Origin of the sequence: Lysinibacillus sp. NPDC097279, assembly GCF_044761745.1 — a bacterium.
Taxonomy (GTDB): domain Bacteria; phylum Bacillota; class Bacilli; order Bacillales_A; family Planococcaceae; genus Lysinibacillus.
In genome coordinates this window covers 303,157-360,827 of sequence record NZ_JBIWDA010000003.1, presented here as the reverse complement: position 1 = coordinate 360,827, position 57,671 = coordinate 303,157, and the positions used below count along the sequence as shown (strand labels likewise).

General features: G+C 38.8%; 48 protein-coding genes and 1 riboswitch (1 of these 49 running past the window's edge). Of the genes, 4 read left to right on the top strand and 44 right to left on the bottom strand.

The annotated features are described in order from the left end of the window. The 25 genes from ACIQ1H_RS15395 to ACIQ1H_RS15275 all read right to left on the bottom strand — a co-directional run. Positions 1 to 1,675, bottom strand: partial view of an EAL domain-containing protein gene (locus tag ACIQ1H_RS15395; protein WP_402889878.1) — the 5' portion only. It extends 479 nt beyond the left edge of the window; 1,675 of the gene's 2,154 nt are visible here — the first part of the coding sequence; it begins with the start codon at positions 1,673 to 1,675; its stop codon lies beyond the left edge, outside the window. Between the two features lie 305 nt (positions 1,676 to 1,980). Further along, positions 1,981 to 3,222: a serine hydroxymethyltransferase gene (gene glyA / locus ACIQ1H_RS15390; protein ID WP_173478611.1), complete on the bottom strand. Its 1,242-nt coding sequence runs from the start codon at positions 3,220 to 3,222 to the stop codon at positions 1,981 to 1,983. 62 nt (positions 3,223 to 3,284) lie between these two features. Then, positions 3,285 to 3,827 carry a TIGR01440 family protein gene (locus tag ACIQ1H_RS15385; RefSeq protein WP_402889876.1) on the bottom strand — a complete coding sequence of 181 codons (543 nt, stop codon included), beginning with the start codon at positions 3,825 to 3,827 and terminating at the stop codon, positions 3,285 to 3,287. Positions 3,828 to 3,950: 123 nt separating this feature from the next. Next, positions 3,951 to 4,388, bottom strand: coding sequence for a ribose 5-phosphate isomerase B (gene rpiB, locus ACIQ1H_RS15380; protein ID WP_173478613.1), 438 nt, complete (start codon positions 4,386 to 4,388; stop codon positions 3,951 to 3,953). A gap of 412 nt (positions 4,389 to 4,800) precedes the next feature. Beyond that, complete coding sequence (locus tag ACIQ1H_RS15375) at positions 4,801 to 6,084, bottom strand: methyl-accepting chemotaxis protein (protein WP_337982097.1); 1,284 nt, start codon at positions 6,082 to 6,084, stop codon at positions 4,801 to 4,803. An 8-nt stretch (positions 6,085 to 6,092) separates the two neighbouring features. Further along, positions 6,093 to 6,533, bottom strand: a complete 441-nt coding sequence (locus ACIQ1H_RS15370; protein ID WP_402889874.1) for a low molecular weight protein arginine phosphatase — start codon at positions 6,531 to 6,533, stop codon at positions 6,093 to 6,095. Positions 6,534 to 6,550: 17 nt separating this feature from the next. Beyond that, positions 6,551 to 7,048, bottom strand: coding sequence for a manganese efflux pump MntP (locus ACIQ1H_RS15365; protein ID WP_173478616.1), 498 nt, complete (start codon positions 7,046 to 7,048; stop codon positions 6,551 to 6,553). Between the two features lie 311 nt (positions 7,049 to 7,359). Continuing rightward, a complete protein-coding gene (locus tag ACIQ1H_RS15360) occupies positions 7,360 to 8,394 on the bottom strand; it encodes an L-threonylcarbamoyladenylate synthase (RefSeq protein ID WP_402889872.1) in 1,035 nt (344 codons plus the stop codon). A 100-nt stretch (positions 8,395 to 8,494) separates the two neighbouring features. Then, positions 8,495 to 9,076, bottom strand: coding sequence for a stage II sporulation protein R (locus tag ACIQ1H_RS15355; protein WP_402889870.1), 582 nt, complete (start codon positions 9,074 to 9,076; stop codon positions 8,495 to 8,497). Positions 9,077 to 9,120: 44 nt separating this feature from the next. Beyond that, positions 9,121 to 9,981: a peptide chain release factor N(5)-glutamine methyltransferase gene (prmC, locus tag ACIQ1H_RS15350; protein WP_337982100.1), complete on the bottom strand. Its 861-nt coding sequence runs from the start codon at positions 9,979 to 9,981 to the stop codon at positions 9,121 to 9,123. Beyond that, a complete protein-coding gene (gene prfA, locus ACIQ1H_RS15345) occupies positions 9,968 to 11,044 on the bottom strand; it encodes a peptide chain release factor 1 (protein WP_173478622.1) in 1,077 nt (358 codons plus the stop codon). The genes prmC and prfA overlap by 14 nt, the downstream gene beginning before the upstream one ends. Positions 11,045 to 11,299: 255 nt before the next feature. Continuing rightward, positions 11,300 to 11,872, bottom strand: coding sequence for a thymidine kinase (locus ACIQ1H_RS15340; protein WP_139860591.1), 573 nt, complete (start codon positions 11,870 to 11,872; stop codon positions 11,300 to 11,302). A 288-nt stretch (positions 11,873 to 12,160) separates the two neighbouring features. Further along, on the bottom strand, positions 12,161 to 12,364 hold the full coding sequence (gene rpmE / locus ACIQ1H_RS15335) for a 50S ribosomal protein L31 (RefSeq protein ID WP_004269457.1): 204 nt from the start codon (positions 12,362 to 12,364) through the stop codon (positions 12,161 to 12,163). A 172-nt stretch (positions 12,365 to 12,536) separates the two neighbouring features. Continuing rightward, positions 12,537 to 13,586, bottom strand: coding sequence for an NAD(P)/FAD-dependent oxidoreductase (locus ACIQ1H_RS15330; protein ID WP_402889867.1), 1,050 nt, complete (start codon positions 13,584 to 13,586; stop codon positions 12,537 to 12,539). Between the two features lie 95 nt (positions 13,587 to 13,681). Further along, a complete protein-coding gene (locus tag ACIQ1H_RS15325) occupies positions 13,682 to 14,716 on the bottom strand; it encodes a FecCD family ABC transporter permease (RefSeq protein WP_402889865.1) in 1,035 nt (344 codons plus the stop codon). Next, positions 14,713 to 15,765, bottom strand: coding sequence for a FecCD family ABC transporter permease (locus ACIQ1H_RS15320; protein ID WP_402889864.1), 1,053 nt, complete (start codon positions 15,763 to 15,765; stop codon positions 14,713 to 14,715). The genes ACIQ1H_RS15325 and ACIQ1H_RS15320 overlap by 4 nt, the downstream gene beginning before the upstream one ends. Before the next feature lie 33 nt (positions 15,766 to 15,798). Beyond that, the gene (locus ACIQ1H_RS15315; RefSeq protein ID WP_402889863.1) at positions 15,799 to 16,593 is read right to left on the bottom strand and encodes an ABC transporter ATP-binding protein; all 795 of its coding nucleotides are present in this window, start codon (positions 16,591 to 16,593) and stop codon (positions 15,799 to 15,801) included. A gap of 19 nt (positions 16,594 to 16,612) precedes the next feature. Then, on the bottom strand, positions 16,613 to 18,337 hold the full coding sequence (locus tag ACIQ1H_RS15310) for an ABC transporter ATP-binding protein (RefSeq protein ID WP_402889862.1): 1,725 nt from the start codon (positions 18,335 to 18,337) through the stop codon (positions 16,613 to 16,615). Between the two features lie 128 nt (positions 18,338 to 18,465). After that, positions 18,466 to 20,373: an AraC family transcriptional regulator gene (locus ACIQ1H_RS15305; RefSeq protein WP_402889860.1), complete on the bottom strand. Its 1,908-nt coding sequence runs from the start codon at positions 20,371 to 20,373 to the stop codon at positions 18,466 to 18,468. A 378-nt stretch (positions 20,374 to 20,751) separates the two neighbouring features. Further along, the gene (gene rho / locus ACIQ1H_RS15300; RefSeq protein ID WP_173478629.1) at positions 20,752 to 22,035 is read right to left on the bottom strand and encodes a transcription termination factor Rho; all 1,284 of its coding nucleotides are present in this window, start codon (positions 22,033 to 22,035) and stop codon (positions 20,752 to 20,754) included. 145 nt (positions 22,036 to 22,180) lie between these two features. Next, positions 22,181 to 23,137: a class II fructose-bisphosphatase gene (gene glpX, locus ACIQ1H_RS15295; RefSeq protein WP_173478630.1), complete on the bottom strand. Its 957-nt coding sequence runs from the start codon at positions 23,135 to 23,137 to the stop codon at positions 22,181 to 22,183. Positions 23,138 to 23,233: 96 nt separating this feature from the next. Next, positions 23,234 to 24,520: a UDP-N-acetylglucosamine 1-carboxyvinyltransferase gene (locus ACIQ1H_RS15290; protein WP_402889858.1), complete on the bottom strand. Its 1,287-nt coding sequence runs from the start codon at positions 24,518 to 24,520 to the stop codon at positions 23,234 to 23,236. Between the two features lie 60 nt (positions 24,521 to 24,580). Then, on the bottom strand, positions 24,581 to 25,231 hold the full coding sequence (gene fsa / locus ACIQ1H_RS15285) for a fructose-6-phosphate aldolase (RefSeq protein WP_024362882.1): 651 nt from the start codon (positions 25,229 to 25,231) through the stop codon (positions 24,581 to 24,583). A gap of 151 nt (positions 25,232 to 25,382) precedes the next feature. After that, positions 25,383 to 26,237 (bottom strand): class II fructose-bisphosphate aldolase, encoded by an 855-nt coding sequence (locus ACIQ1H_RS15280; protein WP_402889856.1) that lies wholly within the window; start codon positions 26,235 to 26,237, stop codon positions 25,383 to 25,385. Between the two features lie 365 nt (positions 26,238 to 26,602). Continuing rightward, a complete protein-coding gene (locus ACIQ1H_RS15275; RefSeq protein WP_173478632.1) occupies positions 26,603 to 26,962 on the bottom strand; it encodes a response regulator in 360 nt (119 codons plus the stop codon). A gap of 154 nt (positions 26,963 to 27,116) precedes the next feature. Here ACIQ1H_RS15275 and ACIQ1H_RS15270 point away from each other — a divergent pair, with 154 nt between their 5' ends. Beyond that, positions 27,117 to 27,647 (top strand): DUF2529 family protein, encoded by a 531-nt coding sequence (locus ACIQ1H_RS15270; RefSeq protein WP_402889853.1) that lies wholly within the window; start codon positions 27,117 to 27,119, stop codon positions 27,645 to 27,647. Positions 27,648 to 27,796: 149 nt separating this feature from the next. On the opposite strand, the gene ACIQ1H_RS15265 is transcribed toward ACIQ1H_RS15270, so the two are convergent. The 18 genes from ACIQ1H_RS15265 to ACIQ1H_RS15180 all read right to left on the bottom strand — a co-directional run bounded on the left by ACIQ1H_RS15265 (position 27,797) and on the right by ACIQ1H_RS15180 (position 53,093). Continuing rightward, positions 27,797 to 29,389, bottom strand: a complete 1,593-nt coding sequence (locus ACIQ1H_RS15265) for a CTP synthase (RefSeq protein WP_173478634.1) — start codon at positions 29,387 to 29,389, stop codon at positions 27,797 to 27,799. 705 nt (positions 29,390 to 30,094) lie between these two features. Continuing rightward, positions 30,095 to 30,634 carry a DNA-directed RNA polymerase subunit delta gene (gene rpoE, locus ACIQ1H_RS15260; RefSeq protein ID WP_402889851.1) on the bottom strand — a complete coding sequence of 180 codons (540 nt, stop codon included), beginning with the start codon at positions 30,632 to 30,634 and terminating at the stop codon, positions 30,095 to 30,097. 464 nt (positions 30,635 to 31,098) lie between these two features. Further along, on the bottom strand, positions 31,099 to 34,347 hold the full coding sequence (gene icmF / locus ACIQ1H_RS15255) for a fused isobutyryl-CoA mutase/GTPase IcmF (protein ID WP_402889849.1): 3,249 nt from the start codon (positions 34,345 to 34,347) through the stop codon (positions 31,099 to 31,101). Positions 34,348 to 34,570: 223 nt separating this feature from the next. Beyond that, complete coding sequence (locus ACIQ1H_RS15250; RefSeq protein ID WP_173478637.1) at positions 34,571 to 35,203, bottom strand: TetR/AcrR family transcriptional regulator; 633 nt, start codon at positions 35,201 to 35,203, stop codon at positions 34,571 to 34,573. A 3-nt stretch (positions 35,204 to 35,206) separates the two neighbouring features. Then, positions 35,207 to 36,343, bottom strand: coding sequence for an acyl-CoA dehydrogenase (locus ACIQ1H_RS15245; protein ID WP_173478638.1), 1,137 nt, complete (start codon positions 36,341 to 36,343; stop codon positions 35,207 to 35,209). Between the two features lie 104 nt (positions 36,344 to 36,447). Beyond that, positions 36,448 to 37,581, bottom strand: a complete 1,134-nt coding sequence (locus ACIQ1H_RS15240) for an acyl-CoA dehydrogenase (RefSeq protein WP_402889847.1) — start codon at positions 37,579 to 37,581, stop codon at positions 36,448 to 36,450. A gap of 134 nt (positions 37,582 to 37,715) precedes the next feature. Then, positions 37,716 to 38,567: a 3-hydroxybutyryl-CoA dehydrogenase gene (locus ACIQ1H_RS15235; protein ID WP_402889845.1), complete on the bottom strand. Its 852-nt coding sequence runs from the start codon at positions 38,565 to 38,567 to the stop codon at positions 37,716 to 37,718. After that, a complete protein-coding gene (locus ACIQ1H_RS15230; RefSeq protein WP_402889843.1) occupies positions 38,567 to 39,772 on the bottom strand; it encodes an acetyl-CoA C-acetyltransferase in 1,206 nt (401 codons plus the stop codon). The genes ACIQ1H_RS15235 and ACIQ1H_RS15230 overlap by 1 nt, the downstream gene beginning before the upstream one ends. Positions 39,773 to 39,972: 200 nt before the next feature. Beyond that, positions 39,973 to 42,207: a (Fe-S)-binding protein gene (locus tag ACIQ1H_RS15225; RefSeq protein WP_402889841.1), complete on the bottom strand. Its 2,235-nt coding sequence runs from the start codon at positions 42,205 to 42,207 to the stop codon at positions 39,973 to 39,975. Positions 42,208 to 42,563: 356 nt separating this feature from the next. Then, the gene (locus ACIQ1H_RS15220; protein ID WP_139860146.1) at positions 42,564 to 43,127 is read right to left on the bottom strand and encodes a cob(I)yrinic acid a,c-diamide adenosyltransferase; all 564 of its coding nucleotides are present in this window, start codon (positions 43,125 to 43,127) and stop codon (positions 42,564 to 42,566) included. Between the two features lie 12 nt (positions 43,128 to 43,139). After that, positions 43,140 to 44,600 (bottom strand): adenosylcobinamide amidohydrolase, encoded by a 1,461-nt coding sequence (locus tag ACIQ1H_RS15215; protein WP_402889839.1) that lies wholly within the window; start codon positions 44,598 to 44,600, stop codon positions 43,140 to 43,142. After that, positions 44,597 to 45,598: a FecCD family ABC transporter permease gene (locus tag ACIQ1H_RS15210; RefSeq protein ID WP_402889838.1), complete on the bottom strand. Its 1,002-nt coding sequence runs from the start codon at positions 45,596 to 45,598 to the stop codon at positions 44,597 to 44,599. Before ACIQ1H_RS15210 ends, ACIQ1H_RS15215 begins: the two co-directional genes overlap by 4 nt. Further along, positions 45,595 to 46,563: an ABC transporter substrate-binding protein gene (locus tag ACIQ1H_RS15205; RefSeq protein WP_402889836.1), complete on the bottom strand. Its 969-nt coding sequence runs from the start codon at positions 46,561 to 46,563 to the stop codon at positions 45,595 to 45,597. The genes ACIQ1H_RS15210 and ACIQ1H_RS15205 overlap by 4 nt, the downstream gene beginning before the upstream one ends. Before the next feature lie 207 nt (positions 46,564 to 46,770). Next, a riboswitch (cobalamin riboswitch) is annotated at positions 46,771 to 46,955 on the bottom strand. 267 nt (positions 46,956 to 47,222) lie between these two features. Further along, complete coding sequence (locus ACIQ1H_RS15200) at positions 47,223 to 48,890, bottom strand: acyl-CoA dehydrogenase family protein (RefSeq protein ID WP_402889834.1); 1,668 nt, start codon at positions 48,888 to 48,890, stop codon at positions 47,223 to 47,225. Positions 48,891 to 48,892: 2 nt separating this feature from the next. After that, on the bottom strand, positions 48,893 to 50,395 hold the full coding sequence (locus ACIQ1H_RS15195) for a class I adenylate-forming enzyme family protein (RefSeq protein WP_402889832.1): 1,503 nt from the start codon (positions 50,393 to 50,395) through the stop codon (positions 48,893 to 48,895). Beyond that, positions 50,388 to 50,777 carry a MerR family transcriptional regulator gene (locus tag ACIQ1H_RS15190; protein WP_173478648.1) on the bottom strand — a complete coding sequence of 130 codons (390 nt, stop codon included), beginning with the start codon at positions 50,775 to 50,777 and terminating at the stop codon, positions 50,388 to 50,390. Before ACIQ1H_RS15190 ends, ACIQ1H_RS15195 begins: the two co-directional genes overlap by 8 nt. A gap of 217 nt (positions 50,778 to 50,994) precedes the next feature. Further along, positions 50,995 to 52,662 carry an arginine--tRNA ligase gene (argS, locus tag ACIQ1H_RS15185; protein WP_402890036.1) on the bottom strand — a complete coding sequence of 556 codons (1,668 nt, stop codon included), beginning with the start codon at positions 52,660 to 52,662 and terminating at the stop codon, positions 50,995 to 50,997. Beyond that, the gene (locus ACIQ1H_RS15180; RefSeq protein ID WP_402889830.1) at positions 52,662 to 53,093 is read right to left on the bottom strand and encodes a YwiB family protein; all 432 of its coding nucleotides are present in this window, start codon (positions 53,091 to 53,093) and stop codon (positions 52,662 to 52,664) included. The genes argS and ACIQ1H_RS15180 overlap by 1 nt, the downstream gene beginning before the upstream one ends. Positions 53,094 to 53,256: 163 nt before the next feature. Here ACIQ1H_RS15180 and ACIQ1H_RS15175 point away from each other — a divergent pair, with 163 nt between their 5' ends. The 3 genes from ACIQ1H_RS15175 (at position 53,257) to ACIQ1H_RS15165 (ending at position 56,044) form a co-directional block, all read left to right on the top strand. Further along, the gene (locus tag ACIQ1H_RS15175) at positions 53,257 to 54,366 is read left to right on the top strand and encodes a GGDEF domain-containing protein (protein WP_402889828.1); all 1,110 of its coding nucleotides are present in this window, start codon (positions 53,257 to 53,259) and stop codon (positions 54,364 to 54,366) included. A gap of 150 nt (positions 54,367 to 54,516) precedes the next feature. Next, positions 54,517 to 55,458: a threonine ammonia-lyase gene (locus tag ACIQ1H_RS15170; protein ID WP_402889827.1), complete on the top strand. Its 942-nt coding sequence runs from the start codon at positions 54,517 to 54,519 to the stop codon at positions 55,456 to 55,458. Between the two features lie 34 nt (positions 55,459 to 55,492). Then, a complete protein-coding gene (locus ACIQ1H_RS15165) occupies positions 55,493 to 56,044 on the top strand; it encodes a hypothetical protein (protein WP_402889825.1) in 552 nt (183 codons plus the stop codon). Between the two features lie 144 nt (positions 56,045 to 56,188). Here ACIQ1H_RS15165 and ACIQ1H_RS15160 read toward each other — a convergent pair. Then, positions 56,189 to 57,671, bottom strand: a 1,483-nt coding sequence (locus ACIQ1H_RS15160; RefSeq protein ID WP_402889824.1) for an S-layer homology domain-containing protein, incomplete at its 5' end; no start/stop codon positions are given.

Sequence of the window (57,671 nt, the reverse complement as noted above, 5' to 3'; positions counted from 1 at the left end):
CCGCGACTTTCACTAACTTTTTGCCCAATTGTTGACGCTCCGCTAGCCAAGCAAGAACAATTTCTAAAATTTGTATGTCAATTTCACGAACCTTCCCTGCATTTTCAGCAACAGGTATAAACATCGCTGGTGATACAAATCCGAGCACTGGAGAATGCCAACGAGCTAGCGCTTCAATACTTTGAATTTCCCCCGTTCGTAAATCTACTTTTGGTTGTAGATTTACCGAAATCTCTTTATTTTTAAGTGCTTGGGATAAATGATTTAATACCGTCATTTGTTGTTCTAGTAAATCATTGCGTTCCTTCGTAAAAATCTCCATATGCGTCCCTGGCTTGTTGGCCGCATAAGATAATGCATTATCTGCAAATCTTATTGCATCTGCAATTTTAATATCTTTATCAAAAGAAGAAATTCCTGTCTTTAATGTAATATACATATGTTTACCATTTATAATAAAAGGCTGGCGCGTTAATTCTTTTATGCGAAGCTCATAATCATTGAGCTCTTCATCAGGTGTCAATTGTGAAATAATAAGACTAGAGCTTGTGAATCTAGCAATATACTCTTTCAAATCATTGTTATGTTCTTGAAGACGTCTGGCAATTTGTCTTAATAATTCATCCCCTGCTTCTCGCCCATATAATTCAACAACTTGATGAAATTCACTTGGTTTTACTATTTTAATAAAGCCTATTCGCCCTCGCTGTTCTTCCTTTTCCATCTTATTTAAGAAGCTATGTCGATTTGGTAAGCCCGTCGTAATATCTTTATATGCTAAATCCCATATTTTTTTCTGTGTTTTCGCATATGAATATGCTAATGCAACAAGTGCTCCGATTTTTTGAAACACATTGTTAAAAAATACACTTTCTCCTGGGTATTGAGAAAATATTGCAAAAAGTCCAATCGCTTGTTGTTTTTGATTGCGAATAGGTACAAACCATCCCGAGTGATTATTTGTTAGGTTAGCAAAATTTTTAAATTCTATTGGAATAGCAACCTCATCTAGTTTATAAGCGATTATCGGTGTTTCCTGTTGCATCACCTTTCGATAGAAGTCACTCATCTCGAAAAGCTGAGGCACATGTTGGCGAACACTACTAGACGTAAAAACTTGTAATTGATTTGACTCTGTTTTAATAAGAACTGAGCTAAACACATATGGCATGAAAAATTGATTTATTTTGCTACAAATAGTGTCCATTTTTTTATAAAATGGCTGGTCTTTTTCTATTGCCTCATAAACGGTTTTCTCTAATTCCGCTATAAAATCTTCAGTATGATAATACGTTATATCCTTCACAATTATTAATACGAATAATGTTTCATTATCATCATTTTGAAAAGGAAGGGTTTGCATTTCTGCCCAAAATGGTGGCTGTTCGAAGCGATGATGGTGCAACTTTTCTGTCGCCATTGCTCCACTATGTATTTTCTCTTTTATTTTTTCAAGCATTGTCGTCTGTAACCCACTTGAAAACATCGCAAAATAATCTGTTTCTAAAATCTGTGAACGTATTGCATTTGTTAGCATGCAAAAAGAATTATTACACTCTACTATGAAATTAGTTTTAGCATCCAAAATTACGTAGCTTTCTTTAGATTGTTCACCTAAGTTACGAATTGTCGTTAATAAAATATTTTTTTGTACGTCCATAGATTTAGTAACCATCCAACCCCTCCCGTCTATATCCATCAATTCTACTCCTTTATATTGTACATAAAAAATTCGATAAATTGTCACTTTTGCAAAAAAACAATTCTACTTCGGGACATTAATTGTCCTCATCCAATATAATATAACCTTTTATCCTATATTTATGTAAAAAAATCCAAAAATAAGATGAATTTATTTTTATATAAGCAAAAAATATAGTTTTGCAGTTTTATCCAGTCGGCTTCATTTTATAAAAACTAAAGGCTGTGCCTAAAGTGAACAACACACTTAAGGCACAGCCTATAATTAAACAATAATAATTATGCGTATAATGGATGCTTATCAGTTAAAACTTTAACACGATCTTTTGCATCAGCTTTTACAGCTTCATCTTCTGGGTTTTTCAGTACAGCTGCAATAATTGCGCCAACTTCTTTCATATCTTCTTCTTTAAAGCCGCGTGATGTAACTGCAGGTGTACCAATACGAACACCAGAAGTAACAAATGGAGATTCCGTATCGTATGGAATTGTGTTTTTGTTTGTTGTAATACCTACTTCATCTAATGCATGCTCTGCTACTTTACCAGTTAAGCCAAGAGATTTTACGTTTAGTAATAATAAGTGATTATCAGTACCATTAGATACGATTTCTACACCTTCTTCAATTAACACTTCTGCTAAAGCGCGTGCATTTGCTTTAATTTGTTTAGCGTAGTCTTTGAATTCAGGTTGTAAAGCTTCTCCAAATGCGACTGCTTTTGCAGCGATAACATGCATTAATGGTCCACCTTGAATACCAGGGAATACAGATTTATTTAATTTTTGCTCCCATTCTTTTGAAGCAAGAATTAAACCACCACGTGGTCCACGTAATGTTTTATGTGTTGTAGATGTAACAAAATCAGCGTAAGGAACTGGTGATTGGTGCTCTCCTGCTGCTACTAATCCAGCGATGTGCGCCATATCCACCATGAAGTAAGCGCCTACTTCGTCTGCAATTTCACGGAATTTAGAGAAATCGATTTCACGTGGGTATGCAGATGCACCAGCTACAATTAGTTTTGGTTTGTGTGCTAATGCTTTTTGACGAACATCTTCATAATCGATAACATGTGTATCTTCTGTTACTCCGTACTCTACGAAATTATAAAGGATACCTGAGAAGTTTACAGGCGAACCATGTGTTAAGTGACCGCCATGTGATAGGTTCATTCCTAGCACTGTGTCACCTGGTTGTAAAATTGTATGGTAGACAGCCATGTTTGCTTGTGCACCAGAGTGCGGTTGTACGTTGGCATATTCTGCCCCAAAAAGTTCTTTCACACGATCACGTGCAATATCTTCTACTACGTCTACGTGTTCACAGCCACCATAGTAACGTTTTCCAGGATAACCTTCAGCATATTTGTTAGTAAGAACTGAACCTTGTGCTTCCATTACTGCTTCAGATACAAAGTTTTCAGATGCAATTAACTCGATATTCGCTTGTTGACGTTTTTTCTCAGCTAAAATCCCATCTAATACTGCTTTGTCTTGTACTGCTAATTTTTCGTATGCCATGTTTGAAAAAGCCTCCTAAGTATAATCGTTATTTACATGTACCTCTGACAACAGAAGTAGAGTTATTTATATACAGCACGTTCGCCACCAATTAGTTTTGGACGTGTTGTTGCTACTGTGACAACCGCTTCTCCTACTATTCGCACTGATGTACGAACTGGAACAGCTACTTCCTTTAAATGCATACCAATTAAAGTTTGGCCTATATCAATACCTGCATGTGCACGTATCGCTTCTACAACTATTGGGCTTTCCAATTTTGTATAGGCATAAGCTGACATCGACCCGCCTGCAGTGCGAACAGGAATAACGGACACTGGTTCATAGCCCAACTGTTCTGCAACTGAAGCTTCCATCGTTATCGCTCGATTGATATGCTCACAGCCTTGGAACGCTAAATATAGCTGATGTTTCTTGGCAAATGCCTGTAATGGCTCAAAAATTGCTTCTGCTGTTTCAAGTGCACCTGCTGTGCCAATTTTCTGACCAATCACTTCAGACGTAGAGCAGCCTACGACAAAAATAGTCTTTGGTCGTAATACTACTTGCTCTTCGAATTCACTGAGTAACTGAGTCAATTGCGTTTGGATTTGTTGCACAACCATTAAGCTCAGCCCCTTATTTTAATGTCTTTTATTTACGCTAGGCGTCAAGCTAAGGTAAAAGTGACAGTGCAAGACTGTCACTACCTATTTGTTTTTGCGTGAACGGCTGAAAACGATCTTGTATTACTGCTCTAATTCAGCGATTTTTTCTACACGGCGTGTATGACGACCACCTTCAAAATCTGTTTCAAGCCATGTTTGAGCAATTTCACGTGCAAGGCCAGGGCCAATTACGCGCTCACCCATCGCTAAAATATTTGAATCATTATGGCAACGTGTTGCTTTAGCACTAAATACATCATGCACTAATGCACAACGAATGCCTTTTACTTTGTTCGCAGCGATGGACATGCCAATCCCTGTACCACAAATTAAAATGCCTTTATCAAATTCCCCGTTAGCAACACCTTCAGAAACTGGCTTTGCATAATCAGGATAGTCTACTGAATCCGCAGATTGTGGACCAAAATCTTCGTAGCTAATATTAAGCTCATCTAACAGTTGCATAATCTCACGACGTAAGTTATTGCCTCCGTGATCAGAAGAAATTGCTATTCTCACTGGGTTCCCTCATTTCGAATTATAGTCAACATTAGTTTACCACTTCTCTTTCAAGAATAACATGATTTTTGTTGCAATTTTATGCTGATTTCTCCTAAAAGACGAACATTTCTTGTAATTCGACTTAAAAACGTTCATTTTTAAGTCGATTTCCTGTGGATAATGTGAATATCCTGTTAATAAATTCGGGTAATGGTCTTTTGTTGTAATATTCCCTCTTCTGAAGTTTTTCTACCTTTTCAACTACAGTGGACATACTATTTCAATATTTTTTCAATTGTACCTGTTAATAACTGTCTTATCCCCTCACAACGCATAATTAGTTTATCAATAAAAAAAACTGTGGATAAGCTCGTTTTTTTTGAGCCTGTCCACAGTCTTTCATTTGCCTATACTATTGAATGCTTTTTTACTACGCTTCTCTATCGAATTGTAGAATCATTTTATGCAATGCTTCGGATTGTTTTTTCAAATCTTGCGCAAGTTGTTCTACTTGTTCAATTGCATGTGCTTGCTCTTCAGTTGCACTGCTTACTTCCTGTGCACCTGCTGATGTTTCTTGAGCAATTGCTGCTACTTCCTGAGATTGTCGAGCAGTTGTTTCAATATTGTGCATCTGTTTTTCAATTAATGAAGAAATCTCTACGATTGCTGTTGCCATTTCATGGACGCTTGATGACATCCCTTCAACCGCAGTCGTTGTTTCAGAAACACGTGCGGCCTCTTTCGTTGCAAATGCTACCTGTTGATTCATTTGTTTCACAACCACTTCAACATTATGTTGCATTGATTGAATAAGAGTCGTAATTCCTTGAACAGCTTTTGCACTTTCATCGGCCAAACCACGAACTTCTTCTGCCACAACAGCAAAGCCTTTGCCATGCTCCCCTGCACGTGCTGCTTCAATGGATGCATTTAATGCGAGTAAATTTGTTTGTGCTGCAATATCGCCTACTAAACTAATGATACGTTCAACTTGTCCAGCATTATCTTCTAATGTACGAATACTTTCTAGTGCTTCATTGTTGCCAGCCGCAATTTGTTGAATGCTGTTAACTAACGTTTCAATCGCTTTTGTTGTATTAGTTAAATTATGTAAGATCTCTTTCGATTGTGTTGCAGACTGTTCTGCTCTCGTATTTACTTCTGTTGCTAATGTGCGCACATCTTCAATCGCTTCTGCTGTATCTTGCACTGCTGTAGCTGATGCTTCTGCTCCTGCGGAAATATGTTTTACTGTCACCGCAATACCATCAGCTTTCTTTGTCGCTACAGCGGTTTCATCGGATAGCTTAATAATTGATTGATTTGTTTGTTGGAAGTTTTGATCAATACTTTCCACCATATGGCGTAAATTTAACACCATTTGTTGGAATGCTATTGCCACTGAACGAATCTCATCGTTCGTTTTTGGCATCACTACATCCTGTCCAATTTTTCCTTCTGCAACGCGTGTAGCAGAATATTCAAGACGCTGTAAAGGCTTGATTAAAATAACACTGAAAATTGCAGCTAAAATACCTGACCAAATAATCCCTAATAAATAAGTAATCACTTCAAATAGCTTACGATTAATCTCTGGGAAAAAAGTAGGTTGTATAAATTCAATGAATATAAAGCTGATACTATAAGTGATCAGTGCTAGAATACTTACAAATAATACTAATTTAAGTCGTAAGCCAAACTGTTTTTTCATAGTGCCCCTCAATTCTTCTCAAGTATTTTAACTAACTGTTCTACTAATTTCTCTAGTTCTGTAAATGTTTCTTCATATATGGCTTTATTACCGCCGTAAGGGTCAACAACATTTTCTAAACTTCCTTCATACACATATTCTTTCAATGTAAAAACTTTTTCTTCTTTGTTTGGATAGTTAGCGATAATCGTATCTCTATGCGCTGTTGTCATTGTTAAAATCAAATCGGCCCACTCTATTTCAGCCATCGATAATTGTGTAGCTGCATGTTGATGTGCCATATTCGCTTCATTTAAAACTTGCTGCGCATGTGCTGACATTTCAGCGTTCGGCATTGCATAAATCCCAGCAGAACGAACCTGAACATTGTCGATTTGTTTCTGCTTTAAAATAGCTTCTGCCATCGGACTGCGACAAGTATTTCCGGTACAAACAAATAATATATTCACACTTATCACCTTCCTTATTATTTTCGGAGCGCTAAAATACTCATAATGATAAAAACAATCCCTGCAATAATTTGAATTTTGTTCCCCAAGATAACCTGACTTCTGCGCGCTATAACTAAAGCCCCATATGCACAAAGAAAAGCACTCAATCCAGCACTAATAATAAAAATTGTTTTTTCTAAGTTAAGCATACCAAAAGAAACACTTACTGAAAAGGTATCTAGGCTAGCAGTCACAGCTAATAAAACTGGTGAAATGGTTATTTTCTCATTTTTACTGGAAAACAAAAGCAAATGTAATCCAATGCTAAATAATAAAATACACGAAATCCATTGGCCCCACTCTAATAAAAACCGCACTAAGTAATTTCCTAATTCAAAGCCGAGTAGTGGAAAAAGCATATGTAACGTTGCTGTCCACATGGCCAAAAAAAATCGATATTTTACATTTGGAATTAATACAAATAAACCGACGACATCGACAGACGTTAAAATACCTGCAAGAATACCCTGCAAGAATGCACTCCTTCGCTTCCTAATATTTTATCATTTTATGCATGGAAATACATTATTATCATAATGAACGATAAGACATTTTCCATACTATAAAATCCTATTTTTAAATGATTAATAGAGAATTGTTTGTGAATTGTTTGTGTGCCTGGCACTCATATAAAAAAACCCATCTTATATAGATGAGTTTTTTGATTATAGTCTTATTAATTCGCCGGGAAACTTGGGAGAATCGCCGATAGAAGTTCTCGAAACGCCGATAAGAGCACTGAAATCGCCGATACCTAGTGCAAAATCGCTGATAGATCCACTAATTATAGTGAAAACCATTTGCCACCAGCAGCTTTTTCTAGTCTGTTCATAATAGCTGCGCCTACACCTTCAGTAGATGTCGTCGTCACTAAAATAACAGTCGCTTCTGTTTTATCACAAGCTCGCAACGCATGATAGAGTGCTGCGCCCATCTCTTCTTTACTTCCCGCTTCGCCAATTGAAAAGTAATAATTTGCTTGAAGATGTTTAAAGCTCCCTGGTGCTAGAAGTGCTACTTTATGATGCTGCGCGTGAAGTTGTTGTATAGCTTGCTGTACTTTTTCTTCATCACAATCGATTAAGTATACGGGTGCATTCGGCGCATAATGTGTATATTTCATGCCTGGCGCTTTTGGTGTCTCTTCCATTGTCTGCTCTATTTTAGTCGGTTGAATAACTGGACCTATTACGGCCTCTAACATTTCTTTTGTAATACCACCTGGACGTAATATAACTGGTGGTTCATGTGTAACATCTAACACAGTCGATTCAAAGCCAATTCCTGTAGGACCTCCATCTAAAATATACGGTATGTACCCATCTAAATCATCTTTTACATGAATCGCTTCTGTCGGGCTAGGTTTCCCGCTACGATTCGCACTTGGAGCAGCAAGTGGTTTTTGAATTTGCTGTAATAATGCTAATGCGACTGGATGATTCGGCATACGAATGCCGACTGTCTTTAATCCAGCTGTCACACTCTCTGCCAAAACATTTGGCTTAACTGGCATAACAAGTGTAAGCGGTCCTGGCCAAAATGCATCCATACATTTTTTTGCTAGCTCAGAAATATGTTCGATATAAAGAGAAACTTCCTCTTTCGTTCCTATGTGGACAATAAGTGGATTATCTGAAGGACGCCCTTTTGCCTTAAATATCTTTCTGACTGCATCATCATTTGTAGCGACTGCACCTAAACCATAAACCGTTTCTGTTGGAAATGCCACGACCTCCCCAGCATTCAAGATATCCACAGCTTGTGCATAAGTTATTTGACTATTCACATTACTATCCACAATCTTACACACGGTTTCCATATGAAAAACCTTCTTTCAATCGTTGTTTTTTTCTGAATTATCCACATTTTGTTTATAACTTATCAATAATTGTGTATAAGTTATCTGAATTTGTGCACAATTATTCGAAAAATCCTTTTATCCATTCCCAAATAAAGAATGTTACTTGTTCTTTTTCCTCTGCCTTTTCTTCCTCTTTTTCTGGTTCACAAATAGACGGGAAAATGCTACACCACCAGTTATCACCACGTGCATCGCCTATTTTTACGACGATTGAATGGTACATATTTTGTGGATAAAACATTGCATCTTGTCTCTTCGGTGGAAATAAGTTATCCCCAAGTAACACTTGTGTACGCAATTGTGGATAATTTTCTTTTAATTCTGCCTCAATACTCTCTTTTAATGTAACAAAATTATCATTATCCACATTTGTAGTTGATCCTAGTTGCATTAAATAAGGTTTTAAATCTTTGACAAGTTGCTCTTTTTCTAGCTGATCATCAGTTGTATTGCTATTTGCTATCACTCTTATACGAAAATCGTTTTCTTGTTCACTATTCGTAGCTTCCTTTGCAGAACCTATTAATGATGGAATATATAAAATACATAGTTGTAAAGCTATCGCCATAATTACTAGTCTAGCAAAAGCTAGCAAAATATTTAATTTTGAAAATCTAACAATCTTGTATTCGTTTAACATAAAAATCCCTCCTTGCTCAACATTGTTGTCAAGAAGGAGAAACTTTATACATCAATTTCACAAAAAACCATGCGCGGTTTTCCATTAATATCTTTTTCAACGGTAACAGTGGCTTGCGGAAAGCTTTCTTTAAAAAATTTCGCTACCTGCTCTCCTTGTGTATAACCAATTTCAAGACCGATTAAAGCTGGCTTATTCATTAGAGCTGGGAGTTGTTGTGCTAATTTTCGATATAAAATAAGTCCATCCTCTTCTGCAAAAAGGGCGCTATGTGGCTCATGCTCCAGTACGATGCTAGACATGTCCTTCGCTTCTTCAAATGCTATATACGGAGGATTAGATAAAACAATATCAAACGTCTCTCCGATAAGAGGTGCCGTTAAATCGCCTAGACGAAAATCAATATCTGCCTCAAGTATTTGTGCATTTTTTTGTGCAGTAGCTAATGCTGCTGTTGATAAATCAGTTGCCACTACTGTTAGCTCTGGACATTCTAGCTTCATAGAAATGGCAATAGCTCCACTACCTGTCCCGATATCTGCTAGCTTTAATGATTTCTTTTGAAATAATTGATCGATACGATTGTTCGTTGCTAATACTAATTCCTCTGTTTCTGGTCTCGGTATAAGCACCGATTCATCCACAAGAAAAGTCCGTCCATAAAATTCTTCACTACCGATACAATATTGTACAGGTCGCCCACTAACATGCTCTTCAATCAACTTTTGAAACTGTTCACTTTGCTCAGCCGTTAACGAATCTTGTAAATGGAGCATAACACCCGAATATGTTGTCCCCAATATATGTTGCATTACAATACGCCCCGCGGTTTCTTCACGTCCATTATCCACTAAAAAAGAAGAAGCCCAATCAAGGGCCTCCATCACATTTTTATAGGTCATCATTTAGTCGCTCTAGCTTGGATGCTTGCTCTTCTAAGATAAGCGTATCAATGATTTCGTCCAGTCTTCCTTCGACGATTTGATCAAGCTTTTGAATCGTTAAGCCAATACGATGGTCTGTAACGCGGTTTTGTGGATAATTGTATGTGCGAATACGCTCTGAGCGATCGCCTGAGCCTACTGCAGATTTACGTGTTGCGTCGATTTCTTTTTGTGCTTCCTGCAAATACTTATCAGCTACACGTGCACGAAGAATTTTCATCGCTTTTTCACGGTTTTTAATTTGTGAACGTTCATCCTGCATCGATACAACAACACCTGTTGGTAAGTGGGTCATACGTACAGCAGACATCGTTGTATTTACCGATTGCCCACCTGCGCCAGATGAAGCAAACGTATCTACACGAATATCCTTTTCATGGATTTCAACATCTACCTCTTCAACTTCAGGTAAGCATGCAACAGTCGCTGTCGAAGTATGAATACGGCCTTGTGATTCTGTTGCTGGTACACGTTGTACACGGTGTGCACCATTTTCAAATTTGAATTTCGAATATGCGCCTTGCCCATTGATCATAAAAATGACTTCTTTATAGCCGCCCATTGGGTTTGGCGTTGCTTCCATAATGTCAATTTTCCAGCCTTGCGTCTCAGCATAACGTGAATACATGCGGAATAAATCTCCTGCGAAAATATTCGCCTCATCACCGCCAGCTGCTCCACGAATTTCCATAATTACGTTTTTATTGTCATTCGGGTCTTTTGGAATTAACAATACGCGTAGACGCTCTTCTAGCTCTTCTTGCTGTTCTTTTAACGAGTTGAATTCTTCCTTTACCATTTCATGCATATCAGGATCTTTTTCGTTATCTAACATTTCACGAGTATCAACTAGTTGCTCTTTCACGCTTTTATATTCACGATAAGCATCAACTGTTTCCTGAATATCCGATTGTTCCTTTGAATATTCACGTAATTTTTTACTGTCGTTTACAATATCCGGATCACTTAAAAGCTCATTTAGCCTTTCATAACGATCTTCTACTGCTTGTAGTCTATCAAACATGGGCTTCACCTCTATTTAGTTCATTTATCTATATCCAGTAGGAATCCGCCTCCATTAAAGATAGCGAGACGTATTTTTTACTCTATTCGTTTTAAACATTCCGCCTACAATAGAGTGTGACGAAAATTTGTTTAGGCGTAGTAGTCAGTCATGCATTATTTCCACTACTTAGTATAAGGAAAATTCAGCATGTATGCTACATTTTCTTCGGTTAACTGCTTAAAATCATTAAGCTTTCTTCCGATTAAAGGTATTTTAAAGCGGTGGATGTGCGTGGCATTTACGGCAAACAGGATAGTAAGCATCGTTACCACCAATTTTTATTTGGTCACCTGTATAAACAGGTTTGCCATTTTCATCGACACGCAAGTTCATTGTTGCTTTTTTATGACAGAACCAGCAAATCGTTTTCATTTCTTCAATTTTATCTGCATATGTAAGCATGTACTGACTACCTTCAAATAATTCATTTTGAAAATCATTCTTCAGGCCAAAGCCCATAACAGGGATGTCTAGTTCGTCGACAATATTAGCTAATTGTAGCACATGTGCCTTTTTTAAAAACTGCACTTCATCTACAAGAACACAGTATGGTTTTACAACATTGTTTTTTACAAGCTCAAAAATATTTGTATCCTCATAAATTGGAATAGCTTCTTGTCGTAAACCTACTCGACTTGAAACAAAACCTACCTCATCTCGCGTATCGAGCCCAGATGTAAACATCATGACAGGCTTTTGCTGTTCTTCATAGTTATGTGCAACTTTTAAAATTTCAATTGATTTACCACTATTCATCGCGCCATGTTTATAGTATAGCTGTGCCATAGTATTTTCTCCCTCTCTATTTTCAATTATGGATTTTGAAAGGAATTATTTTAGCAATTAGCTTAAATGCTTGCACCATAGTGTTAATTTTTTATACCGAACCTACTGTCAGTATCGAATGGATTTGCGCTAGCTTAAGCACATTTCAAAATCCGGTCTTTGTTTTATTGGACGTACGTGCAACGCTGTGGAAAATCCAAATACGTCAAGACGCAAATGAACGTATGCACATTTTTATACTGAAAAAAATACCTGCCAAGCACATGCTTGGCAGGTATTAAACTAACATTAGTTTTTAAGACCGTATTTTTTGTTGAAACGATCCACGCGACCATCAGCAGACGCGAATTTTTGACGGCCAGTGTAGAATGGGTGACATTCGTTGCAGAACTCGACAACGATGTTTTCTTTCACTGAACCAGTTTTGAAAGTGTTACCACAAGAGCAAGTTACTGTTGCTTCTTTGTAGTCTGGATGAATTCCTTGTTTCATATTCGTTTTCTCCTCTCGCCCTGAACCATCTGGAACAGAGTATTATCGAACTGCACCTTACATAGCCCGAATATGTCGGCTACATATGTACACGTTGCATACTTTTGAAGTATAGCATAGTTATTTTATTTTTTTCAAGCAAAAGATATTAAAAAAACGATTATTACAATATTTAACCACGCACTTCGCGATAATCGTTATCTACTAATCCTATTTGTTTATTAAGCTCTTTAAATCGAATATTATGCGAAGATACATACGCCACTTTTGGAGCATCTGGCTCTAAAAATAATTTTGCACTATTTAACGCTAAAATACCATCCGTAAACGCGCCAGCAATTAATCGTACTTTACTAGGATGATCAATAAAATCACCTGCACCATAGATGCCTTCTATATTCGTTTCACGTTTCTCATTGACGATCGCCACACCATCTTGAATTTCTAATCCCCATTCCTCAAGTGCACCATAATCACATTTTAAACCATGATTCACCACAACCGCATCTACTTGCACGCGTTCCATTTCATCTGTTTCTTTATTGACAATGGACACATACTGTATGACATCACCATCACTATGTAATTGCACCACTTCATATGGTGTTTTTACATTGATAGAGGATTCTCGCATACGTAAAACATTTTTTTCATGACCACCAAATTCATCACGACGATGGACAATTGTTACACTAGCAGCAATAGATTCTAGTTCATTCGCCCAATCGACAGCTGAATTGCCGCCACCTGAAATCAGGATATGTTTATTGCGGAAAATCTCTAATTCTTGCACAGTATAATGTAAATTCGTTACTTCATAGCGGTCTGCACCTTCAATTTCAAGCTTTTGCATTGACAGTACACCATAACCGACCGCTAAAATGATTGCTTTGGAATAATGTTTTTCGCCTGTTGCGGATGTTAAAATAAATGTCCCATCACTGAGCTTTTCTAATTTTTCTATCTTTTGATTTAAAACAATTGTTGGATCAAACGTTTTTGCCTGTTGTATAAGCTGCTGAATCAACTCGCCACCTAAAATAGGCTTTACGCCACCGACATCCCAAATCATTTTTTCAGGATAAATAAGCATGCGACCACCCAACTGTGAGCTAAATTCTATAATTTTTGTTTTTAAATCGCGCATCCCGCTATAAAAAGCTGTATATAATCCTGCTGGTCCACCCCCAACAATCGTTACATCATACAATTCTTCTGGCATATCTTTCTCCCCTTTTCTACTTATAACGTTTGCCTTTTCTATTGTTCCCAAAGGTAATGATATTCATTCTCAATTAAAAATATGCGGAATCTATTTTATTCCTTTAATCGAGCTAATAAAAATAAAAAATATGGTGCCCCAAAAACTGCTACGACAATTCCTGCTGGTATTTCAGAAGGCTCTAAAATTGAGCGCCCTACCGTATCAGCTAATAACACTAAAAAGCCACCTAAAAGTGCTGAAGTCGGAAGCAAAAATTGATGGTTTGCTCCTACAAGTTGACGAGCTAGATGTGGTGCAATTAATCCAACAAAGCCAATCCCACCGCTAACAGAAACACTAGCTCCAGCTAATCCAACTGATGCGGCTAATAGCCAACGACGTTCCTTTTCAATAGAGGCACCTAATCCAATCGATGTTACTTCTCCTAGATTGAGTATGTTTAACACTCGCGATTTCATGTAAATAAATGGGAGCAAAATTAATAACCATGGTAATAAGGCTAGGACAAACCTCCAATTTGAACCCCAAATACTACCTGCAAGCCACGTAGCTACAAATTGATAATTTTCAGGAGTAAGGCGAAGTGTTAACACAATCATTGCTGAACTAATGCCAGCTGCCACCGCAACACCCGTTAAAATTAAACGCATTGGTGTTATTCCTTCATGGCGCTTATAAGACAAAGTATAAATTATAACGGCTGTTAACCCTGCCCCTACAAAGGCTAGTACTGGTAGCAAATAGACGGGTACTGATTTAGTCGTTGGGAAAAACGAAATATAAAGCATTACAGCTAAACCAGCTCCTGCATTAATACCTAAAATACCTGGATCTGCTAATGCATTTTTTGAGATGCCCTGTAAAACAGCTCCTGCTATTGCTAAGCCCATCCCTACTAAAACCCCAATGACAATTCTAGGAAGCCTAAATTGAAATAATATTAATTGCTGTTGCGCATCACCTTGTCCAAAAAGCGTACGTATTACTTCCATTGGTGTCAGTTTAATTACACCCGTGTTCATGCTCATTACAAAGGTAACTACTATTAAAACGATTAGTGTAGCTATTATAAGGAAGTTTTTCCTTCTTACATTTTGTTGATTCTGTGTTAAAAAGTCGTTACTCACAGTTCCTTTCCTCCTTTTCGGGCTAAATAAAGAAAGAATGGAACCCCAATTAAAGCAATTAATGCACCAATCGGCGTTTCGTATGGTGGATTAATAGTACGCGCTACTAAATCAGCAAGTACAACAAGTAATGCTCCATATACTAATGAACAGGCGATGATCCATCGATAATCATGTCCAACTATGTATCTCGTAAAATGGGGAACAATTAATCCTACAAAACCAACAGCGCCTACAACTGAAACTGCTGCCCCTGCTAAAATTAAAACAATCACCATCCCCCACACTTTTACGACAACCGTTCGTTGACCAAGCCCAATTGCTATTTCTTCACCTAAGCTTAGCATTGTAATTGAGCGGGATAGCATAAGCGCACCAATCATCGCGACCAATATCCAGGGCGATAAAATTCGAAGATGACTCCACATCGTACCAGATACTCCACCCGCATACCAAAATGCTAAGTCTTGTCCAATGCGGTAATAAAGTGCAATGCCTTCACCTAACGCACCAAGTAAAGCACTTACAGCAGCGCCAGCAAGAACGAGACGCATAGGTGTTAAGCCGCCTTTAGACAATGAGCCAACACCATAGACTATCGCAACGCCGAGACCTGCACCTACAAACGACCATAAAATTAAATACATATAGGGCATGCCAGGAAAAAAGGCAAAGCAGACAGCAAGCATAAATGCCGCTCCAGAATTCAATCCTAATAACCCTGAGTCCGCTAAAGGGTTGCGTGTCATACCTTGCATGATTGCACCAGCAACTGCAAAGCTTGCACCTACTAACGCTGCTCCAAGTACTCGTGGCAAACGAATATCATGAATAATTTGATGTGTTGTTAATTCTGGTGAAAATTGCGTAATTGCCGTCCAAACAGTACTTAATGAAATATCTGCAGCCCCTAAAGAGATGGCTAAGCCAATGGCAAATACTAATCCAATAACTCCTAAAACTAAAGCTACTATTCCGCGTATTGGGTGAGATTGTTTTTGTAGCTCAGCTATATCACTGAGCCCTTCTACTCCTGTCGACGCAGTCATTCTACTTCCTCCTCTTAACTTCCAATGCTCCGCTTAATCTTTCATGTTGTATAGCTGATACGATAGACAAATTGGATTTTTACTATATGGACAAACAGCCATTTCTGCATTGATATTGAACACAGTTTGTAAATTCTCCTTTGTCATCACTTCTTGAGGGCTGCCACTTACGATTAATTTCCCGTCACGCATCGCCATCATAAAATGAGAAAAACGAGACGCATGGTTTAAATCATGCAATACCATAATAATTGTCCGTCCCTCTTCCCGATTTAGTTTTTCAAGCAATAATAAAATATCTAACTGATGTGCTAAATCTAAATAGGTAGTTGGTTCGTCCAATACTAAAATATCCGTACCTTGGGCTAATGCCATGGCAATCCAAACTCTTTGGCGCTGACCACCTGACAATGCTTCTATTGGCCGATCACAAAACTCTCTCAGTCCTGTAACATCAATGGCCCAATGAATATATTCGTAGTCTTCCTTACGCAATGTACCAAACCCTCCTTGATGAGGGAAACGGCCATATGATATTAATTCAAAAACAGTTAATCCCCCAGGAGCTGTTGCTGTTTGAGGTAAAATTGCCATCTTTTTTGCCACTTCTTTTGTCTTTAATTGATGAATGGCTTTACCGTCCAAAAAGACAGTACCGTTTTGTGTTCGTAATACACGCGCAATAGCCTTTAATAAAGTAGATTTTCCACAGCCATTTGGGCCAATTATTGTTGAGATTTGTCCTTTTGGAATGGCCACACTGAAATCATCCACAATAAGCATCGAGGAGTAACCAATTGCCACATGTTCGATCTCCAATACTGACATACAAAACTTCCTTTCGTTTTTAGATTTGCAAACCAAATTGTGCTGTGTACAAACCGTAATAGGCGTTTTTCCTAGCCATTAATTGTTCATGTGTTCCTTCTTCTATAATCCCTTTTTTCGAAACGACGACAATACGGTCTGCATCTTTTATTGTCGCCAAGCGGTGTGCAATGACTAATGTTGTACGTCCTTTGGAAAGTTCTTGTAATGCTTGCTGAATAGCCTGTTCTGTTTCTGTATCTAAAGCGGAAGTGGCCTCATCCAAAATTAATATTTTTGGGTTTTTCAAGAAAATACGTGCTATAGACAGCCTCTGTTTCTGTCCACCTGATAACTTCACGCCTCGTTCACCAATTAACGTATCCATTCCATCTGGTAATGCTTGTATCATTTCTTCAAGCTGTGCTCGTTTTGCCGCATACCAAATATCTTCTTCACTCGCCTGTAAATCTCCGTATGCAATATTTTCTCGAATCGTACCATCAAATAAAAAAACATCCTGTTGCACAATGCCGATATGGGAGCGTAATGAATGAAGCTTAAAATCGCGTATATCTAGCCCATCGACTTTTATTGAACCTTCACTCACCTCATAAAAGCGTGGGAGTAAGCTACAAATAGTTGATTTCCCCGCTCCAGATGGACCAACAAGCGCTACTGTTTCCCCAGAGTGAATCGTTAAATTAATATTATTTAATGTGTGCTCTGTATCGGTGTAACCAAATGAAACTCGATCAAACGTAATATTGCCATCAATAGTCTCTACTTGCTTAGCTTTTGGATGGTCTTCAATTTCTGGGGCTGTTTCTAAAAAATCAATATAGCGTTTAAAACCAGCCATGCCCTTTGGATAACTCTCAATAAACATATTTATTTTGTTAATTGGACCGAGTAAAATTCCAGAGAGAAGAATAAAAGCAATAAATTCGCCATTCGTTAAATAGCCCTTTAATACAAAGTATGCGCCGACAAATAGCGTAAATAATGATAAGACTTTCGTTAAAATACCTGAGATTGCTTCATTCCAAGCCATCACCTTATAAGAAAACAATTTGGTTGCTCGGAATTTTTCATTATTCTTTTTGAAGCGGTTTTTTTCATGGTCTTCGTTTGTAAATGCTTGAACTACTCGAATACCGCTGACGTTATTTTCTACACGGGCATTAAAGTCCGCAATATCGCTGAACATTTGATGAAATGCTTTCGACATAAGCTTGCCAAAAATAATCGTTAGTACAAGAATAATGGGTACAAGAATAAAGATTAATAGCGTAAAGGTAGGATCAATATAAAACATTACGCAAAAGGAACCGATGATTGTCATCATTGCAACAAACATATCTTCTGGACCATGATGGGCAAGCTCACCAATGTCCATTAAATCATTTGTTAAGCGTGAGACAAGATGTCCCGTTTTATTGTTATCAAAGTAGCGGAATGAGAGCTTTTGAATATGATTGAACGCTTCCCTTCTCATATCCGTTTCAATATTGATGCCTAGCATATGCCCCCAATAGGAAACAATAAAATCTAAAATCGAATTAAAAATATACAGCAATAACAGCAAACCACACGCCATCATAATCCACTTTAATTCACCATCTGGAAGAATATCATCAATGACTTTATTTAAAACTAATGGAAATGCCAGCTCAATGAGGGCAACTAAAATTGCACAGGAGAAATCTAATAGAAATAATCCTTTATATGGCCTGTAATAAGTAAAGAAATGTTGTAGTAACATGGATGGAACCTCCTAATATACGACTAACAACTTTAAATTGCTCATACTTGTTTATGATTTATTTAATGAAAGCTACCTAATCTTAAAATTAGGTAGCTCACCTCATGTATTTTCCACAATTCTACTTGTTATTTTTCCTGCGATTTTGTAAATTCCACTATTTTATCCGCTAAATCTTCTGCTTGATGGAGTCCAGATAACGGATCAGAAGCAAAATAATATTCGGCTTCTAAAGGTATTGTTTTATTATTTTTGACAACATCAAGATTTGTCCAAGTTGGAGGGAATTGCCCATCTTTATTAAAGAAATTAATAACGAAGACGTAATCGCCAACATAGTCACCTACTACTTCATAGGAGATATCATAGCGGCCACCGTTAGATTCCTTTGTATCAAAAAGCTCCTGAACTTTTTCTTGTGGTTTTACACCAAGAATTTGATACAGCGCTCGGCCACCTGATACGCTTGTATTCCCTACAACCGTTGCATTTTTTTCAAATACATCAAAAATTGTAAAGGTAGCACCTTCTGGTATCGCATCATTTATTTTTTGTTGTGCATTCGTTACGCGATTTTCAAAATCTTTGACAAATGCGTCTGCTTCTTCCTGTCTTCCTAAAAATTCGCCCATTGCTTTGACCTCATCAGTCGCAGATTTATAGGCTGTATCAGAAAAGACGATAGTCGGTGCAATTTTTTCATATTTTTCAACATCTTCTGGATTCCAAGTAATGATTAAATCTGGCTTTAATTCTAAAATCTTTTCTAATGAAGCATTTCCGTCTGTCCCGATATTCGTAATTTCACCGTCTTTATAGTACGATTTTAAAAATGCTGCATAGTCTAAATTAGCTACTACAGCCCCAACAGGCACAACATCTAATGCAAGTATTTGTCCAAGATACCAGTCTGTCACAATACGTTGCGCTTTAACTGGAATCTCTACTTCGCGCCCACTATCATCCGTAATAGTTCTAGTCTCGGACTCTTCCGTTTTAGGTACACTATCATTATTTTCAGCTGGTTGTTTTGTATCCTCGCCACATGCTGCTAGTAAAACTAACAAACTTAGTAAAAAGGGCGTCTTTATATGTTTAAGCATTTTTTTCATCATGACTTCATTTTCCCCAATCTTAAATCGTTTTGCTTGCGCGAGCTGATTCTTATTGTATTGAAAATGATTCTCATTTGTAATAGTGAATTCGGACATAGCGGCTGTATATTTCAGCCTATAAATACTAGGCGCCATACTTGTCTCCTTTTTAAAGGCCCTACTAAAATAGTATTCATCCTCATATCCAAGAGAGATGGCTATTTGTTTAATGTCATATTGATTGGCAATTAAATATTGTTTCGCACGTTTAATTTTGAGTTGCTGCAAGTAAATTTGTGGCCCTATTCCATAACGAGCCTTAAACACACGTAATAAATGTCGTGTACTAATTTGAAGTGAATCAGCGAGCGTTTGGATTAATAATGGCTCTTGAATATGCTCTTCTAGATATAAACGTGCTAATTCTACCTTATCCATTTCATGTGGCTTCCCCTGCCCTTCAGTAAGCTCTTGAAACATACGATAAATGAGCTCGTAAAAGGATGCTTTGACAAATAAATGGTCATGAATAGAACCTGTCTGCCACTTGATAAACATATCTTGTAACAACGTATGAATCGGAATTGGATTAGCAGGTATACATGAGAACTCCGTTTGAAACGGTTGATATTGCATTTGTAAATGTTGCATAAAAGCATCGTCATAAATGACATCACCTTTATAGTGAATAAGAAAGTAGTTCAAAGGCTTTTTTGATTTTATATGTAGTGTTTGGGACTTTCCAATATGAAATATGCTAAATCGTTGTACATGATAAGGATTCTCTCCAATAACAATTTCCGCTTCCCCAACTGTAATGATTAATAACGAGCTGTATTTCATTACTTCCTTCTTTTGCCCCGAGTTGTTAACTACACATTCCATGTGTTTTACCTTGATATGGGCATTTTCCCATAGGAGCATATAAGCATCGTAATTCATAGCGTTCTCCTCAACTAATAAGACATACCACCATTATATTGATAATGATTCTCAATTTCATTATACTTTTTAGAGAACAAGAAAAAAACACCAATTACTATTAATAGTTATTGGTGTCAGCGTAGAGATAAGCTCACTTCGTTGATTTCCGCTACGGACGGACGCTTTCCGCGGGCACATACGTAAGCCGCAACCCTCGCTAACGCGCGGTCTGTTGCGTCTCACGTTCTGTGCGTTCCCGCAGGAGTCGTCCGCCTTCGCTCCAATCAACTAGTAAAATTGTTTGAGTGCCTGGCACTTCCCGTAGCGGAAATCAACGGAGTCAAATAACAAAATAAAGACACCATTCACTATTACTAGTCAATGGTGTCTACAATTTTAAAGAAGCCCTTTACCTTTAGTGGCTTTTTTCATATCTTCATTTAACTTTTCGAAAAATTCTTCGTTTGATTTTGTAGTGCGCAGCTTTTTCAAGAAACGCTCTGCAAAATCTGGAGCATCGGAAAATGTTTTTCGAATTGCCCATAGTTTCTCAAGTTGTTCTGGTTCAAGAAGTAATTCTTCCTTACGCGTACCTGAACGACGAATATCAAGCGCAGGGAAAATACGACGCTCTGCTAATTGTCGGTCTAGGTGCAACTCTAAGTTACCAGTCCCTTTAAATTCTTCATAGATTACTTCATCCATACGTGATCCTGTATCTACTAAAGCTGTAGCTAAAATTGTTAAGCTACCACCTTCTTCGATATTACGAGCAGAACCGAAGAATCGTTTTGGTCTATGGAAGGCAGCAGGGTCAATACCACCAGAAAGCGTACGTCCGCTCGGTGGAATCACTAAGTTATAAGCACGTGCAAGACGCGTAATAGAGTCCATTAAAATAATAACGTCACGTTTATGTTCTACTAAACGGCGTGCTCGTTCTAATACGATTTCAGCTACCTTCACATGATTTTCTGGTACTTCATCGAATGTAGAACTCACGACATCCGCATTTACAGAACGCTCAATGTCCGTTACTTCCTCAGGGCGCTCATCAATAAGTAAGACGATTAATTCAGCCTCAGGATGATTCGTTGTAATAGCGTTGGCAATTTCTTTAAGTAACGATGTTTTACCAGCCTTTGGCGGCGCAACAATTAAACCACGTTGACCAAATCCTACTGGTGCTACTAAATCCATAATTCGAGTTGATAGATTGCGCTGAGTAGTTTCAAGCTTAATTTGTCGATCAGGATATAATGGCGTTAACGCTGGGAAGTGAACACGTTCTTTTGCTACTTCAGGGTCTTCTCCATTTACAGCATCCACCTGTAGTAGGCCATAGTAGCGTTCATTTTCTTTAGGTGGGCGTACTTTACCAGACACCTTATCCCCATTACGAAGGTCAAAACGACGAATTTGAGAAGCAGAAATATAAATATCTTCTTTACTTGGTGAGTAATTTATTGGACGAAGGAAGCCAAAGCCTTCTTGCGAAACAATCTCAAGTACCCCTTCCATAAAGAAATAACCCTCTTGCTCTGAACGCGTTTTCAAAATAGCGAAAATTAATTCCTTTTTCGTTAGTTTGCTATAATACGAAATTTTGTATTGGCGTGCGAGGGCGTAAAGCTCTTTTAACGTCATGTTTTCTAATTGAGCGATTGTCAATGCAGACATATGCACAACTCCAGTCTTTTTCAAAATATAATGCATGTATTGGGGTAAACATAGAAGTTTAAGTAAAACTATGGGATGGTTTTAATGAAGAAGAAGGTACCTAGTGCAATAAGTTGCACTAGGTATATTTTAGAAGAAAATATTATTAATAGCTAGGTTTTTTATCAAGCGCGTGACGACCTTCTACAAATCGCACAGTACCTGATTTCGCTCGCATAACAACTGAATGTGTTAATGCGTAAGCTCCTTTGTACTGAACACCTTTTAATAGCTCACAATCTGTGACAGCAGTTGCGGCAAAAATCGCATCGTCACCTTTTACTAAGTCATCTAAGTAAAGAACTTTATCTACATCTACGCCCATTTGTTTACAGCGTTCTAACTGTTCTTCGTCCTCTGGCACTAATTTGGCCTGGAAGTCTCCGCCAAGGCATTTTAATGCAACAGCTGAAATAACACCTTCTGGTGCGCCGCCCATTCCAAACATAATGTCGATGCCTGTTTCATCAAATGCCGTGTTAATGGCAGCACCAACATCCCCATCTTGAATAAATTTAATACGTGCTCCCGCTTCACGAATCTCATCTACTATTGCTTGATGACGAGGGCGATCTAATAGAGTAGCTACTACATCAGAAATATCTTTATTTTTTGCTTTTGCTACTTGTAATAAATTATAAGTAACAGAGGCATTAATATCAACTTTTCCTGCCGCTTCTGGTCCTACAGCGATTTTCTCCATGTACATATCTGGTGCATTCAATAGATTACCCTTATCAGCAATAGCTAATACAGTCATGGCACCATTCGTACCTTTTGCTACTATATTTGTACCTTCTAAAGGATCGACTGCTATGTCTACTTGAGGTCCGCCATTACGAAGGCCAAGCTCTTCACCGATATAAAGCATTGGCGCTTCGTCCATTTCACCTTCCCCAATTACTACTGTAGCATGCATTGGAATCGTATCGAACATTGAGCGCATTGCTGTCGTTGCTGCATCATCTGCCTCAATTTTCAAACCGCGACCCATCCATTTCCCGGATGCGATTGCTGCTGCCTCTGTTACTCGTACTACTTCCATCGATAAACTGCGTTCCATTGTTGTTTTGCCTCCCGTTATCGGCATGTTACATTGCGCCGAAACATTCAAATTACCTTTATTGTAACATAATTGGCTCGAAACTTTTACCTCACATTACTCCTTTGCCTCTGCAACACTCACCATAATTGTTTCACGTCGAATATCTGCGCCTAAGTCACGTAATTTTTCAATAAGTGAGCTATAGCCACGTTCAATATGATAGATATCGTGAATTTCAGTTTCCCCTTCTGCTAATAGGCCAGCTAATACTAATGCTGCACCTGCGCGAAGGTCTGTTGCAGTTACACTTGAGCCATGTAGTTTACTTGGACCAGTAATTATCGCAGTATTTCCTTCTACACGTGCGTTGGCATTCATACGACGTAGCTCATCAATATGCTTAAAACGAGCCGTATAAATCGTATCTGTTATTTTTGAAGAACCAAATGCCTGTGTCATTAACACGGAGAGTGGTTGCTGAATATCCGTAGGGAATCCAGGATACACAATCGTCTTAACATCAACCGCTTGCAATGTAGATAGGTCTGTTTTTGGAACAAAAATACTTTCCTCACCTATATCAATTTTGACGCCCATTTCACGAAGCTTTGCAGTAATTGCCTCTAAATGTAGTGGAATAACATTGTCTATAGTAATACCGTCGCCTACTGCTGCTGCCATAATCATAAACGTTGCAGCTTCAATACGGTCTGGAATAATTGTATGCTCCGTACCGTGCAGCTCATCAACACCTTCGATACGAATTACACTTGTACCTGCACCTTTAATATTGGCACCCATATTGGTAAGAAGTGTTGCTACGTCAATTATTTCAGGTTCCTTTGCTGCATTTTCAATAACCGTACGACCCTTTGCACGTACTGCAGCCAACATAATATTGATAGTTGCGCCAACACTTGCGACATCTAAATAAATTTTAGCACCAATTAATTCCTCTGCACGTAAATAAATCGCTCCATGCTCATTTGTAATTTTAGCGCCAAGTGCCTCAAAGCCTTTAATGTGTTGATCAATCGGACGTGGTCCTAAGAAGCAACCACCTGGCAAACCAATGACCGCCTTTTTGAAGCGACCAAGCATTGCCCCCATTAAATAATAAGAGGCACGGAGTTTTTTTACATTACCATTTGGCAAAGGTAGTGCAAGCATATCGGACGGATCAATAATCATTTTGCCATTGTCAAATTGTACTTCTCCACCGATTTCTTCTAACAAGGCTTTTAAAGTCCAAGCATCTGAAATTTCTGGAATCCCTCCAATTGTCACTGGAGAGTTCGCCAAAATTGATGCTGGAATTAAGGCGACTGCACTATTTTTTGCACCACTAACTTTAATTGTACCCTTTAGACGATTTTCGCCTGTAATTTTATAAACATCCATTTTGCGTTCTCCCTCATGATTGGAAAGTAATTTTTGCATGTGACTCACTTTATAATCTTATTATTCACCTTTTCGCTTATTCCAATCCGCTAAAAATCCTTCAATTCCTTTTTCCGTTAATGGATGGTGGAAAAGTTGTTTTAACACTTTAAAAGGAGTTGTTGAAATATGAGCGCCCGCAAGAGCTGCAGCCGTTACGTGTTGAGGGTGACGGATAGAAGCGGCAATAATTTGCGTTTCAATGTTATGGATTGTAAATATGTCTGAAATTGTTTCAATCAGCTCTACACCATTTTGACCAATATCATCTAAACGTCCGATAAATGGTGATACATATGTAGCACCCGCGCGCGCAGCCATTAATGCTTGGTTTGCACTAAAAATTAGTGTTACGTTTGTTTTGATGCCTTTGTTTGCAAAGAAGCGGCAAGCCTCTAAACCTGCTGGCGTCATCGGTAATTTAACGGTGATGTTCGGTGCAATCGCAGCTAATTCTAGACCTTCTTTAATCATCCCTTCAGCATCTAAAGCAATAACTTCTCCACTTACTGAGCCATCTACAAGCTCTGCAATTTCACGTAGTCGATCATGAAAAGAAACATTTTCCTCTTTTGCTACTAATGATGGATTTGTTGTAACACCTGATAAAATACCCCATGCATGTGCTTCTTTAATTTCGTCAAAGTTTGCTGTATCAATAAAAAATTTCATAATATTTCCTCCTAAACCCTATTTATTTATATTTTTAATTTTTTTCAAAAAAAGTTATTATTTCAAAAACAAGAGAAGGTCGATTGCTAGCATCAACACTTCTCTTATTATGTGTATTCATCTTTGCTTTTGTACCATATAAGAAGCTTAATTATGCTTTTTGTGCACTTCCAAATTCACGGATTTTACCGATAACTGTTGATTTAATCGCTTCACGAGCTGGCGCTAAGAATTTACGAGGATCGTAAACTTCTTTATCATTGTTAAGAATTTCGCGAATCACTTTTGTAGCTGCGATTTGATTTTCAGTATTAACGTTAATTTTAGCAGTACCTAATGAAATTGAGCGTTGAATATCTTTTGTTGGAATGCCTGTACCACCATGTAATACTAAAGGAAGATCTGCTAATTTTGAGATTTCCTCCATTTCCTTAAAGCCTAAGTTTGGTTCACCTTTGTAAGGACCATGTACAGAGCCAAGGGCTGGTGCTAGGCAATCGATATCTGTTAATTCAACCATTTTACGGCATTCCTCTGGATCAGCGTACATAATACCACCGATTACGCCATCCTCGTCACCACCAACTGTTCCAAGCTCAGCTTCAACAGACACACCTTTGGCATGTGCATATTCAACTACTTTTGAAGTCGTTGCGATATTTTCTTCGAAAGGATGGTGTGAAGCATCAATCATAACAGAAGTAAATCCTGCATCAATCGCTTCTTTACACTTTTCAAAGCTAGAACCATGGTCAAGATGAATAGCAACCGGAACTGTTATACCGTATGACTCGATTAAACCTTTTACCATGTGTACTACTGAGATAAAACCGCCCATATATTTACCTGCGCCTTCAGATACGCCAAGGATTACAGGTGATTTCTCTTCTTCTGCCGCTTGTAAAATCGCTTGTGTCCATTCAAGGTTGTTGATGTTGAATTGACCAACTGCATAACCTTCTGCCTTTGCTTTAATTAACATCTCTTTCATAGATACTAATGCCATACTAAAAATCCTCCTTTTAGGACTATTCTTTATACATAAATGTGCTATTTAATCATAGCAAAAATATAAGCACCTGAAAAGAAATTTCAGGTGCTTATATTTTAGCACCGATAGCGAAGGGCAACGTAGCGACAGGTGCCTTTTTTCAAGAGCACCTGAAAAGAAATTTCAGGTGCTTTTATTTTCTGCACCGAAAGCGAAGGCAACGTAGCGACAGGTGCCTTTTTTCAAAAGCACCTGAAAAGAAATTTCAGGTGCTTATATTTTCTGCACCGATAGCGAAGGGCAAACGTAACGGCTATTTTATCAACAGCAACTATTAGGGCATATGTAAAAAACAGGCGGTGCTTGCCACTGCCTGTTTCTTATGTGTTCAATGTTTTATTTACTGCATCACGTACTTCAAAAATATCAAATGGCTTAGTAAAGTAACGAATTGCCCCTAAATCCAATGCTTCCTGTACTACATCTAGTTCACCGTAAGCAGTCATCATAAAGACGGGTAGCTGAGGCCATTTCTCTTTTAAACATTTTAAAATCTCTATGCCATCCATGCCAGGAATCTTCATGTCTAGCAATACACAATCCATGGATTCTTCCTCTGCGTAACGTAGTGCTTCAGCGCCATTAGCTGCTAAATATGTAACATAACCTTCTTTTTTCAAAACTTCATTTAATAGCAAACGAATTCCCTGCTGATCATCAACAATTAGTAATCGTTTCACATTGCATTCCGCCCTTTTTGAATTATTATTTTGCACAAAGAAATCTATATTATGTATTATTCTCCTTTTACAGCTTAATACCTTCTAGTATTATAAATTATCTACTTTTGCTTTATGCTTCACACATACATATAATATTGATTGAGGTGGAATCATGTCAAAAATATTAACAACACAGCTGAGCGGATTATTACAAAGAATAACACAAAGCGAAGAAGAATCTATTGAAGAAACAGCACGTTTACTTGCACAAGCAGCAATAGGCGAAGGAAATGTTTACTTTGCTTGTTTTGGCGAAATGCAAGTTGTCGAGTTAAATGCACTTCAAGGTGTTGAGCGTTTCGCTAAGCTACTCCCTTGGACAGAGCATACTGAAGTTAGTGAAGCCGATCGTATTTGTATTTTTACCCGTAGTGCACATGATCTGGAAGCTTTAGCATTAGCAAAAAAATTGAACGAACACTTTATTCCATTTGCAGCCGTAGCTAGTGAAGTAGCAAATGCAGAAAATCCATTAGCCGATTTAGCGTATACATATATTTCTACTCGTATGCGCGGAGGGTTGTTGCCTAACGATTTAGGTGAGCGTATTGTTGTACCACATGCGATTGCTGCCCTATTCATTTATGAAGCTATAAAAATCGCTTATGATGAAATGCTCGGACTTGATGATGAGGAGCTGTAAAGCTTCACTACATTAAAACTAAATCGCTATAACCAAAATCTCTATCGGCACTTTCCTTTTTTCACAAAAAATGTAGCCAAACTCGAAACTACTCAAGTTTGGCTACAATCTGATGGATGTCTCGTCATGACGAGACATCCTTTTTTATTTTATTTAAATGTTGCGCCGATAAAATCACGGAATAATGGTTGTGGACGGTTTGGACGTGACACTAATTCTGGGTGGAATTGACAAGCTACGAAGAAGTTGTTTTCTGGTAGCTCAATAATTTCCACTAATTTTCCGTCTGGGCTTGTACCTGAGAATACAAGACCTGCCGCTTCCATTGCCTCACGGTATTCGTTATTAAATTCATAACGATGACGGTGACGTTCGTACACAAGCTCTTGACCGTAAGCAGCTTTTGCTTTTGAGCCATCTTTTAACTTACATGGGTATAAACCTAAACGTAATGTACCACCAATGTCTACATTATCATTTTGATCTGGAAGGAAATCAATAATAGGATATTGTGTTTCCGAATCAAGCTCTGTGGAATGCGCTCCATTTAAGCCAAGTACGTTACGAGCAAATTCTACTGTTGCTAGTTGCATACCTAAACAAATACCTAAAAACGGCACATTATTTTCACGAGCATACTGAGTTGCTAAAATTTTACCTTCAACGCCACGATCACCGAAGCCGCCTGGTACTAAAATGGCATCAGCATCTTTTAGTAATGATACAACATTGTCTGCATCTACATGCTCTGCGTTAATCCAATCAATTTCGATATCAGAGTTAAACGCATAACCTGCATGTTTTAACGCCTCTACAACTGAAATGTACGCATCTTGTAATTCAACATACTTACCTACTAATGCCACTCTTCGTTTATTTGGTAGGCTCTTCACTTTTGCAACAAGCTCGCGCCATTCTTCCATATCTGCCTCTGGTGCTTCAATGCCGAAATGATCAAGTACGATATCATCGAAATCTTGAGCATGTAGATTTAATGGTACTTCATATAAATGCTCTGCATCACGAGATTCGATAATTTCATGAGGTTGAACGTCACAGAATAATGCTAGTTTTTCTTTCATCTCTTGTGGTACTTCTTGTTCTGTACGCACGACAATAATATTTGGTTGAATTCCTAAAGATCGTAATTCTTTAACAGAATGTTGTGTTGGTTTTGTTTTTAACTCACCAGCAGCTTTAATGTAAGGAATTAACGTACAGTGAACATACATTACATTGTTATGACCTAAATTTGTTTTCATTTGACGAATTGCTTCTAGGAATGGTAGTGATTCAATATCACCTACAGTTCCTCCAACCTCTGTAATAACAACATCTGCATTCGTTTCACGTCCTGCACGTTGGATACGTTCTTTAATTTCATTAGTAATGTGAGGAATTACTTGAACTGTTCCGCCGTTGTAATCACCACGACGTTCTTTTTGTAAAACAGATTGATATACGCGACCAGATGTTACAGTTGAATGTTTGCCTAGGTTAATGTCGATGAAGCGCTCATAGTGACCTAAGTCTAAGTCAGCCTCAGCACCATCATCAGTAACAAATACCTCACCGTGTTGGTACGGACTCATTGTACCTGGGTCAATATTGATATATGGGTCAAATTTTTGAATCGTTACTTCTAACCCACGGTTTTTTAATAAACGTCCTAGAGATGCTGCTACAATCCCTTTTCCAAGTGATGACACAACCCCACCTGTTACAAAAATATACTTTGTCATGAAAAATTCCTCCTTATGTTGTACTGGATCTTGTTAGTAAAAAAAGGATATTGCGTCCATCCATTCTGTCATATCGCTTACTGATTTACCTATTTGCAGGAAGGAAATGTAAACCTATAACACGAATAGTTGGACATGAATAAGAAACATAATGCTTTCCTATCCCTAAAATAAGAAAAGCCGAGAATGCCTACATTTAGAATGTAGTCGATTCGAAGCTGTAATCGTTTCTATATCTTTTTTACTTTTCTAAATTGTTCTTTGTAGTAAAACTTTCATAGCTAGCATGGCAGTAAGCTATCTAATTATGTTCTCCATGAGAAGCTTTACCATATAACTCAGTCACCGATTAATATACATAATGATTAGTTTACCACTTTCGTATTCAAATCATTATTTATTAGCATGGGAGAGCTTGACTGATGATTCATTACATCTCGGCGTAATTACTTCCGAATTTTATTCGAGCCTGGTCGAAAAGCCCCTTTTTAATTCTTAAATATTCGCCTTGACCTTTAACTTGATTCAGCAAGTTAAAAACAAAAAAAACGCCCCTCCTGCATAGGTTTGCAGGGGGAGCGTATTATATACACGGTCTTTCTCCTTTTTTTAAGGAGCCCAAGTAAAAGATTAAACGGAACCGTGTAAGAAGTCAAGAATTTTTAATACAAGTACTGAAGTAAGAAAATTCAAAGCGTAATCGTATTACACTTCTTCCTCTTCTTCTTCATCGAACTCTTCTTCCTCTTCTTCAATGAAATCTTCATCAATTTCATCCTCGATGTCTTCAATATCTTCTTCGTCGTCGAAGTCAATATCTTCTTTTTCATCCTCGATTTCTTCATCTTCTTCAACAAACTCTTCATAATCTTCGTCGAAGTCAATGTCATCTTCTTCTAAATCTTCTTCTAATTCATCGTCTTCATCAAGTGTAGCTTTAGATTTTTTCTTATGCGTTTTCACTGATGGAGCTGTTTCTTCTTCGATTTGTTCTACTTTGAACCATTCGCGTAAGCCCCAACCAGTTTCTTGATTAAATAAGAAACGTCCATCAACATTCATATCAGTGTAGAATTGTAGTAGGCGTGATTTAATATCTTCATCACTATAACCAACAAGCTCTTTAATAATTGTAAGCAGGTCATTAAATGACACTGAAGCACGTTTTTCAGTTAAAATTGCATAAGCTAAGTTAATTAACGATTCTTCCGCTAATTGTTCCTTTGTCATTTCACGAAAATTCAATTCGTGCACTTCCTTCCTCTCATCACAATGGACGTTTTAAAATTATATAGTGCTTTATTTTCGGAGCGCAGCTAAAAAAGACCGCACAAAAGTAACTTTCCATACCATAAGCATAATACCCATTATATACAATGTTTTAGTCTCTTTGCTAGCTTCAATTACTGTTTTTTATATTACACATTTTTTTTATCCCTAGAAAAAATAAATAAATCGATAATAACAATAAAGGAATAGCGCCAATTTGCTTATTATACAGGAAAATTACTCCCAATACTAAAGCTAAAACAATAATGTAGTGAATTATTGATTTCATCCTCTACTGCGCCCCCTCTTTTTTACATTTCTATTATAGCGAAAATGAAAAGAAGTGCCTAATCGTATGACTAGACACTTTTAAATACAGCAGCATGTCGGATTTACTAGCATTTACATTCCACAAATTAGCAAATTAGCACCGATTTGTTTTACATGTTGCGACGGAACTGCCCACCAACTTCATATAAAGCCTTTGTTATTTGTCCTAGACTCGCTACTTTAACAGTTTCCATTAGTTCTTCGAAAATATTCCCATTGTTTACAGCTACCTCTTGTAGGCGAGCAATAGCTGCTTCTGTTTGTCCTTCATGTTGTTGCCAGAACGATTGTAAATTACGAATTTGCGTTTCTTTTTCTTCTGAAGATGCACGTGCAATTTCCATATTATCGATTGCATCATCTGTAGGCGGATTCGGGTTTAAGTACGTATTTACGCCGATGATTGGTAATTCTCCCGAATGCTTTAACATTTCATAATGCATCGATTCTTCTTGAATTTTTCCACGTTGATATTGTGTTTCCATAGCGCCTAGCACGCCACCGCGATCATTAATACGATCAAACTCTTCAAGCACAGCTTCCTCTACTAAATCTGTTAATTCTTCAACGATAAATGCCCCTTGTAATGGGTTTTCATTTTTCGCTAAACCATGCTCTTTCGTAATAATCATTTGAATTGCCATAGCTCGACGTACAGATTCCTCAGTAGGCGTAGTAATTGCTTCATCATATGCATTTGTATGCAATGAATTACAGTTATCTTGCAATGCCATAAGTGCCTGTAATGTTGTGCGAATATCATTAAAGTCAATTTCTTGTGCATGCAAGCTGCGACCAGAAGTTTGGATATGATATTTTAGCTTTTGTGCACGTTCATTTGCACCGTATTTATTGCGCATGACAACTGCCCAAATACGTCGTGCCACACGACCTATTACTGTATATTCAGGATCTAATCCGTTGGAGAAGAAGAATGATAGATTTGGTGCGAAATCATCTATATTCATACCACGACTTAAATAGTATTCAACATACGTAAAGCCATTTGCGAGTGTAAACGCTAGCTGGGAAATTGGATTAGCTCCAGCTTCCGCAATATGATAGCCCGAAATGGAAACAGAGTAGTAGTTACGCACTTTTTTGTCGATAAAATACTGCTGAATATCGCCCATCATTCTGAGAGCAAATTCCGTAGAGAAAATACATGTATTTTGCCCTTGATCTTCTTTTAAAATATCTGCCTGCACAGTACCACGCACAACTTGTAATGTTTTCGCGCGTGTCTCTGTAAATTCTTCGACTGTCAAAGGTCTACCAAGTTCTGCTTCACGCAGCTTTACTTGCTGATCAATCGCTGTGTTCATAAACATCGCTAAAATTATTGGCGCAGGTCCATTAATGGTCATAGAAACAGAAGTAGAAGGAGCACAAAGATCAAAACCAGCATAGAGCTTCTTCATATCTTCAAGTGTACAAATCGAAACACCTGATTCTCCAACTTTCCCGTAAATATCTGGACGGTAATCAGGGTCCTCACCGTACAATGTAACCGAGTCAAATGCAGTTGATAAACGCTTAGCATCATCGTCTTTCGATAAATAATGGAAACGTTTATTTGTTCTTTCTGGTGTACCCTCGCCAGCAAATTGTCGTTTTGGATCTTCACCTTCACGTTTAAACTGGAACACACCTGCAGTATACGGGAATTCACCTGGTACATTTTCACGATACACCCAGCGTAAAATTTCTCCATAATCAACAAACTTCGGTAGGGCTACTTTCGGTATTTTTGTCCCTGAAAGACTCGTTGTTTTTAAAATTGTACGAATCTCCTTATCGCGCACCTTCGTTACAAATTCATCACCAGCATACGCTTCTTTTAAGGCTTGCCAATTATCTAAAATACGCTTTGACTCTGCTGTTAATTCATCACGGACACCATTCGCTAAAGATGTAAGCGATGCGACAAGTGCATCATCTGGTGCCTTTTCTTTCACTGCCTCGATTGCACCCTCTAGTTGGAATAAACGACGGGCAAAGGCAACTTGTTGTTCTGTTTTTTTATGGTAGCCACGCACTGTATCTGTTATTTCACGTAAATAATAACGGCGATCATTCGGAATAATAACATCCTGTTTTTGCGTTTTAGCAAATTGCTCATAGCCTGTTTCCCAATTGCTACCTGTTTTTTGGTTAATAATATGAACTAATGCAGCAAATAAAGCATTCGTTCCTTTATCATTAAATTGACTAGCTATCGTCCCGTAAACAGGCATTTTATCAATTGGTTCATCCCAAAGCTCGCGTGAACGTTGGTATTGCTTTTGCACCTGACGTAGCGCATCTTCTGAGCCTTTTCGTTCGAACTTATTAATGGCAATAACATCTGCAAAATCAATCATATCGATTTTCTCAAGCTGTGTCGGTGCACCAAATTCACTTGTCATAACATACATGGACAAGTCTGTGAAATTTGTAATTTCTGCATCCCCTTGACCAATTCCGCTTGTTTCAACGATGATTAAATCATAACCAGCTACGCGCACGACATCTAACACATCACCAATAGAAGCGGAGAGCTCTGTACGAGAACCACGCGTCGCCAAACTTCGCATATAAACTCGGTTATTGAAAATGGCATTCATTCGAATACGATCTCCTAGTAATGCTCCACCTGTTTTTTGCTTTGTTGGATCGACCGATAAAATCGCTACACGTTTTTCTGGGAATTCTTTCAAGAAACGACGAATAAGCTCGTCTGTTAAAGAAGATTTACCAGCGCCACCTGTCCCTGTAATACCTAAAATTGGTGTACCTTTTGAACGTTTGCGTGCTTCCTCTAACATTTTTTTCGTATCTTCATCATCATTCGATTCAGCTGCAGTTATTAAGTTCGCCAATAATTCTGGTGTCTCTGTCGTTAAAGCATTCAGCTTTTCTAGATAGTCACCTGTTGCAGTTGGAAAATCAGTGCCTTTAATTTGCTCATTAATCATGCCTTGTAGCCCTAGAACACGGCCATCTTCAGGTGAGAAAATGCCCGCAATACCATAAGCATGTAATTCCTTAATTTCACGTGGCAAAATAACACCACCACCACCGCCGTATATTTTAATATGCGGTGCCCCTTTTTCGCGCAATAAATCAAACATATATTTAAAGTATTCCATATGGCCACCTTGATAAGAAGATAACGCAATACCTTGAGCGTCTTCTTGAATCGCAGCATTAACGACTTCTTCTACAGAGCGATTATGGCCTAGATGGATAACTTCCACACCGCTCGATTGTAAAATACGTCGCATAATATTGACCGAAGCATCATGTCCATCAAAAAGACTTGATGCTGTTACAAAACGTACGTGATTTTTTGGACGATACACTTCTACCTTTGTCATATGAAACCCCCACTTTCTCCCCTTAATAAATCTTTTCACTGATGTTTGAAGCTAATTCGCTTGATACAAACACTTTCCGCAGGCAAGCAACGAGCTGCTTCCGCTTCACTTATGTTCATAATTTTTCAGCTATTATGAGCTCTCTGCCATACAAAATCATGAAAAAAAATCGGTAATTGCAATGTCGCATTATGCAATTACCGACGAACCCCTTTGGAACTTATTAAAACCCCTTAATGCCTGAAATGAACAATGTTGTTTGCATTTCGATATACTCGTCGAGTGAATGTTGACGATGCAGCGCCCATTTACGGAACGCCCAGCTTTGTCCTTGAACAACTAAATTATTTGCTGCCAAATGAATTTGCTTATCAGTCATCGTTAGTTCCCCTGACTGCACACAGCGTTGCAACAGCCTTTCAAAAGTGGCAACCATCTCAAACTCTTTACCGAAAACATAGCGCTGTGCTTCTTTGGACAATGATTTCGTTTCTTGATACATAATTGTTAATTCATCAACCATGCTATCAATTTGTAAGAAATACTCCCGAATCATTTCTTTTAATTCTTCTATCGTACCTGCTTTTATTTCATAGCTTGATAGTCGCTCCATCGCATGGTGGTAGATGCTATCACAAACAAGGTAAAGTACATCTTCTTTCGTACGAATATATTCATATAATGTACCAATACTAAAACCTGCTGCTTTTGCAATCTCTCTTGTTGTCGCTCGATGAAAGCCTTTTTCTTTAAATAGCTTAATAGCACCTTGAATCATTTGTTCTCGGCGGATGGCAATGAGATTTTCGTCTTTCACGGTTGACTGGACTTGGGGCCTTTTGTTTTTTTCTGTCATAAATTATTTCGTCAACATACGTGAGATAACAAGACGTTGAATTTCTTGTGTACCTTCGTAAATCTGTGTAATTTTTGCATCACGCATATAACGTTCTACTGGATAATCTTTCGTATAACCATAACCACCAAAGACTTGAACCGCCTCCGTTGTGACGCTCATTGCTGTATCACCAGCCATTAACTTAGCCATTGCCGATGCTTTACCATATGGAAGACCATTCGTCTCTAACCAAGCAGCTTGGTAAGTAAGCAGACGAGATGCTTCAATTTGTGTTGCCATATCAGCTAATTTAAAGGAAACACCTTGGTTTGCTGTAATTGGCTTACCGAATTGTACACGCTCTTTTGCATAGTCAACCGCAGCATCTAATGCACCTTGTGCAATTCCCACCGCTTGTGCCGCAATACCGTTACGTCCACCATCAAGTGTTGTCATTGCAATTTTAAAACCTTCTCCTTCAGCCCCAAGTAGGTTTTCTTTTGGTACACGGCAATTATCGAAAATAATTTCTGTCGTTGGTGATGAACGAATTCCTAGTTTTTTCTCCTTCTTCCCAACAGAGAAGCCTTCAAAGCCCGCTTCAACGATAAAAGCAGAAGTACCGTTTTTCGCTTCTGGATCCGTTACGGCAAATACGATATATGTATCTGCTACTCCACCATTTGTAATAAAAATCTTTGAGCCATTTATTATATAATCATCGCCATCACGTTTTGCATAAGTTTTCATACCGCCTGCATCCGATCCAGATCCTGGCTCTGTTAAGCCATAAGCACCGATATGCTTGCCCTCTGCCATTGGTCGAAGATATTTTTGTTTTTGTTCTTCATTACCAAATTTAAATAGTGGCCAACCAGCAAGAGATGTATGCGCAGATAATGTTACGCCTGTAGAAGCACACACACGCGATAATTCTTCAACAGCTATCACATAGGCAAGATAGTCAAAACCTGCACCACCGTATTCTTCAGGCCATGGAATCCCTGTTAAGCCTAACTCAGCCATTTTGTCGAAAATCGCACGATCAAATTCCTCATTTTCATCGCGTTCCGCTGCTGTTGGTGCTACCTCGTTTAAAGCAAAGTCGCGAATCATTTCACGTAATTGTTCATGTTCTTCTGTTAATTGAAAGTTCATTGTCCATTTCCCCTTTAATTTTAATGAATTTCATCTAAGACATCATTGGATTCCTTGTGGATGTGTGAGCATTTAACATACTCTTTACAATGGTGCTAAATCTATTAAACTAAATGTTTACTAATAACGAGTTTTTGTATTTCACTTGTACCTTCATAAATTTCCGTTACTTTGGCATCACGGAAAAAACGTTCTACTGGATAATCCTCGGTGTAACCGTAGCCTCCAAAAATTTGTACAGCTTCAATCGCTGTTTGTACGGCTGTGCTTGAAGCGAAGAGCTTAGCCATCGACGCTTCTGCTCCGCACGCTAAACCTTTCGCACGTAAATCAGCTGCTCGATACACAAGCAGTTTTGCCGCTTCAACAGCAGTCGCCATATCGGCAAGCTTAAAGCCAACTCCTTGTTGTGCTGAAATCGGTTTACCAAATTGCACACGCTCTTTGGCATAGTTGGTTGCCGCTTCAAGCGCCGCTTCCGCAATACCTAAAGCTTGTGCCGCGATTCCTATCCGTCCAACATCCAAATTAGCCATTGCTATTTTGAAGCCTTCCCCTTCCTCCCCAAGAAGGTTTCCAGCTGGAATTCGGCAGTTATCAAATGTTAATTGGACTGTACGTGAACCGTGTAGGCCCATTTTATGTTCATCCTTACCAATAATTAAGCCTGGCGTACCCTTTTCAACAATGAATGCTGAGATACCACGTGTTTTTTCAGCTTGATTGGTTGAGGCAAAAACGATATAAACATCCGCTTCGCCTCCATTGGTAATAAATACTTTTGAGCCGTTAATAACATATACATCACCATCACGCACTGCTTTAGATTGAAGTGAGCCTGCATCTGAACCCGCGCCTGGCTCCGTTAAACAAAATGCGCCTAAATATTCACCAGCTGCTAACTTCGGAACATATCGCTTTTTCTGCTCATCATTACCAAAATAAATAATAGGATTCGTCCCTACTGAAGTATGTACGGATAATATAACACCCATTACCGCACTCACTTTCGATAATTCATTGATAGCGATGATGTATGATGTAAAATCCATTGCAGAGCCACCAAGTTCTTCTGGTGTTGTAATCCCCATTAAACCTAGCTCACCCATCTGTTGCAGGAGTTCTCGCGGAAACTCTCCTGCCTCCATACGCTCTACCCACGGTGCAATCTTCTCTTGTGAGAAACTTCGCACCATATCACGCATCATTAACTGCTCATCTGTAAATTGTAAATGCATCTATAATGTCACCCCTCTATGCTGTCACGTAGCATTACATTTTAATTTGCTTTAGCATTCATCGCTGAATCAAGCTATAGTCCTCAGCATTACGCCGAGGTGTAATTTATCCGAATCTTCCCATCCCCATAGGATTATTCGTAAACGTAAAAGCCTCTTCCTGATTTTTTACCAAGCCAGCCTGCTGCTACATATTTCCTTAATAAAGGGCAAGGTCTATACTTACTATCGCCTAAGCCTTCATGTAAAATTTCCATAATTGATAAACATGTATCTAAACCGATAAAGTCTGCTAATGTTAAAGGTCCCATCGGATGATTCATGCCTAGTTTCATCACATCATCGATGGCTTCTTTCGTTGCAACCCCTTCATACAACGCATAGATTGCTTCATTGATCATTGGCAGTAAAATACGGTTTGCAATAAAGCCTGGGAAGTCATTTACTTCCACTGGTGTTTTCGCCAGCTGCACAGTCATTGCTTCGACAGCTTTGTACACTTCGTCAGCAGTAGCTAAACCTCTAATAATTTCGACAAGTTTCATAACAGGCACTGGGTTCATAAAGTGCATGCCAATTACGTGCTCTGGTCTGTTAGTAACAGCTGCAATTTCTGTAATTGGCAATGATGATGTATTTGTCGCAAGAATGGCATGTGCAGGTGCAATTGCATCTAATTGCTTAAAAATAGATTGCTTTACTTCCATATTTTCCACTGCTGCCTCGATAATCATATCTACATCACTAGCATCCTTTAAATCTAGTGACATCTTGATACGGCCTAAAATCGCTGTTTTTTCATCTTCTGTTTTACGGCCTTTTTCGACATCACGCGTTAAGTTTTTTGTAATAACGCCTAAACCACGCTCAAAGAACGGTTGTTTAATATCATTCAATAACACATCAAAGCCTGCCTGTGCACAAACTTGTGCAATCCCTGAGCCCATTTGCCCAGCACCAATCACCATTACCTTCTGGATTCCCATCATTCATGTCCCCTTTGTTTTGGTACTTCAATCATGATTGCATCGCCTTGCCCTCCACCAGAGCAGATTGCCGCAACACCGATTCCCCCACCACGACGCTTTAGCTCATGTGCTAGTGTTAATATAATGCGTGCACCAGAAGCCCCTATAGGATGGCCAAGTGCTACAGCACCACCATTAACATTCACTTTTTCTGCATCTAGGTCGGCAAGCTGTTTGCTAATAAGCGCCACTGCTGCAAAGGCTTCATTGATTTCAATGACATCTATATCAGCTAATGTTTTCCCCGTCTTTTTTAGCAGGCTATTCATAACGAGACCTGGTGTTTGCGGGAAATTTTCTGGCTCAATTGAAATTTCCGCATGCCCAATAATTACGGCAAGTGGTTCCCTACCTTCACGCATTGCACGCTCTTCACTCATTACAACAAGTGCACATGCCCCATCATTGACGCCAGGAGCATTACCAGCTGTAATTGAACCATCCTTTTCAAAAGCTGGTTTAAGCTTAGCAAGCACTTCCTGTGTAGTTCCTGGTCTTGGTGCTTCATCAGTATCTACTACAAGTGGCTCACCTTTACGCTGTGCAATTTGCACAGGCACAATTTCCTCAGCAAAATAGCCTTGGTCGATTGCCGCAAGGGCGCGTTCATGACTGCGAACAGCCCAAGCGTCCTGTTCTTGACGACTTAGCGAAAATTCTATTGCAGCTTTATTGCCATAGCTTCCCATTGGTGGTCTTGCCTCATTGAAGGCACAAGTTAACCCGTCATAAAGCATTCCATCGACCATTGTTGAATCGCCCATACGGAGACCCGTTCGACCATTAAGAAGATAGTAAGGTGCGTTTGACATAGACTCCATACCGCCAGCGACAATCACTTCCTCGTCCCCTAAACGAATTAGCTGATCGGCTAACGTTACAGCGCGCATCCCCGACGCACAAACTTTATTAATCGTCTCTGTTTTGACTGCTACAGGCAAATCTGCTTTTAGAGCAGCCTGTCTTGACGGTATTTGTCCTTGCCCACCTTGTAAAACAGTACCTAAAATCACTTCATCCACTGCATCTGGTGCTATATTTGCTTTTTCAAGTGCACCTTTAATGGCGAATGCACCTAAATCACTTGCGTTAAGTGCGGACAGTGATCCAGCAAATTTACCAAATGCCGTTCTTGCTCCTGCTAAAATTACAGCTCTATTCAAGTAAAACACCCCTTTTGTTTTACGTTTCTCGATGAAGCATCAAAGCAATCTCCATTGACTGAACGCTCGCTCGACTCTTCCCGATAAAAAAATGGGAGTTATTAAGCAACTCCCATTTCTAATTAATCTTATTCTACAAAACAATTAATTATTGTGCAATTTATATTTTTCAGATAAAGAAAATATTTCTACAATAATTATTATTTCTCTGCGTTTAACTCCTCATTCTTGTTTGGTTCCTGAGTTTCCACTGAAGCTACTACTTCTTCTAGCACCTCTGCTGTTACTTCTTCGTCACTCTCTGTAACAGCTTTTACTTTTTCACCAAACACAGAGCGCTCTAATAATTCTGCAACATCGAACGTACTAATTGTATCTTCAACCTCTTTCGCTTTCGTGCCATCTTCTAACATCGTTAAGCAGTACGGACATCCTGAAGATATTACAGAAGCGTTCGTTGCTAAAGCTTGCTCTGTTCGTGCAACGTTAATGCGATTGCCGACATGCTCTTCCATCCACATTAAGCCACCGCCTGCGCCACAGCACATTGCCGTTTCACGATTACGTTCCATTTCTACAAGCTTGACGCCTGGAATGCCGCGTAAAATTTCACGTGGTGCATCATACACATCATTATAACGACCTAAATAACAAGAATCGTGGAATACAATTGTTTCATCCACTTCATGATTTAGAACTAAACGATTTTCCTCTATCAATTCATTCAGTAATTCAGTATGATGATAAACCTCGCCTTTCCAACCAAAATCTTGATATTCATTTTTAAAGATATTGTATGCATGTGGATCAATCGTTACAATTTTCTTCACATCATTTTTCTCAAATTCATCGATATTTGCTGTCGCTAGTTCTTGGAATAAAAACTCATTTCCTAAACGACGTGGTGTATCTCCAGAGTTTTTCTCTTTATTTCCTAAAATAGCAAACTTCACGCCCGCTTCGTTTAATAGACGACAGAACGCTAGGGCAATTTTTTGTGAACGATTATCAAATGCACCCATAGAGCCTACCCAGAATAGGTACTCCATTTCTTCGCCCGATTTTTTCAATTCTTTCACAGTTGGAATATTAATAGTTGGATCTAGGTCGCGCCAATTTTCTTTTTCTTTTCGGTTTAGACCCCAAGGATTCCCTTGACGTTCTATGTTCGTCATTGCACGTTGGGCATCAGAATTTACTTTCCCTTCCGTCATTGTTAAGTAACGACGTAGGTCAATGATTTTATCGACATGCTCATTCATAACTGGGCATTGGTCCTCACAGTTACGGCAAGTTGTACATGCCCAAATCTCTTCCTCTGTAATAACGTCACCGATTAAAGAAGGACTATAAATATCCTCAATTACTGCCCCTTCAGCACCTGCTGCCATTGCAAGCTGATTGCCCTTTGTATTCGCAAAAAATTGATATGGCACCCAAGGTTTTTGCTTTGTTACCACCGCACCTGTGAATGTTAAATGATCACGAAGCTTAACGATTAAATCCATCGGTGAAAGCATTTTCCCAGTACCTGTTGCAGGACACATATTTGTACAACGCCCACACTCTACACAAGAATACAAATCAAGCATTTGCTTTTGTGTAAAATCTTGAATACGTCCAACACCAATAGATGGGATGTCTTCTTCATTTTCAGCATTTTCACCCGCTTCTTCAAGCGCCTCGAAGTCTATTGGTGTCAAAGTACCAGTGCGATCTAAACGATTCATGTACACATTAATTGGGCTGACAATCAAGTGGAAGTGCTTTGATTGAGGCACATAAATTAAAAATGTAAGTAAAATTAATAAATGGGCCCACCATGAAATATAGAAAATCGTCGCTGCTGCCGTTGCTGGTAAAAAGCTAAAAATTGCTGCAATGCTAGAAGCAATAGGCTCAGTATAAGTTAAACCTTCATCATGCCAAATAAGGCCCATACCGTTTGCAAGTAATGTTGAAAGCATTAAGCCTCCAATAAAAATTAAGACAAGACCATTTTTCCAGCCTCGTTTTAAACGTACTAGTTTTTCTACATAGCGGCGATAAAACGCCCATACTACCGCTACTAATATCATTAATACTACTAGCTCTTGGAAGAAAGTGAATACGCTATAGAACATGCCAAGTGGTAAATGCGACCCTGGAGCTAACCCCTTCCAAATTAAATCGATAGCTCCTAACTGAACCATCAAGAAGCCGTAAAAGAACATAACGTGAATTAAACCACTTTTAGGATCCTTTAATAGCTTATTTTGACCAAACACATTCACCATTAAATAACGAATACGTTCTTGGACACTTTCATCAAACTCAACCTTTTTCCCCAGTTGTACGAATTTATAGCGTGTTTTTAACAGATAGATAAATAACCCTACTGCATAAAGCACAACCACGATTGTTAGAACAATGTTTGCAATAACTAATGGACTCATGGTTGGTCCCCCCTTTTAGTTTGTCGTAAATTTTCTCTCTTTGTGTTAAATTTTCTAGCTCATACGTAAATGTATGACATTCCACCACTATATTCACATTCTAATAAATGAGTGAGCATTCAGTCAACATAAAACAAAAATATTTCTGATAATTTTATATTCTTACATTTTATAAGACAAAAAGCTACCCTGAATTTTCCTTCAAAGTAGCTTTTTTGTATTTTATTTTATCGTAACTACCTTTTTTTCGTACAATTACTAACGTTCTCTGTAAAAAGGTCATTATAAAATATTTTTTAAAAAGTAAGATTATTCTAGCTCTTTAGCTCTAGACACGTATTACCGCTGTTCTTGCCTTATTTTTTAAACACTTTCCCACTACGAATATATTCAATATCAGGTAAATTTAAACGAGCATTCACAACACGTGCAGCAGCAAATAAATAATCTGACAAACGGTTTAAATATTTTTGCACAATAGTCGGTACATCTTGCACTTCTTTCATAAGCGTTACCATTTGACGCTCTGCGCGGCGGGCAACAGTTCGCGCAATGTGTAAAGTTGCAGCTGCAGGAGCTCCTCCTGGTAATATGAATCGCTCTAATGGTGGCGCTTCATCAGATAATGCATCAATACGTGCCTCCAATACTTCAATCGGCGCTTCAGCAAGCTTATAATGACGCTCCTTCATAACATTGGCCAAGTCACCACCTGCATCAAAAAGCTCATGTTGAATTGTTTCTAAATCAACTAAAATGTCTTTAAATAATTCGCGATCTAATTCGCTCACTGCCTTGCCGATAAAAGAATTTAATTCATCAATTGCCCCGTATGTTTCAACACGTAAACTATCCTTGTCTACACGCCCTCCAATTAAGCTTGTTTTCCCCGTATCGCCTGTTTTCGTGTAAAGTTTCATCCCACTTCACTCCTATGCTTGATTTTTATAATTTTGTATTGCTTGAATCGTCGTCTCATAAACACCTTTACCAATGATTTTACCGACATCTGTAATCGGCCCACCATAGCGCATTTCCTCACCTTTTTGCGTTGCCGCAATAAGTAAACTATCTGTCGCAGTACCTGTTGCTATTGTATCGCTACGGTGATCGCGAATGTTTTCCATTTGCAATGCCTTTGTTTTTGCTTCATTTGCAGTCATCAATGCTTGGAAAAACGCCTCTTCTGATAAACAACCATTGATGATGACCCACGTATTAATAGTACCAATATATGGCGTATCCTGTCTTTCGTGTGTGCGAGAGACATCAACAGCATTTCCAACACCCGCCGTGACAACGACAAACACACTACCGAAAGAAGTGCTATATTCATTAAGTGCATAGAGTTGTGTAGGAACAGCAGTTAGCATGACTACTGTGCTAGTTGCTGAAAAATGTTCTCTTTGTAAAAAATCTGTGACCTCTTGTTTCACATCACTAACGACATAATCTCCTGGTACAGAGCGATTTAATAGGCAGTCATACCACCCTATTCCAGGATTATGGACAGCTGAAGAAACTGTTTTTAACGGAACAGTTGATTTTAGCTGGATATAATCGGTTGTTACTTTAAAATCTTCTTTCACAATGATTGCTCGTTGCTGATATTCACTTGATGATGGCATGATGGTAATTTGCGGTTTAGGTATTTCTGGATGGGCGTATGTTGTCACTCTTGCCTTGTAGACATCCTCAATTTGGGAGGCTATTAATACTTTATGTGGTTCACCTAAAGCATGTACACAGCCACTTTCCATTAATAATAATTCATCGCAATAGAGGGAGGCTAAGTTCATATCATGCAACACCATAATTACGGTTAAACCACATTCAATGGCTTCCTTGCGCACCATATCTAAAATTTGGCGTTGATGAGCAATGTCTAAATGATTTGTCGGCTCATCTAACAATAATACTTCCGCTGTCTGCGCTAAAGCTTGAGCTACAAAAACTCGTTGTTGCTCACCGCCTGATAGAAACTCCATTGATGTATGTTCGTAACGTGTGACGCCCGTTTGCTCCATGGCATATTGAACCGCTTGCTCATCTCTTTCTGACCACTGAGAAAAAAATCCAGTTTGATGTGGATAACGACCAAGTGATACTGCCTCACGCACTGTATTGGAAAATGCATTGGCATGTAATTGTGGTAGGACAGCCATCTTTTTTGCCAGCGCGCGCGGACTGTACGTTTTAATATTTTTACCATCCAATGAAACCGTTCCTGCTGTCGCTGGTAATATGCCACTAATTACTTTCAACAATGTTGATTTCCCACTACCATTCGGTCCTAATATACCAAGGACTTTCCCCTTTTCTACCGTAAAACTTACATCCTTGACGATTGGGATGTCCTCATAGCCACCTGATAGATGTTCGACGATAATCATACACGTACCCCCTTGCTTCTACGCTGCTTATAAAAAATATAAGAAAAGACAGGTGCACCAATAAATGCCGTAATAACACCTATCGGTAGCTCACGTGGAATAATGATCGTACGCGCCACTAAATCGCAAATGATAAGTAAAGTTGCCCCATTTAAAAACGATAGCGGCAGTAAATGACGGTGATCTGACCCCCAAATCATGCGGGTCATATGCGGCACAACTAAACCGACAAAGCCGATTGTTCCAGAAACAGCAACTGCCGCCCCAGTAAGCATTGAGCCTCCTACTAAAATTAAATATTTGCTACGCTTTACATTGACACCTAAATGCTTCGCTCGTTCCTCTCCGTAAAGCAAAACATTTAACTCACGTCTTTGCGTCCACAAAATAACAGAGCCAATGACAACAAATGGGGTAATCATTTGTACATACGGCCATCCACGCATTGATACCGAGCCGAGTAACCAACCTATCACTTGGCGGAGCTCTTCACCTGATAACGCTATCATTAATGAAATAAGCGAGCCTAAAAACGAACTAAATATAACCCCCGTTAAAATTAGTGTCTCCATTTTTAGAGAACGGTCTACTATTCTGGCAAAGCTCATCACTGCTACCATCGTAAGGATTGCTCCGATCATACTGAGCGTTGGCAATACATACAAACCGACCACGGGTAGAGAGATGCCAAAAAACAATGTCATAACAGCGCCAACTGAAGCGCCTGAAGAGACCCCAAGCGTATATGGGTCTGCTAACGGATTTTTTAACAACCCTTGAAAGGCTGCTCCCGCAATTGCCAATGATGCTCCTACAAGGCCTGCAAGTAATACTCGTGGCAACCGAATTTTCCATAAAATATTGGCAGCAGTTTCATCTGCCGCTTTATTCCAAAGTACTTCTACCGGAATATGAACCGAGCCTATTGATACGCCACACCAGATGCTAACGATAAGTAACGTAATGGCTGTTACATAGGCAAAAGCTGTTTTTCTCACTCGAAAGCCTCAGGATAGATGGCTTTCGCTAACTCTTCAAGCCCATCTGCTAAACGTGGGCCCTGACGACTTGTCATATTTTCATCTACTTGTACAATCGCTTTATTTTTTACAGCTGTAATTGTATCAAAGCCTGCACGTTGTGGAATTTTCGTTAAAATATCGGGCACATAATTATAAGTGACTACGATAACATCTGGATTTTTTGTAATGATTTGTTCCGCATCAATTTTGAACCAGCCATCCGTATCAGCTGCAATATTTTCTGCATGAATCATTTCTAGCATCTCCTGCATAAACGTATCTTTGCCAGGTGTATAAATTTCTGGTTCATCTGACGTTTCTACAAAGACTTTCTTCGGTTGTACATCCTGCAATTTTGCTTCTATTTCTTCAACCTTCGCTTTCATATTGGCAATAATTTTTTCTGCCTCTGGTAGCTTACCAGTGGCGCGACCTAATTGCTCAATCGTCGTATATGTCTCATTAAAATCACGTGCGTTTGTTACAACAAATACTTTTACACCCGCAGCTTCCAGCTGATCCTTAGCTCCACCTAAAGAAGCTATACCTGATTCATGCGCAAAAACGATATCTGGCTGTAAAGCAATAATTTGTTCAATATTAAATTCCATACTGCCGACCTTTTCCTTGTCAGCTACCTCTGGTGGATAATCATCATAATCATTTACGCCAACGATTTTATCGTTTAAGCCAAGTCCAAATAAAATTTCTGTGTTACTTGGAATAAGCGAAATGATTCGCTCAGGCGGTGCCTCCAGTACAATATCTTTGCCAGTAGCATCTGTCATTGTTAGCGGGAATGTTGCTTCCTCTAGCTGATTTGTTCCTTGTTGCTCCTGTTGCTCTGACGCAGTACTGTCGTCTTTCGGTTCTTGTCCACAAGCCACTAAAATGCCCATTGCTAAAAATGCGGATAAACCTAACTTCCAATATTTTTTCATTGTGAAACCTCCTTAGATTGTATGTGCATGTTTCAGCTCTGTTCAGTTGCATGATCGATATTATGTAGGTATTTCATTATTCGAACTCTCGCCTTTATTTTCAATTATTATCGTCATTAGCTTTCTAAAACATAAAAAATCCCCTCGTCATCATAACGAGAGGCGGTGCTTGCACAAAAAACCACCATCCTATCCTCGTAGGCTGCAATGTATCGTTCTATAAAGGCAGGTCTCCTGGCTCGTGCTTCAAATGCTTTTTCATGCCTTCCCAAAAAAATTTCAGTGGCATTGATAGAAAAAACTCACACTTACAGTGGCGGGACCGCATCGGAATTACACCGATTTCCCTTTTCACTTTACTTTAGTAAAGAACCTTTATAATATTCAGTTGATTTTATTATACATGAAAATCGAAATAGATAACGATAAAAAAAGAGACCTTAAGTTAGCGTCTCTTTTTTATAATTATTGATTTCCAATGCGTGCATGTGCTTTCCGCTTCAAACAATTTCTTTAATTGTTTGCGTGCCTGGCACACCGTAAGCTGGAATGCTACGTCTTATACTGTGTGCGTTCCCGCAGAAGTGTACGTGAGTCTTTCTTTGTTCAACAATTAGAATTTTCGGAATAGTTTGCGTGCCTGGCACAAGAACTATTCTCTACACAATATCCGCAAAATATTGAACAGTTTTCATTGGTGCACCGATCTGGCGTAATGCCCATGTATCTTCTAAATAAATATCAGCTAGCTTTTCATACTTGCCGCCAAACTTCGCTGCCCATTCGACTGCCACTACACTTTCGTATAGATGAGCCATTTTTTTGGCTACTCCCTTTGCCTCGTACGATTTCGTAGCTTCATCCAACGCGCTAAAAGTTTGCAATGTTGTTTCGATTTTCTTCAGTTGTTCCCTTACGATTTGTACCAATGAACAATCTGTTAACTTCGACAAGCGCTCCTGCATCACACGAACAAATAATTCGTGGGCCTGAAATTTATCTACTAAGCGAATGAGCTCTAGCGCTAAAATGTTAGCAGTCCCTTCCCACACCGTAAGTACTTGAGCATCTCTAAGTAAACGTGGCGTTACAAAATCCTCGATATAGCCGTTTCCTCCATGCAATTCAATTGCTTCACTTGCATAATGCACCGCCTGTTCAGCTGTTTCCTTTTTCATGATGGCGATATTCAAACGATTAAGAATGATGTCCTGCTCACTGCCCTGTCCACTCGTTACTTTGTCATACAACTGAATAAGATCAAAAACAGTAGCAACTTCTACATGGAGCTTTGCCGCATATTTCCCTAATGTATCTTGAATCATTGGAAATTGAATTAAAGGCTGCCCGAACGCATTTCGATTTGATACATAATGCTTCGCCTCTAAATAGCCTCGACGCATAATGCCAATGGAGGCAACAGCGTTACAAATTCTAGATAAGTTAAGTGCCTCTAACATATAATAAATTCCTTTATTTTGTTCACCAACGACATATGCTAGTGCACCATCAAATTCCACCTCACCGGATGGCACTGCTCTGACACCAAGCTTATCCTTTAAACGACGAATGCGGAGGTGATTAACCGTTCCATCATCTTGACGCCAAGGTACAGCAAATAATGTTAACCCTTTGGAACCTGCTGAAGCTCCCTCGATGCGCGCTAATACCATCGCCACACCACACATCCCTACATTTGATGCAAAGTACTTCTCTCCATACAACCGATAGTGATTACCGTCTTGAACAGCCTCTACCACATTTGCCCCGACGTCTGACCCGCCTTGCCGCTCCGTTAAAAATGTTGCTCCCTCATATAGCTCTCGATCTCCTGTTGCACAAACATGTGGTAAAAACCTATTCTTCACCTCATCACTCGCATAATGATCTAGTAAATAGGCGGTTGCCATCGTCAAAGTTACTGGACAATAGAAGCCAGGCTCTGCATGTGACAATAAATAACCTTGCGCAAAGCTGTACACATAATTCCCCTTCTTCCCTAACTGGGGAATTTCTTTATGCACATAGCCAACAATCCCTGTGTTATATGTCTCTTCAACCGTTTTTTTGTAGCCTTCATTGACCCAAATTTGCGCTATTTCCTCGCCATACGCATTATAACGCTGCAGCCGCGGTTCTCCCTCTCTATCCGTATGCTTCGCTCTTACGTCAATATCATTTGCACAAAGCTCGCCAAAATCCTCTAACTCCCGTTTAGCATAGTCTAAAAGCTCTTTATCTAGCATCATTTCTAATAGTTTGTGTAATGTCTCATCTTCCGTGAAAAAGTTAGTTGTGCGATTTGCATCTTGCTGTAACACTTTCATCCTTATCTCACCTCTTGTTCCTTCAACGATTGTTTTAATATTTTGCCAGATGCATTTCGTGGTAGCGCTTCCACTCGTTCAAATAATCGTGGAATTTTATATTTTGCTAGATGCTCCTCTAAAAACATTTTAAGTTCGTTTTCATCTATCTCCGCTTTTGTAGCATACACTGCCTTTACGGTTTCCCCCCACTGCGGGTGAGGGACACCGATTACCGCTACCTCAAAAATACCTTCGTAGCTTAAAAGTAAATCCTCGATCTCCTTCGGATAAATATTAACACCGCCCGAAATAATAACATCTTTTTTGCGATCCACAATCCACACAAAGCCGTCTTCATCTTTACGAGCTAAATCGCCTGTTTTCAGCCATCCATCGATAAACGCTGCCTTTGTTGCTACTTCGTCCCTGTAATAGCCCATCATATTGCCTTCACCGAATAACACAATTTCACCTACTTCATTCACACCGACATCTTCCCCATTGTCGTTAATAATACGAAGCTCTGTACCAAGTGGTGCACGCTGACCGATGCTTCCCGCTTTCGAATCATGTTCATTTCCAAACATTAAAGATCCACTTGGGCCTGCCTCTGTTAATCCGTAAACACATGTCAGATTTTCCGTTTGAAAGGCTTTTTGTATATAGTGAATTTCATTTTGTGATAAAGGTGCACCTCCGTAAACCCACCATTTCATCGAAGATAAATCCGCTGTTTGCAATCTCTTCGTTTCGGCTGTTAATAAATAAGCGACAGGCGCTCCGAAAAAGTGTGTTGTTTTTTCTTGTTCAATCGAATCTAGCAATAAATCTGGTGTGAATGTTGGCGTTAATACAATTGTGGAGCCAACAAGGACGCCTGCCATTAAAAATAAATGTAATGGTGCGGAATGCGTTAACGGCATCATAAGGAGAATGCGACTTGTAGGTTTTACTTCCATTTCTACTGCAATCATTTGGGCTACAGTTAAAATATTTCGATAACTAAAAAGGACACCCTTCGGTTTTCCTGTTGTGCCAGATGTATATAATATTGTGGATGCATCGTCTTCATTTAGCTGACAATCAATTGGTTGTGAACTGGCATGTTGTATTAATGTCTCATATTGAAGCCACCCCGCCTCCACATGTCCTGTTTTAATTTTTAAAGGCACACTATGAAGGTGCTCGACGGCAGCAAAAATAGCTTCGTGCACTAAAATAGCTTTCGCCTCGGCGTGCTGTGCAACATACTCTACCTCCTGCAATGTAAATTTAGCATTGACAGGAACGACAATTGCACCAATACGTTGAATTGCAAAATAGCTAACGACAAACTCTACAACATTTGGCATAAAAATAATGACTTTATCATCTTGGCGAATGCCCAGTTCTATTAAAGCGTGTCCGAGGCGAGTAGCTTGCTCATCTAAATCACGATAAGTCACTCTTCTTCCATGACAAACAACAGCTTCTTTTTCAGCATATTTTCGGGCATTACGTGCTAACAAATTTGAACTATTCATCGTGCATCTCTCCCTTTAAAGTTAATAATTTTTCACTAAACATGCCATGTAATTGCAGTAATTCATTTTTCATTTGTGTAAGCTCAGCTATTTTACTATCAATTTCTTGTATTTTTTGGTCGCCATATGCCACAGTACGTTCCAGTTGTTGCATTCCTGAACGATCAAAATCAAAAAGCAATACCATTTCCTTGATTTCTTCTAATGAGAAACCATAACGCTTTCCCCTAAAAATAAGTTTGAGCTTCGCCATTTCTTTTTTTGAGAAGGTACGTTGATTCGTTGCTGAACGATGAGGACATAGAAGCCCAAGCTCCTCGTAATAGCGAATAGTACGTGTAGAAACATTAAATTGCTTTGCTACCTCCTGAATCGTTTTCAAACCAGCTCCTCCTTCACAATTTTCATCAGTATATCATTTACGTTAACGTAAACTTCAACAGAAAAATAGAAATAAACAGAAAATTAAGTACATAAAGAAGGTTAGCCGTGTCAGGCACGCAAACAATTCAGAATTTTTGAAGTGTCAGGCACGCAAACACGTCCACCGACATAAAAAAACCCCGACACATGATTGTGTCGGGGTGATAAAAAGTATATTACATTTTTTCTGGTGCAGATACGCCGATTAGACGTAATGCGTTAGCAATAGTAGTACGTACAGCTGTAATTAGTGCTAAACGTGCTTCTGTTAGCTCTTTATTCGAAGCATCTAATACTTTTTCAGCATTATAGAAGCTATGGAATGCAGCTGCCGTTTCTTGAATATAGTTAGCGATACGGTGCGGTGTACGGTGTTTTGCTGCATCCGCTACGACTTTCGGGAAATCACCAACTTTTTTCAATAAATCAATCTCTTTTTCAGCAGTTAACAGGTTTAAGTTCGCTGTGGAAGCCGCAAAGCCTTGTTCAGTTGCTGAACGTAAAATTGAAGAAATACGCGCATGCGCATATTGCGCATAGTAGACTGGGTTTTCGTTTGATTGGGATACCGCTAAATCAAGGTCAAAGTCCATATGCGAATCACCTGCTGTTTTCACGAAGAAGTAACGCACAGCGTCTAGTCCAACTTCTTCAACAAGCTCACGCATCGTTACAGCATTCCCTGTACGTTTTGACATCTTAAATTTCTCGCCGTTTTTATATAACTGAACCATTTGAATTACTTCTACTTCAAGTGTGTCTCGATCATAACCAAGCGCTTGAATCGCCGCTTTCATACGTGGGATATAGCCATGGTGGTCAGCGCCCCAGATGTTAATTAGTTTATCGAAGCCACGAACAATTTTATCTTCATGGTATGCGATATCTGGTGTAAGGTAAGTGAAAGAACCGTCATTTTTTATTAATACACGGTCTTTATCATCACCAAATGTTGTTGAACGGAACCAAGTAGCGCCCTCTTCCTCAAAAACATGACCATTCGCTTTTAATTTATCTAACGCCACTTCAATTTTTCCGTTTTCATATAATGATGTTTCAGAATACCATACATCAAAATTAACGCGGAAGTTCGCTAAATCTGTTTTCAATTTATCTAATTCTAATGCTAGACCATGTTGACGGAAAAATGCAAAACGCTCTTCATCAGATTTTGATAAAATCGAATCCCCATGCTCACTCGCTAATTTACCAGCAATATCGATAATATCCTGACCGTGATAGCCATCTTCTGGCATATCTGCATCAAGACCTAAAGCTTGCTTATAACGTGCTTCTAGAGAGTAAGCTAAGTTATTAATTTGATTACCTGCATCGTTAATGTAGTATTCACGAGATACTGCATAGCCAGCCATATCTAAAACATTACACAATGAATCCCCTACAGATGCTCCACGTGCATGACCTAGATGAAGGTCGCCAGTTGGATTTGCTGACACAAACTCTACTTGTACTCTTTCACCAGCTCCTGCGTTTGAGCGTCCATAATCCGCACCTTGCTCAAGGACTGCTGTTACAACACCTGCTAAGAAATCTTTACGGACAGTAATATTCATAAAGCCAGGACCTGCGATCTCAATTTTTTCGATATCAGTACCTGTAGTTTCTAAGTTTTCTAAAATTGCCTCAGCAATTGCACGCGGTGGCTTTTTAGCTAATTTCGTTAATTGCATTGCAATATTTGTTGCATAATCACCGTTTGCTTTATCCTTAGGTGTTTCAAGGTGAATCGTTAACTCTGTGCCAGCTTCAACTAAGCCAGCTTTTTCAACAGCCTGTGCAATCGCCGTCTTAATGGCTTGTTGTACTTGTTCTACTGCGTTCATCATTGTACCTCCGTAAATGTAATGTCTAATGTATAATTGCCAACATTTTGTCCACCCATTAGTAAATCATACTGCACATGAAAATCTCCGCGCATTTCATGTCTAGTAAATAACATGTTTTTCGTTTGCGTCACGAGTGGCATTGAACCAAATTCACTTTCATAATGGCCTATTTGTTGTTCAAAAATATTGAGTGGTAAGCGCATTTTCACTGCTCCTGCGCGCATAATAAGTGCCCGTTCTTTGTCTAACTTCATCGTCGTGCGGATTGTTTTTTCATCCTGCACCTCTTCATATTTTAAATATAGGGAATCTGCTTTACTTATAAGCTGCCCATCTAACCACATTTCAAGGGTTTCGGACTCCCCATCAATCGGACGAATCGTCGAAATGAGCTTAATGTTCACCTGCGATTTTTCTTCGTTCACCATCATGGACGCTCCCTTTTATTCTTTTTACTATAACCTTTTTATTATAGGTTAAATGTCTACTTTTTTTCAAGATAGAAGTGAGTATTGTTTTAAAGCATTGGCAGACAAAGGGAAAAGATTTACTATTATTTATAGATCTTCGAGAAAGGAACTACTATTATAGATGTTACTTCACATTTTTGTCAGCTTTTGTATTACCTTTACATTAATCATTTTAACGTATTGGCCGTTTACTCATCCGGCTCGAAGACAATCATTAATTAAAGATTTCAAGCCCATTTTAGTGGGTATTTCTTTTGGTCTGACAGGTCTTATACTAAGTGGCATTTCGTTAAACTATTTGAACGGAACACTTATAAACATCCATATTGTACCGCTTCTCTTTAGTGGACTTATCGGTGGTCCGTGGTCGATTGTTATAAGTGGCATAATAATGGCAATAGGAAGCTTAATCATCATCCCTACACAAGCCATACTCTCAATCACAAGTTTATCAAATATTAATTTACTCGTGGTTTCTATTGCCCTTGCACTTTTGGCATCTAAAAAGCCCATTTCTTTTCACACATTAACAGCTTATTTTTATAGCTTGACGATTGAAATCACGGTAATGCTAGTATTAATTGTTACTTTGCCAGCGATTCTAAAGTTGAAGATTATTTTTGGATTTATAGCCTACGCTCTTTTTACATTTTTTTCAATTTTCGCTGTTATTAAACGTTTACAAGCGACAAGTGAAAAAGTACAGCTAACTTATCATCTTAAAGAAAAAGACTATTTAACACAGCTTCCAAATAATTTAGCAATTCGTTCATTTGCGCAAGGAATGGTTTTAGAAACGGACAATTTTTCAGTGCTACATTTTGACGTCGATGATATGAAAGAAATTAATTTCAAGTATGGACATTTAGCGGGTGATGGGGTTATTAAACAACTCGCCACGATTATTAATGACTACGTAGAAGCTATAAACGGTATTGCCGCACGAGTTGCTGGGGAGGAATTTTATATTATATTAAAAAATGCTCCTCCAGCCATCGCTCTATATCACGCTGAGAAACTGCGACATAAAATTGCACTTCATTCTTTCAACATTAATACAGAGCAAACTACGCCATTAACAGTGTCGATCGGTATTAGCTCAAGTCCTGATAACGGTATAGCGTTTGATGAGCTTTCCATTATCGCCGCACAAGTTACAGCTGATATAAAAGCATCAGGTGGTAATCAAGTCTTACATGCTAATAACATCAAATTCGACAATGAAAACTAATATTTTGATTTACTGCCAAGAGAATCTACAAAACTACGCAGATTCTCTTAGCATTTTGCTAATAGTTATTGACAGTTATTTACTCTAACACTACATTTATATTATGATTTATCAGAATTTTCTACCTATTAATAGAAATGAGGAGTGCTCATGTTAACCGTTGAAAAAATCCAAGCCGCCAAAATTAAACTTGCACCTTATATTTACCAAACGCCTGTCGTTCGCTTACACGGACTTGACGATTTGTTAAATTGCAACGTTTCGATAAAAGCCGAAAATATGCAAAAAACGAATTCCTTTAAATTACGTGGTGCTCTTAATAAACTGTTGTCGATGCCACTTGAACAATTACAGCATGGCGTTGTTGCGGCCTCCTCTGGCAATCACGGAAAAGGTGTTGCCTTCGCAGCGAAACTATTAAATATTCCAGCAACAATTGTTTTACCAGAGACAGCACCAAGTATAAAAGTTGAAGGTATTCGAGCGCTAGGTGCAAACGTTGTTCAATGTAAACTGGCAGAACGGCATTTAATTACGGAAGCACTAAGTTTAGAACACGGTTATGCCATTATTCACCCTTATGATGATTATGACATTATGGCTGGCCAAGGAACGGTAGCATTAGAAATATTAGAACAACTCCCTCAAGTAAATGCACTCGTTGTGCCTATTGGTGGGGGTGGGCTAATAAGTGGGGTCGCCACTGCTATAAAAGCTTTAGCTCCTCATGTCAAAATAATTGGGGCAGAACCAGCTGTCGTCTCACGTTATTCAGAAAGTATAAAGTCTGGTGAAAGATTACTTTTAAAAGAGCAAAAATCTTTGGCAGATGCACTCTTACCTTTACAACCTGGTGAGCGAAACTTCCCGATTGTTCAAAAACTTGTCGATGACATTGTTCGTGTAGACGAGGCTTCTATAGAAAATGGGATGAAAACATTGCTAGAAGCAGGCAAAATATTGGCTGAGCCCTCCTCTGCTATTGGAATCGGGGCCGCTCTTCAAGGGAATTTACCTATTACTAAAAACGATCATGTTTGCTTCCTTATTTCAGGCGGCAATGTGGGATTAAATCAATTACACAATTTATAAGGGGGCTATCATTTAAAGTACGAAGGTGAGCTATATGATTAAAATTGATACATTTATTGCAATCGAAACAAAAAGTTTCTATTCACATACGGTTGAACAGCTCCAACATGAATTTACTAGTATTCAAAGTAAAAATGCGCTACAGATTATCTCAAAAAATCTAACGCAAAGTAAAGGTCATTTTTTACATGGTGCTATTATTGTGGAAATTGATGGTGTTCAAATTACGTCGTTGTTTGATTGGGATGATTGTGACTTAATATGGCCAGGGTTTTTAACGATGGTGATTGATTATTTACAAGATGGATTTGGTGAAACTGCTATATCATTGAATAATATTCAATGGACTTTAGAAAAAATTATTACGAAGCCAAATCATTTAGTCATTTTTTCGTCAAAGCATGGTACGGGGAAAATCACTAAGGGTGTTTGCAACGAATATGACTTTCTTCAAGCAGTTTTGCTCAGCGCACATCAATACTTGACGTTAAGACAACAAGATACACGAACACAAACTTTAAATGGCATGGCTGAAAAATACAATTACCTCAAGTGTCAGGCACCCAAAAAATTTACAAACAAATAAGGCTAGCTCATCGCTAAACCTACTCACTTTTTTTAGGTAACTTAAAAGAGCATCCACAATGAAAACTGTGGATGCTCTTTCGCCTTTCAGCTTTATCAAAATTTACTAAAAGGAATAATGCCTTTACGACCAAACGAGTGGTTATCACAAATGAAGCACTCTGTATAAGAAAGCAACAAACTGCGCACGTGTGACAGGTTCATTCGGTCTAAAACTGCCATTATCCCCTAACGCAATTCCATAATCTTCGAGAATAGCAATATAATTATGAGCCCAATGTGTTGCAGGAACATCTTCGAAATGACTTGTCCCCTCTGAAGTTAATCCAAATGCCAACACGATGATTTTTGCCAATTGCGCTCGTGTTAATGATTCACTTGGATGGAAGAATCCATTGGACCCGTCTATAATTCCTGCCTGCTGCAACTTCATAATGCCCTCATAGTATGGATGATTTGCTGCAACATCATTAAATGGCGTTATCTCGCGACTTGGCACTAACGCAAAGGCACGAGCGATAATAATTGCAACATGCTGACGCTGAATTGCATCATTTGGACGGAAAGTTCCGTCTGGATAACCATTGATTATTCCACGCATTGCTATATCCTCAATCATTTCTTTTGCCCAGTTTGTAGAAATATCACTGAATGTTATAGTTGGCGTTGGATTTTCTGGCACTTCAGGTTGGATAGGATTTTCTGGTTCTACTGGGATTTCTGGTGTAGGTGTTGGTTTAGGATCTGGTTTTGTTTCTGGCGTGGGAATATAACCACCACCACTTCCCCCTGATGAACTATTTTCTATCCACTTCGCATATAGCGTTGTATTCCCTACTACCGTATCTTTTGAAAAATCCCACGCGTTAATAAGCGTAACTTCTTTATACCATCCACCAAATGTATAACCTAGTTTCGTCGGTGCAGTCGGTTCTGTTATTTTTCCGTTGTATGATACATTCTGAGTAGTGACACCACTGCCTCCATTTGATTCAAATGATAATGTATAACGATTAACTTTCCACAAGGCATACAGCGTAATATTCGAGGCGTTAATAGTAAACGTGTTATTTGCGATATAGCTTATCCCACTACCATCTGCTTTTGTATTCCAACCACTAAACGTAAAACCAGTCTTCACTAGATTGCCAGTATTATCAGCTACTGTAACGCTATGTCCATTTTCATAAGTTTGACTATTGACTGGTGCTTGTCCACCCGTTGCTCCATTTCCGTCGTATTTTACTGTATATTTAATCGGAGCTGTTTTATTGATACTGAATGTGATGGTAATTGAGTTACCAGCGTCATCCGTAACAACGAGCACATACGAGCCTTCCGCGTCCACAGCCATCCCACTCACAAACGGAATACCATTTAGTGTTGCAGTACCTTCGTTAAATGTAATGGTTTTTGAGGAATTGTAACTTCCTCCTTCCGCTACACCGCTGACAAATGGCGCGGTCTTATCGATGGAAAATGTAATGGTTGTCGTATTACCAGCGTTATCCGTAACAACAAGTACATATGAACCTTCCGCGTCCACAGCCATCCCACTCACAAACGGAATACCATTTAGTGTTGCAGTACCTTCGTTAAATGTAATGGTTTTTGAGGAATTGTAACTT

What these genes read in the sequence shown, in the direction of transcription:
- prfA (WP_173478622.1), bottom strand. Translation starts at nt 11,044, where the DNA reads ATGTTTGATAGACTACAAGCAGTAGAAGATCGTTATGAAAGGCTAAAT.
- ACIQ1H_RS15220 (WP_139860146.1), bottom strand. Translation starts at nt 43,127, where the DNA reads ATGAAACTTTACACGAAAACAGGCGATACGGGGAAAACAAGCTTAATT.
- ACIQ1H_RS15165 (WP_402889825.1), top strand. Translation starts at nt 55,493, where the DNA reads ATGATTAAAATTGATACATTTATTGCAATCGAAACAAAAAGTTTCTAT.
- ACIQ1H_RS15175 (WP_402889828.1), top strand. Translation starts at nt 53,257, where the DNA reads ATGTTACTTCACATTTTTGTCAGCTTTTGTATTACCTTTACATTAATC.
- ACIQ1H_RS15385 (WP_402889876.1), bottom strand. Translation starts at nt 3,827, where the DNA reads ATGGTTGTGCAACAAATCCAAACGCAATTGACTCAGTTACTCAGTGAA.
- ACIQ1H_RS15320 (WP_402889864.1), bottom strand. Translation starts at nt 15,765, where the DNA reads ATGACTGCGTCGACAGGAGTAGAAGGGCTCAGTGATATAGCTGAGCTA.
- ACIQ1H_RS15215 (WP_402889839.1), bottom strand. Translation starts at nt 44,600, where the DNA reads ATGATTATCGTCGAACATCTATCAGGTGGCTATGAGGACATCCCAATC.
- ACIQ1H_RS15245 (WP_173478638.1), bottom strand. Translation starts at nt 36,343, where the DNA reads ATGAACTTTCAATTAACAGAAGAACATGAACAATTACGTGAAATGATT.
- glyA (WP_173478611.1), bottom strand. Translation starts at nt 3,222, where the DNA reads ATGGCATACGAAAAATTAGCAGTACAAGACAAAGCAGTATTAGATGGG.
- ACIQ1H_RS15290 (WP_402889858.1), bottom strand. Translation starts at nt 24,520, where the DNA reads ATGGATGTTTATAAAATTACAGGCGAAAATCGTCTAAAGGGTACAATT.
- prmC (WP_337982100.1), bottom strand. Translation starts at nt 9,981, where the DNA reads ATGATGACCTATAAAAATGTGATGGAGGCCCTTGATTGGGCTTCTTCT.
- rpmE (WP_004269457.1), bottom strand. Translation starts at nt 12,364, where the DNA reads ATGAAACAAGGAATTCATCCAGACTACAAAGAAGCAACAGTAACTTGC.
- ACIQ1H_RS15205 (WP_402889836.1), bottom strand. Translation starts at nt 46,563, where the DNA reads ATGAAAAAATATTGGAAGTTAGGTTTATCCGCATTTTTAGCAATGGGC.
- glpX (WP_173478630.1), bottom strand. Translation starts at nt 23,137, where the DNA reads ATGGAACGCAGTTTATCGATGGAAGTAGTACGAGTAACAGAGGCAGCA.
- ACIQ1H_RS15310 (WP_402889862.1), bottom strand. Translation starts at nt 18,337, where the DNA reads ATGTTACTACAACATTTCTTTACTTATTACAGGCCATATAAAGGATTA.
- ACIQ1H_RS15355 (WP_402889870.1), bottom strand. Translation starts at nt 9,076, where the DNA reads ATGTTAAACGAATACAAGATTGTTAGATTTTCAAAATTAAATATTTTG.
- ACIQ1H_RS15330 (WP_402889867.1), bottom strand. Translation starts at nt 13,586, where the DNA reads ATGCCAGAAGAATTGTATGATGTAACGATTGTTGGGGGTGGACCAGCA.
- ACIQ1H_RS15170 (WP_402889827.1), top strand. Translation starts at nt 54,517, where the DNA reads ATGTTAACCGTTGAAAAAATCCAAGCCGCCAAAATTAAACTTGCACCT.
- ACIQ1H_RS15270 (WP_402889853.1), top strand. Translation starts at nt 27,117, where the DNA reads ATGTCAAAAATATTAACAACACAGCTGAGCGGATTATTACAAAGAATA.
- ACIQ1H_RS15265 (WP_173478634.1), bottom strand. Translation starts at nt 29,389, where the DNA reads ATGACAAAGTATATTTTTGTAACAGGTGGGGTTGTGTCATCACTTGGA.
- ACIQ1H_RS15195 (WP_402889832.1), bottom strand. Translation starts at nt 50,395, where the DNA reads ATGAATAGTTCAAATTTGTTAGCACGTAATGCCCGAAAATATGCTGAA.
- ACIQ1H_RS15280 (WP_402889856.1), bottom strand. Translation starts at nt 26,237, where the DNA reads ATGGCATTAGTATCTATGAAAGAGATGTTAATTAAAGCAAAGGCAGAA.
- ACIQ1H_RS15180 (WP_402889830.1), bottom strand. Translation starts at nt 53,093, where the DNA reads ATGGTGAACGAAGAAAAATCGCAGGTGAACATTAAGCTCATTTCGACG.
- fsa (WP_024362882.1), bottom strand. Translation starts at nt 25,231, where the DNA reads ATGAAATTTTTTATTGATACAGCAAACTTTGACGAAATTAAAGAAGCA.
- ACIQ1H_RS15305 (WP_402889860.1), bottom strand. Translation starts at nt 20,373, where the DNA reads ATGAATTACGATGCTTATATGCTCCTATGGGAAAATGCCCATATCAAG.
- ACIQ1H_RS15235 (WP_402889845.1), bottom strand. Translation starts at nt 38,567, where the DNA reads ATGGGAATCCAGAAGGTAATGGTGATTGGTGCTGGGCAAATGGGCTCA.
- ACIQ1H_RS15360 (WP_402889872.1), bottom strand. Translation starts at nt 8,394, where the DNA reads ATGGAAACCGTGTGTAAGATTGTGGATAGTAATGTGAATAGTCAAATA.
- ACIQ1H_RS15340 (WP_139860591.1), bottom strand. Translation starts at nt 11,872, where the DNA reads ATGGCACAGCTATACTATAAACATGGCGCGATGAATAGTGGTAAATCA.
- ACIQ1H_RS15240 (WP_402889847.1), bottom strand. Translation starts at nt 37,581, where the DNA reads ATGCATTTACAATTTACAGATGAGCAGTTAATGATGCGTGATATGGTG.
- ACIQ1H_RS15225 (WP_402889841.1), bottom strand. Translation starts at nt 42,207, where the DNA reads ATGAGTCCATTAGTTATTGCAAACATTGTTCTAACAATCGTGGTTGTG.
- argS (WP_402890036.1), bottom strand. Translation starts at nt 52,662, where the DNA reads ATGAACGCAGTAGAACAAGTACAACAAGCCATTAAGACGGCGATTGCA.
- ACIQ1H_RS15200 (WP_402889834.1), bottom strand. Translation starts at nt 48,890, where the DNA reads ATGAAAGTGTTACAGCAAGATGCAAATCGCACAACTAACTTTTTCACG.
- icmF (WP_402889849.1), bottom strand. Translation starts at nt 34,347, where the DNA reads ATGACAAAGGTAGAAGTGTATCGTCCAAAAAATCACGTACGTTTTGTA.
- ACIQ1H_RS15375 (WP_337982097.1), bottom strand. Translation starts at nt 6,084, where the DNA reads ATGAAAAAACAGTTTGGCTTACGACTTAAATTAGTATTATTTGTAAGT.
- ACIQ1H_RS15315 (WP_402889863.1), bottom strand. Translation starts at nt 16,593, where the DNA reads ATGTCAGTATTGGAGATCGAACATGTGGCAATTGGTTACTCCTCGATG.
- rho (WP_173478629.1), bottom strand. Translation starts at nt 22,035, where the DNA reads ATGTCTGCATTGACAATCGCTCAATTAGAAAACATGACGTTAAAAGAG.
- ACIQ1H_RS15250 (WP_173478637.1), bottom strand. Translation starts at nt 35,203, where the DNA reads ATGACAGAAAAAAACAAAAGGCCCCAAGTCCAGTCAACCGTGAAAGAC.